Source organism: Escherichia sp. WS1265, from assembly GCF_046487585.1.
GTDB classification, from domain to species: Bacteria; Pseudomonadota; Gammaproteobacteria; order Enterobacterales; family Enterobacteriaceae; genus Escherichia; species Escherichia coli.
Window position 1 is genome coordinate 1 of sequence record NZ_JBJQJE010000018.1, and the last position, 57671, is coordinate 57671.

Annotated in this window: 45 protein-coding genes and 1 pseudogene (1 of these 46 running past the window's edge); 29 read left to right on the forward strand and 17 right to left on the reverse strand. The window is 52.8% G+C overall.

The annotated features are described in order from the left end of the window. Nucleotides 1-162, reverse strand: a 162-nt coding sequence (locus tag ACJHX3_RS17330; RefSeq protein WP_021535487.1) for a helix-turn-helix domain-containing protein, incomplete at its 3' end; no start/stop codon positions are given. A 303-nt stretch (nt 163-465) separates the two neighbouring features. On the opposite strand from ACJHX3_RS17330, the gene ugpB reads away from it, so the two are divergent. From ugpB to ugpQ, 5 genes are all read left to right on the forward strand, one after another. Beyond that, the gene (gene ugpB, locus ACJHX3_RS17335) at nt 466-1782 is read left to right on the forward strand and encodes a sn-glycerol-3-phosphate ABC transporter substrate-binding protein UgpB (protein WP_000803182.1); all 1317 of its coding nucleotides are present in this window, start codon (nt 466-468) and stop codon (nt 1780-1782) included. Nucleotides 1783-1957: 175 nt separating this feature from the next. After that, a complete protein-coding gene (ugpA, locus tag ACJHX3_RS17340; protein ID WP_000099289.1) occupies nt 1958-2845 on the forward strand; it encodes a sn-glycerol-3-phosphate ABC transporter permease UgpA in 888 nt (295 codons plus the stop codon). After that, entirely contained in the window at nt 2842-3687 is an 846-nt protein-coding gene (gene ugpE / locus ACJHX3_RS17345; RefSeq protein WP_024043927.1) for a sn-glycerol-3-phosphate ABC transporter permease UgpE, read from the forward strand. Before ugpA ends, ugpE begins: the two co-directional genes overlap by 4 nt. Before the next feature lies 1 nt (nt 3688). Beyond that, nucleotides 3689-4759 carry a sn-glycerol 3-phosphate ABC transporter ATP binding protein UgpC gene (gene ugpC, locus ACJHX3_RS17350; protein WP_000907827.1) on the forward strand — a complete coding sequence of 357 codons (1071 nt, stop codon included), beginning with the start codon at nt 3689-3691 and terminating at the stop codon, nt 4757-4759. Then, nucleotides 4756-5499, forward strand: coding sequence for a glycerophosphodiester phosphodiesterase (gene ugpQ / locus ACJHX3_RS17355; protein WP_024216392.1), 744 nt, complete (start codon nt 4756-4758; stop codon nt 5497-5499). Before ugpC ends, ugpQ begins: the two co-directional genes overlap by 4 nt. On the opposite strand, the gene ACJHX3_RS17360 is transcribed toward ugpQ, so the two are convergent. Next, nucleotides 5486-5926 carry a DUF2756 family protein gene (locus ACJHX3_RS17360; RefSeq protein ID WP_000825994.1) on the reverse strand — a complete coding sequence of 147 codons (441 nt, stop codon included), beginning with the start codon at nt 5924-5926 and terminating at the stop codon, nt 5486-5488. The genes ugpQ and ACJHX3_RS17360 overlap by 14 nt on opposite strands. Before the next feature lie 119 nt (nt 5927-6045). Between ACJHX3_RS17360 and ggt the strand changes: the two genes are divergently transcribed. Continuing rightward, nucleotides 6046-7788: a gamma-glutamyltransferase gene (gene ggt, locus ACJHX3_RS17365; protein WP_094308393.1), complete on the forward strand. Its 1743-nt coding sequence runs from the start codon at nt 6046-6048 to the stop codon at nt 7786-7788. Nucleotides 7789-7846: 58 nt separating this feature from the next. Here the strand turns inward: ggt and yhhY are convergent, their stop codons facing one another. Beyond that, complete coding sequence (gene yhhY, locus ACJHX3_RS17370; RefSeq protein ID WP_024216389.1) at nt 7847-8335, reverse strand: N-acetyltransferase; 489 nt, start codon at nt 8333-8335, stop codon at nt 7847-7849. Nucleotides 8336-8668: 333 nt separating this feature from the next. On the opposite strand from yhhY, the gene ACJHX3_RS17375 reads away from it, so the two are divergent. The 5 genes from ACJHX3_RS17375 to gntU all read left to right on the forward strand — a co-directional run bounded on the left by ACJHX3_RS17375 (nt 8669) and on the right by gntU (nt 13753). Then, nucleotides 8669-9706: an oxidoreductase gene (locus ACJHX3_RS17375; RefSeq protein ID WP_000236295.1), complete on the forward strand. Its 1038-nt coding sequence runs from the start codon at nt 8669-8671 to the stop codon at nt 9704-9706. Between the two features lie 122 nt (nt 9707-9828). Next, nucleotides 9829-10524, forward strand: coding sequence for a quercetin 2,3-dioxygenase (gene yhhW / locus ACJHX3_RS17380; protein ID WP_000639811.1), 696 nt, complete (start codon nt 9829-9831; stop codon nt 10522-10524). Nucleotides 10525-10747: 223 nt separating this feature from the next. Next, on the forward strand, nt 10748-11743 hold the full coding sequence (gene gntR / locus ACJHX3_RS17385; protein ID WP_000730252.1) for a gluconate operon transcriptional repressor GntR: 996 nt from the start codon (nt 10748-10750) through the stop codon (nt 11741-11743). A 138-nt stretch (nt 11744-11881) separates the two neighbouring features. Further along, complete coding sequence (gene gntK, locus ACJHX3_RS17390) at nt 11882-12409, forward strand: gluconokinase (RefSeq protein ID WP_042097863.1); 528 nt, start codon at nt 11882-11884, stop codon at nt 12407-12409. 3 nt (nt 12410-12412) lie between these two features. After that, nucleotides 12413-13753 carry a gluconate transporter gene (gene gntU, locus ACJHX3_RS17395; protein ID WP_000210111.1) on the forward strand — a complete coding sequence of 447 codons (1341 nt, stop codon included), beginning with the start codon at nt 12413-12415 and terminating at the stop codon, nt 13751-13753. A 56-nt stretch (nt 13754-13809) separates the two neighbouring features. Here the strand turns inward: gntU and yhgN are convergent, their stop codons facing one another. Then, nucleotides 13810-14403 carry an NAAT family transporter YhgN gene (gene yhgN / locus ACJHX3_RS17400; RefSeq protein WP_001002544.1) on the reverse strand — a complete coding sequence of 198 codons (594 nt, stop codon included), beginning with the start codon at nt 14401-14403 and terminating at the stop codon, nt 13810-13812. A 191-nt stretch (nt 14404-14594) separates the two neighbouring features. On the opposite strand from yhgN, the gene asd reads away from it, so the two are divergent. The 7 genes and pseudogenes from asd to ACJHX3_RS17435 all read left to right on the forward strand — a co-directional run. Beyond that, on the forward strand, nt 14595-15698 hold the full coding sequence (asd, locus tag ACJHX3_RS17405) for an aspartate-semialdehyde dehydrogenase (protein ID WP_000799956.1): 1104 nt from the start codon (nt 14595-14597) through the stop codon (nt 15696-15698). A 272-nt stretch (nt 15699-15970) separates the two neighbouring features. Then, a complete protein-coding gene (gene glgB / locus ACJHX3_RS17410; RefSeq protein WP_001283727.1) occupies nt 15971-18157 on the forward strand; it encodes a 1,4-alpha-glucan branching enzyme in 2187 nt (728 codons plus the stop codon). Beyond that, nucleotides 18154-20127: a glycogen debranching protein GlgX gene (glgX, locus tag ACJHX3_RS17415; protein ID WP_000192529.1), complete on the forward strand. Its 1974-nt coding sequence runs from the start codon at nt 18154-18156 to the stop codon at nt 20125-20127. The genes glgB and glgX overlap by 4 nt, the downstream gene beginning before the upstream one ends. A gap of 17 nt (nt 20128-20144) precedes the next feature. After that, nucleotides 20145-21440: a glucose-1-phosphate adenylyltransferase gene (gene glgC / locus ACJHX3_RS17420; RefSeq protein WP_000253975.1), complete on the forward strand. Its 1296-nt coding sequence runs from the start codon at nt 20145-20147 to the stop codon at nt 21438-21440. Continuing rightward, entirely contained in the window at nt 21440-22873 is a 1434-nt protein-coding gene (gene glgA, locus ACJHX3_RS17425; RefSeq protein ID WP_024044604.1) for a glycogen synthase GlgA, read from the forward strand. Before glgC ends, glgA begins: the two co-directional genes overlap by 1 nt. 18 nt (nt 22874-22891) lie before the next feature. Then, entirely contained in the window at nt 22892-25339 is a 2448-nt protein-coding gene (gene glgP / locus ACJHX3_RS17430) for a glycogen phosphorylase (RefSeq protein WP_000993440.1), read from the forward strand. A 124-nt stretch (nt 25340-25463) separates the two neighbouring features. After that, nucleotides 25464-25685: pseudogene (locus ACJHX3_RS17435) on the forward strand (phosphate ABC transporter substrate-binding protein); the annotation flags it as partial. 267 nt (nt 25686-25952) lie between these two features. Here the strand turns inward: ACJHX3_RS17435 and glpD are convergent. Next, nucleotides 25953-27458, reverse strand: coding sequence for a glycerol-3-phosphate dehydrogenase (gene glpD, locus ACJHX3_RS17440; protein ID WP_000448123.1), 1506 nt, complete (start codon nt 27456-27458; stop codon nt 25953-25955). Between the two features lie 189 nt (nt 27459-27647). On the opposite strand from glpD, the gene glpE reads away from it, so the two are divergent. From glpE to ACJHX3_RS17455, 3 genes are read left to right on the forward strand one after another with little or no spacing between them, the layout of a single operon-like run. Further along, the gene (gene glpE / locus ACJHX3_RS17445) at nt 27648-27974 is read left to right on the forward strand and encodes a thiosulfate sulfurtransferase GlpE (protein ID WP_000371928.1); all 327 of its coding nucleotides are present in this window, start codon (nt 27648-27650) and stop codon (nt 27972-27974) included. 44 nt (nt 27975-28018) lie between these two features. Beyond that, nucleotides 28019-28849 carry a rhomboid family intramembrane serine protease GlpG gene (gene glpG / locus ACJHX3_RS17450; protein WP_000928712.1) on the forward strand — a complete coding sequence of 277 codons (831 nt, stop codon included), beginning with the start codon at nt 28019-28021 and terminating at the stop codon, nt 28847-28849. Nucleotides 28850-28865: 16 nt separating this feature from the next. After that, nucleotides 28866-29624: a DeoR/GlpR family transcriptional regulator gene (locus tag ACJHX3_RS17455; protein ID WP_000815099.1), complete on the forward strand. Its 759-nt coding sequence runs from the start codon at nt 28866-28868 to the stop codon at nt 29622-29624. On the opposite strand, the gene rtcR is transcribed toward ACJHX3_RS17455, so the two are convergent. Then, entirely contained in the window at nt 29606-31204 is a 1599-nt protein-coding gene (gene rtcR / locus ACJHX3_RS17460) for a DNA-binding transcriptional regulator RtcR (RefSeq protein WP_001232927.1), read from the reverse strand. The two genes, ACJHX3_RS17455 and rtcR, sit on opposite strands and share 19 nt — an antisense overlap. 186 nt (nt 31205-31390) lie before the next feature. Here rtcR and rtcB point away from each other — a divergent pair, with 186 nt between their 5' ends. Then, nucleotides 31391-32617, forward strand: a complete 1227-nt coding sequence (gene rtcB / locus ACJHX3_RS17465) for an RNA-splicing ligase RtcB (protein WP_001105489.1) — start codon at nt 31391-31393, stop codon at nt 32615-32617. A gap of 3 nt (nt 32618-32620) precedes the next feature. Next, nucleotides 32621-33637, forward strand: a complete 1017-nt coding sequence (gene rtcA, locus ACJHX3_RS17470; RefSeq protein ID WP_001604915.1) for an RNA 3'-terminal phosphate cyclase — start codon at nt 32621-32623, stop codon at nt 33635-33637. 42 nt (nt 33638-33679) lie between these two features. Here the strand turns inward: rtcA and malT are convergent, their stop codons facing one another. Next, nucleotides 33680-36385, reverse strand: coding sequence for an HTH-type transcriptional regulator MalT (gene malT / locus ACJHX3_RS17475; RefSeq protein ID WP_000906970.1), 2706 nt, complete (start codon nt 36383-36385; stop codon nt 33680-33682). A gap of 622 nt (nt 36386-37007) precedes the next feature. On the opposite strand from malT, the gene malP reads away from it, so the two are divergent. Both malP and malQ read left to right on the forward strand, forming a co-directional pair. After that, nucleotides 37008-39401 carry a maltodextrin phosphorylase gene (malP, locus tag ACJHX3_RS17480; protein ID WP_000081890.1) on the forward strand — a complete coding sequence of 798 codons (2394 nt, stop codon included), beginning with the start codon at nt 37008-37010 and terminating at the stop codon, nt 39399-39401. 9 nt (nt 39402-39410) lie between these two features. Beyond that, nucleotides 39411-41492 carry a 4-alpha-glucanotransferase gene (gene malQ, locus ACJHX3_RS17485; protein ID WP_094321742.1) on the forward strand — a complete coding sequence of 694 codons (2082 nt, stop codon included), beginning with the start codon at nt 39411-39413 and terminating at the stop codon, nt 41490-41492. A 47-nt stretch (nt 41493-41539) separates the two neighbouring features. Here the strand turns inward: malQ and gntT are convergent, their stop codons facing one another. The 3 genes from gntT to gntX form a co-directional block, all read right to left on the reverse strand. Then, nucleotides 41540-42856 carry a gluconate transporter gene (gntT, locus tag ACJHX3_RS17490; RefSeq protein ID WP_001131758.1) on the reverse strand — a complete coding sequence of 439 codons (1317 nt, stop codon included), beginning with the start codon at nt 42854-42856 and terminating at the stop codon, nt 41540-41542. A gap of 360 nt (nt 42857-43216) precedes the next feature. Further along, entirely contained in the window at nt 43217-43792 is a 576-nt protein-coding gene (gene nfuA / locus ACJHX3_RS17495) for a Fe-S biogenesis protein NfuA (RefSeq protein WP_000619389.1), read from the reverse strand. Nucleotides 43793-43850: 58 nt separating this feature from the next. Next, the gene (gntX, locus tag ACJHX3_RS17500) at nt 43851-44534 is read right to left on the reverse strand and encodes a DNA utilization protein GntX (protein ID WP_094308391.1); all 684 of its coding nucleotides are present in this window, start codon (nt 44532-44534) and stop codon (nt 43851-43853) included. Between the two features lie 37 nt (nt 44535-44571). Here gntX and bioH point away from each other — a divergent pair, with 37 nt between their 5' ends. Continuing rightward, a complete protein-coding gene (gene bioH, locus ACJHX3_RS17505) occupies nt 44572-45342 on the forward strand; it encodes a pimeloyl-ACP methyl ester esterase BioH (RefSeq protein ID WP_001060079.1) in 771 nt (256 codons plus the stop codon). A gap of 219 nt (nt 45343-45561) precedes the next feature. On the opposite strand, the gene rpnA is transcribed toward bioH, so the two are convergent. The 6 genes from rpnA to greB form a co-directional block, all read right to left on the reverse strand. Further along, the gene (gene rpnA, locus ACJHX3_RS17510; protein ID WP_000039076.1) at nt 45562-46455 is read right to left on the reverse strand and encodes a recombination-promoting nuclease RpnA; all 894 of its coding nucleotides are present in this window, start codon (nt 46453-46455) and stop codon (nt 45562-45564) included. A 202-nt stretch (nt 46456-46657) separates the two neighbouring features. Continuing rightward, nucleotides 46658-46894, reverse strand: a complete 237-nt coding sequence (gene feoC / locus ACJHX3_RS17515) for a [Fe-S]-dependent transcriptional repressor FeoC (protein ID WP_001315049.1) — start codon at nt 46892-46894, stop codon at nt 46658-46660. Then, on the reverse strand, nt 46894-49215 hold the full coding sequence (gene feoB, locus ACJHX3_RS17520) for a Fe(2+) transporter permease subunit FeoB (RefSeq protein ID WP_000737015.1): 2322 nt from the start codon (nt 49213-49215) through the stop codon (nt 46894-46896). Before feoB ends, feoC begins: the two co-directional genes overlap by 1 nt. A 16-nt stretch (nt 49216-49231) precedes the next feature. After that, nucleotides 49232-49459 carry a ferrous iron transporter A gene (gene feoA / locus ACJHX3_RS17525; RefSeq protein WP_001200455.1) on the reverse strand — a complete coding sequence of 76 codons (228 nt, stop codon included), beginning with the start codon at nt 49457-49459 and terminating at the stop codon, nt 49232-49234. 439 nt (nt 49460-49898) lie between these two features. Continuing rightward, nucleotides 49899-52220 (reverse strand): Tex family protein, encoded by a 2322-nt coding sequence (locus ACJHX3_RS17530; protein WP_000980764.1) that lies wholly within the window; start codon nt 52218-52220, stop codon nt 49899-49901. A 96-nt stretch (nt 52221-52316) separates the two neighbouring features. Further along, nucleotides 52317-52793 carry a transcription elongation factor GreB gene (gene greB / locus ACJHX3_RS17535; protein WP_000856744.1) on the reverse strand — a complete coding sequence of 159 codons (477 nt, stop codon included), beginning with the start codon at nt 52791-52793 and terminating at the stop codon, nt 52317-52319. 227 nt (nt 52794-53020) lie between these two features. Here greB and ompR point away from each other — a divergent pair, with 227 nt between their 5' ends. Continuing rightward, nucleotides 53021-53740 (forward strand): two-component system response regulator OmpR, encoded by a 720-nt coding sequence (ompR, locus tag ACJHX3_RS17540; protein WP_001157751.1) that lies wholly within the window; start codon nt 53021-53023, stop codon nt 53738-53740. Further along, complete coding sequence (gene envZ, locus ACJHX3_RS17545; RefSeq protein ID WP_001253707.1) at nt 53737-55089, forward strand: two-component system sensor histidine kinase EnvZ; 1353 nt, start codon at nt 53737-53739, stop codon at nt 55087-55089. The genes ompR and envZ overlap by 4 nt, the downstream gene beginning before the upstream one ends. Before the next feature lie 76 nt (nt 55090-55165). Here the strand turns inward: envZ and pckA are convergent, their stop codons facing one another. Next, entirely contained in the window at nt 55166-56788 is a 1623-nt protein-coding gene (gene pckA / locus ACJHX3_RS17550; RefSeq protein ID WP_001309803.1) for a phosphoenolpyruvate carboxykinase (ATP), read from the reverse strand. 378 nt (nt 56789-57166) lie between these two features. On the opposite strand from pckA, the gene ACJHX3_RS17555 reads away from it, so the two are divergent. Continuing rightward, on the forward strand, nt 57167-57671 hold the 5' portion of the coding sequence (locus ACJHX3_RS17555; protein WP_094321743.1) for a DUF4153 domain-containing protein. Its footprint extends 1220 nt past the window's final position; the window shows 505 of its 1725 coding nt (coding positions 1-505); its start codon is at nt 57167-57169; the stop codon falls past the right edge of the window.

Below are 57671 nucleotides of genomic sequence, written 5' to 3' on the forward strand. Positions count from 1 at the left end.
TCTGCAATCCAGTGCCCGAGGACCGTGAAGAAGAAAAAGATTAATCCAGTGTGAGAGGCTGGTGTGAGAAAGTTGAAAGAGTTTTGCCGTAGAAATGATGCCTGCATGACCAGCCAGGTAGTGATTTACAGCGGCAAGTTTTACTTCAAATGAATGTTTCATAAACTGCACCTTCAGATGTCAGATTATGTCCAACATTTGGGGTGCAGTTCATACGCCGCATCCGGCATGAAACGATGAGCAATCTGTAGAGTTTGATTCAGACCTTCTATTTTTCCCGCTTATCCGTGCCCCATCTCCCATTTTCCCTCACACGTACCGTCACCGCCTTGTCATCTTTCTGACACCTTACTATCTTACAAATGTAACAAAAAAGTTATTTTTCTGTAATTCGAGCATGTCATGTTACCCCGCGAGCATAAAACGCGTGAATTCGCGCATTCGGTACAACAAGAGAGATAAACGATGAAACCGTTACATTATACAGCTTCAGCACTGGCGCTCGGACTGGCGTTAATGGGGAATGCACAGGCAGTGACGACCATTCCGTTCTGGCATTCTATGGAAGGGGAACTGGGTAAAGAGGTGGATTCTCTGGCCCAACGTTTTAACGCCGAAAACCCGGATTACAAAATTGTACCGACCTATAAAGGCAACTACGAACAGAATTTAAGCGCGGGGATTGCCGCATTTCGTACCGGCAACGCGCCTGCTATTTTGCAGGTTTATGAAGTTGGCACCGCCACCATGATGGCGTCGAAGGCCATTAAACCGGTGTATGACGTGTTTAAAGAGGCGGGGATTCAGTTCGATGAGTCGCAGTTTGTGCCGACGGTTTCAGGCTACTACTCCGACAGCAAAACCGGCCACTTACTCTCCCAGCCGTTCAACAGCTCGACTCCCGTTCTCTATTACAACAAAGACGCCTTCAAGAAAGCCGGTTTAGACCCGGATCAGCCGCCGAAAACCTGGCAGGATCTGGCGGACTATGCCGCAAAACTGAAAGCCTCCGGTATGAAGTGCGGCTACGCCAGCGGCTGGCAGGGCTGGATCCAACTGGAAAACTTTAGCGCCTGGAACGGTCTGCCGTTTGCCAGCAAAAACAACGGCTTTGACGGCACAGACGCGGTGCTGGAGTTCAACAAGCCGGAGCAGGTGAAACACATCGCTATGCTCGAAGAGATGAACAAGAAGGGCGATTTCAGCTACGTCGGGCGTAAGGATGAATCCACTGAGAAGTTCTATAACGGTGATTGCGCGATGACCACCGCCTCTTCCGGTTCTCTCGCCAACATTCGCGAGTACGCCAAATTTAACTACGGCGTAGGCATGATGCCTTACGACGCCGATGCGAAAGATGCGCCACAAAACGCCATTATCGGCGGAGCCAGCTTGTGGGTAATGCAGGGTAAAGATAAAGAAACTTATACGGGTGTGGCGAAGTTCCTCGACTTCCTCGCGAAGCCAGAAAACGCTGCCGAGTGGCATCAGAAAACTGGTTATCTGCCAATCACCAAAGCGGCGTATGACCTGACCCGTGAGCAGGGTTTTTATGAGAAAAACCCAGGGGCGGATACCGCGACGCGTCAGATGCTGAATAAGCCGCCGTTACCGTTCACCAAAGGGCTGCGTCTGGGCAACATGCCGCAGATCCGCGTGATTGTGGATGAAGAGCTGGAGAGCGTGTGGACCGGTAAGAAGACACCACAGCAGGCGCTGGATACCGCCGTTGAGCGCGGGAACCAGTTACTGCGCCGCTTTGAGCAGTCTACGAAGTCTTAATTCTCTTACCCTCACCCTAACCCTCTCCCAAAGGGAGAGGGGACCGATCGGCGTGGTATCCAGGTGCCGTGTCGGTTTGCAACTTCGCTCGGTGGGAAAGTATGCACCGCCTTTCTCCCTCGCCCCTTTGGGGAGAGGGCCGGGGTGAGGGGAACACAACACGAAGAGTTTAACTATGTCATCATCCCGTCCGGTGTTCCGCTCGCGCTGGCTGCCCTATTTGCTGGTCGCGCCGCAGCTCATTATCACCGTTATCTTTTTTATCTGGCCTGCGGGCGAAGCGTTGTGGTACTCGCTGCAAAGCGTCGATCCGTTTGGTTTCTCCAGCCAGTTTGTCGGCCTGGATAACTTCGTCACGCTGTTTCATGACAGCTATTATCTCGACTCCTTCTGGACGACGATAAAATTCAGCACCTTTGTCACCGTCAGCGGTTTGCTGGTATCGCTGTTCTTCGCGGCGCTGGTGGAGTACATCGTGCGCGGCAGCCGTTTCTATCAAACCTTAATGCTGCTGCCTTACGCCGTGGCTCCCGCCGTTGCCGCCGTATTATGGATCTTCCTGTTTAACCCCGGTCGCGGGCTGATCACCCATTTTCTCGCTGAGTTCGGCTACGACTGGAACCACGCACAAAACAGCGGTCAGGCGATGTTCCTGGTGGTGTTTGCCTCGGTATGGAAGCAAATTAGCTACAACTTTCTGTTCTTCTATGCCGCGCTGCAATCCATTCCCCGTTCGTTGATCGAAGCCGCAGCCATCGACGGTGCAGGCCCGATTCGCCGCTTCTTTAAGATTGCGCTGCCGCTTATCGCTCCGGTGAGTTTCTTCCTGCTGGTGGTGAACCTGGTGTACGCCTTCTTCGACACCTTCCCGGTGATCGACGCCGCCACGTCCGGCGGGCCGGTTCAGGCCACCACGACGCTGATTTATAAGATCTACCGCGAAGGCTTTACCGGACTGGATCTGGCTTCGTCTGCCGCGCAGTCGGTGGTGTTGATGTTCCTCGTCATCGTGCTGACGGTGGTGCAGTTCCGCTATGTTGAAAGCAAGGTGCGTTACCAATGATTGAGAACCGTCCGTGGCTGACAATATTCAGCCATACCATGCTGATCCTCGGGATCGCGGTGATCCTCTTCCCGCTGTACGTGGCGTTTGTCGCGGCGACACTGGATAAACAAGCCGTCTACGCCGCGCCGATGACGCTAATCCCCGGCACGCATCTGCTGGAAAACATCCACAACATCTGGGTGAACGGGGTAGGCACGAATAGCGCGCCGTTCTGGCGGATGTTGCTTAACAGCTTTGTGATGGCGTTCAGCATTACGCTCGGCAAAATTACCGTCTCGATGCTCTCGGCATTTGCCATTGTCTGGTTTCGTTATCCGCTGCGTAACCTCTTCTTCTGGATGATTTTTATCACTCTGATGTTGCCGGTTGAAGTGCGTATTTTCCCGACGGTGGAAGTCATCGCCAATCTGAAGATGCTCGACAGCTACGCCGGCTTAACGCTGCCGCTGATGGCCTCGGCGACCGCCACCTTCCTGTTCCGCCAGTTCTTTATGACGCTGCCGGATGAGCTGGTGGAAGCCGCGCGGATCGACGGCGCGTCACCAATGCGTTTCTTTTGCGACATCGTTTTTCCGCTGTCCAAAACCAATCTGGCGGCGCTGTTTGTGATCACCTTTATCTACGGCTGGAACCAGTATTTGTGGCCGTTGTTGATTATTACCGATGTGGATCTCGGCACCACCGTAGCAGGGATTAAAGGGATGATCGCCACAGGCGAAGGCACCACGGAATGGAACTCGGTGATGGCGGCGATGTTGTTAACCCTGATCCCACCAGTAGTGATTGTTTTAGTGATGCAGCGTGCCTTCGTGCGCGGCCTGGTCGATAGTGAGAAATAAGATGGCAGGACTGAAATTACAGGCAGTAACCAAAAGCTGGGATGGCAAAACCCAGGTCATTAAACCGCTGACCCTTGATGTGGCGGATGGCGAATTTATCGTGATGGTCGGGCCGTCTGGCTGCGGGAAATCGACGTTATTGCGAATGGTGGCCGGACTGGAGCGGGTAACGACGGGCGATATCTGGATCGACCGCAAGCGTGTCACCGAAATGGAGCCGAAAGATCGCGGGATTGCGATGGTGTTCCAGAACTACGCGCTCTATCCGCATATGAGCGTAGAGGAGAACATGGCGTGGGGGCTGAAAATTCGTGGCATGGGCAAGCAACAAATTGCCGAACGTGTTAAAGAAGCGGCGCGCATTCTGGAGCTGGACGGCCTGCTTAAGCGCCGCCCGCGTGAGCTATCCGGCGGTCAGCGTCAGCGTGTGGCGATGGGGCGTGCGATTGTGCGTGAGCCGGCAGTGTTCCTGTTTGATGAGCCGCTCTCTAACCTCGATGCCAAGCTGCGTGTGCAGATGCGTCTTGAACTGCAACAGCTGCACCGTCGCCTGAAAACGACTTCACTCTACGTTACCCACGATCAGGTTGAGGCGATGACGCTCGCCCAGCGAGTAATGGTGATGAACGGCGGCGTCGCCGAACAGATTGGCACGCCAGTTGAAGTGTACGAAAAGCCCGCCAGCCTGTTTGTGGCGAGTTTTATCGGCAGCCCGGCGATGAACCTACTGGCTGGCCGCGTGAATAACGAAGGTACGCATTTCGAACTGGATGGTGGTATTACGCTGCCGCTAAACGGTGGCTACCGTCAGTATGCCGGGCGTAAAATGACCCTAGGCATTCGCCCGGAACATATAGCGCTAAGCTCGCAGGCAGAAGGTGGTGTGCCGCTGGTGATGGACACGCTGGAGATCCTCGGCGCAGATAACCTGGCGCACGGACGTTGGGGCGAACAGAAGCTGGTGGTGCGACTGGCGCATCAGGAGCGCCCGACGGCAGGCAGCACGCTGTGGCTGCATCTGCCGGAAAATCAGCTACATCTTTTTGATGGTGAAACAGGACAACGAGTATGAGTAACTGGCCTTATCCCCGCATCGTCGCCCATCGTGGTGGCGGTAAGCTGGCCCCGGAGAACACCCTGGCAGCAATCGACGTCGGGGCAAAATACGGTCATAAGATGATCGAATTTGACGCGAAGTTATCGAAAGATGGCGAGATCTTCCTGCTCCATGACGACAATCTTGAACGCACCAGCAACGGCTGGGGCGTCGCGGGCGATCTGAACTGGCAGGATTTACTGCGCGTGGATGCAGGCAGTTGGTACAGCAAAGCGTTTAAAGGTGAGCCGCTGCCGTTGCTTTCGCAGGTGGCGGAACGCTGTCGTGAACACGGGATGATGGCGAATATCGAAATCAAGCCCACCACTGGCACCGGGCCATTAACGGGCAAAATGGTGGCGCTGGCGGCACGCGAACTGTGGGCCGGTATGACGCCGCCGCTGCTGTCATCGTTTGAGATTGATGCTTTAGAAGCCGCACAATTGGCGGCACCGGAACTGCCGCGTGGTTTATTGCTTGATGAGTGGCGCGACGACTGGCGAGAACTGACCGCGCGGCTGGGCTGCGTCTCTCTTCATCTCAATCATAAGTTACTCGATAAAGCGCGAGTGATGCAGTTGAAAGACGCCGGATTACGGATTCTGGTTTATACCGTCAATAAACCCCAGCGCGCGGCAGAGTTGCTGCGCTGGGGCGTGGATTGCATCTGTACCGATGCGATTGATGTGATTGGTCCGAACTTTACGGCCCAATAGTTTTCAACGGAATATCAGGCTGCGGCGTGCCGGGCTGATTCAGCATGTCGCCGTTTCTCCTCTCCGGCAGCATATGCTGCTGATTCAACGAACTATCCGGATTACGGTTGCTGTTTAACATCCCGCCGTTGGTGTTGGGCAGCATTTGCTGCCGGGCGGGATTTCGCTCCCCCGGCTGTGACTGCAACACCCGCTGAGAATTATTGTTTATCTGGTTTTCTAAATGCTGTTGTTGCAACTGAGTTTGCGTTTTCAGTTGCTGATTCAGCATCCCTTTTTGCTGGATTTGCTGCGTTTGCATTTGAGTCTGCATCCGCTGCTGGCTGGGGATCTGATATCCCGGCTGGTTGGGGTTGTTCAGAGTATTAATGGGCTGTGCAAAGCCGACAAACGGCAGGAGTGCCGTAAGAATCAGAAGTCGTTTCATCGCGTATCCTCCTCTGAAGATATCCTTTAAGTTTACTCGCTTCCCGGCAAAACGATGATTAATTCAGAGTTATATACCAGGCTTAGCTGGGGTTGCCCCTTAATCTCTGGAGAATAACGATGATAAAACCGACGTTTTTACGCCGGGTGGCCATTGCTGCTCTGCTCTCAGGAAGTTGTTTTAGCGCCGCCGCCGCGCCTCCTCCGCCACCTGTTTCTTATGGCGTGGAGGAAGATGTCTTCCATCCGGTACGCGCGAAACAGGGGATGGTGGCGTCTGTAGATGCTACTGCCACTCAGGTGGGGGTGGATATCCTCAAGGAGGGCGGGAATGCCGTTGATGCCGCCGTGGCTGTGGGCTACGCGCTGGCGGTAACGCATCCGCAGGCAGGGAATCTGGGCGGTGGTGGTTTTATGCTGATCCGCTCGAAAAATGGCAATACCACCGCTATCGATTTCCGCGAAATGGCACCCGCCAAAGCGACCCGCGATATGTTCCTCGATGACCAGGGCCACCCGGACAGCAAAAAATCACTCACTTCGCATCTGGCCTCCGGTACGCCAGGTACGGTCGCAGGTTTCTCGCTGGCGCTGGAGAAGTACGGCACCATGCCGTTAAATAAAGTGGTGCAGCCGGCGTTTAAACTGGCACGCGATGGTTTTATCGTTAATGACGCGCTGGCTGACGATCTCAAAACCTACGGTAGCGAAGTGTTGCCGAATCACGAAAACAGCAAGGCTATCTTCTGGAAAGAGGGCGCGCCGCTGAAAAAGGGCGACAAGCTGGTGCAGGCGAACCTGGCAAAGAGCCTGGAGATGATTGCCGAAAACGGCCCGGACGAATTCTACAAAGGCACAATAGCGGAGCAGATCGCTCAGGAGATGCAGAAAAACGGTGGCTTGATCACTAAAGAAGATTTAGCGGCGTATAAAGCGGTCGAACGTACACCGATTAGCGGCGAATATCGCGGGTATCAGGTTTACTCGATGCCACCGCCATCTTCCGGCGGGATCCATATCGTACAGATCCTCAATATTCTGGAAAACTTCGATATGCAGAAATACGGCTTTGGCAGTGCCGATGCGATGCAAATCATGGCAGAAGCGGAGAAATACGCCTACGCCGACCGCTCGGAATATCTTGGCGATCCGGATTTTGTGAAAGTCCCGTGGCAGGCGCTGACCAATAAAGCCTATGCCAAATCTATTGCCGATCAAATTGATATCAATAAAGCGAAGCCATCCAGCGAAATTCACCCCGGCAAGCTTGCGCCTTATGAGAGTAATCAAACTACCCATTACTCAGTGGTGGATAAAGACGGCAACGCGGTAGCGGTGACCTATACGCTGAACACCACCTTCGGTACGGGCATTGTCGCGGGCGAGAGCGGTATTCTGCTTAATAACCAAATGGATGATTTCTCCGCCAAACCGGGCGTGCCGAACGTTTACGGGCTGGTGGGTGGTGACGCTAACGCGGTCGGGCCGAATAAACGTCCGCTGTCGTCGATGTCACCAACCATTGTGGTGAAAGACGGTAAAACCTGGCTGGTCACCGGAAGCCCAGGCGGGAGCCGGATTATCACCACCGTGCTGCAAATGGTGGTGAACAGCATCGATTATGGTATGAATGTCGCCGAAGCGACCAATGCACCGCGTTTCCACCATCAGTGGTTGCCGGACGAGCTGCGTGTCGAAAAAGGGTTTAGCCCGGATACGCTCAAGCTGTTGGAAGCAAAAGGTCAGAAAGTGGCGCTGAAAGAGGCGATGGGTAGTACACAAAGCATTATGGTTGGGCCGGACGGCGAGTTGTACGGCGCATCCGATCCGCGCTCGGTGGATGATTTAACGGCGGGGTATTAATATCTTAAGCCCTCCCGGTAGGTGAGGGCTTAAATGACAAACTTAGATTGCAAATTCTCTATTTCACCCGCGCCATATAATACGCATCGATATATTCACCATTACGAAAAGCGTAATTTTTGCCGGTGCCTTCTATGTGAAATCCGAATTTTTTATAGACGGCGATTGCCGGGGCGTTATCCGCAAATACAGTCAACTCAATACGATCTATCCGTAGCCAGTTATCGCACATTTCAATCAATTCGCGGATCAGGGCGCTGGCGACGCCGCGGTTGTGCCAGCGGGAGTCAACACAGATACCAAAAGTTGCAACATGACTGCGGCGTGGGCCTTGATAAGCCTCAATGAAAAGATGACCCACCACGATGCCATCAATGCAGGCAACCAGTTGTTTAAACCCCTGGCGATCTTTCAATCTTTCTGGCCACCAGCCTTCCGAAGGATGAGGTAGTTGTAGTGTGTTGCAATACACCTCCGGCTGGGCGTGAATCTGCCTGATGGCCTCGTAATCCCGTGTTTCTGCGTGGCGTATCACTATCTCACTCATTCCTTTGTCCTCTTTGGGGTAAATGTCCCTTTCAACATCATTGACTTTCACATACGAGTCAAATGCATTTTTTTGCAAAAAGTGTTGGACAAGTGCGAATGAGAATGATTATTATTGTCTCGCGATCAGGAAGACCCTCGCGGAGAACCTGAAAGCACGACATTGCTCACATTGCTTCCAGTATTACTTAGCCAGCCGGGTGCTGGCTTTTTTTTTGATCTTTCGTTTTCAATTTATCCACGGGAAGTGCTTGTGTTCGTTATGCGCACTCCAGTAGGAACCACGTCCGCTTTGCGCTAAGGTGTAAATAATCACCTTAAAAAGGACGAAATCATGGTCATCAACTGCGCCTTTATTGGCTTCGGCAAAAGCACCACCCGTTACCATCTGCCGTATGTACTTAACCGCAAGGATAGTTGGCATGTCGCGCATATTTTTCGCCGCCATGCGAAGCCGGAAGAACAGGCCCCCATTTACTCTCATATCCATTTCACCAGCGATCTCGACGAAGTACTAAACGATCCCGATGTTAAGCTGGTTGTGGTCTGCACCCATGCAGACAGCCACTTCGAGTACGCGAAGCGCGCGCTGGAAGCCGGGAAAAATGTGCTGGTCGAAAAACCGTTCACCCCGACGCTTGCGCAGGCGAAAGAGCTGTTTGCTCTGGCGAAAAGTAAAGGGCTGACCGTCACGCCATATCAGAATCGTCGCTTTGATTCCTGCTTTCTGACGGCGAAAAAAGCGATTGAAAGCGGCAAGCTGGGAGAGATTGTCGAAGTGGAAAGCCATTTTGACTATTACCGCCCGGTGGCAGAAACCAAACCTGGGCTGCCGCAGGATGGCGCGTTCTATGGCCTTGGTGTGCATACGATGGACCAGATTATTTCTCTGTTCGGTCGCCCGGATCACGTCGCTTATGACATCCGCAGCCTGCGTAATAAAGCCAATCCTGACGACACCTTTGAAGCGCAGCTGTTTTATGGCGACCTGAAAGCCATCGTCAAAACCAGCCATCTGGTGAAAATCGATTATCCGAAATTTATCGTTCACGGTAAGAAAGGTTCGTTTATTAAATACGGTATCGACCAGCAGGAAACCAGCCTCAAGGCTAATATTATGCCGGGCGAACCGGGATTCGCAGCGGATGATTCGGTCGGTGTGCTGGAGTATGTCAATGACGAGGGTGTGACGGTCAGAGAAGAGATGAAGCCGGAGATGGGCGATTACGGGCGCGTTTATGATGCGTTGTATCAAACCATCACCAACGGTGCGCCAAATTACGTCAAGGAATCTGAAGTTCTTACCAATCTGGAAATCCTTGAACGAGGATTTGAGCAAGCCTCTCCCTCCACAGTGACTCTCGCGAAGTAAGTTTGATGGCCCCTCGAATAGTTCAATTTTTTTGAACAGAGGGGTCAATTTTCACCCTCTATCATCCCAGGCAGATCGGGTCCACACTAAGCCCATCGAAAACATTCAGGGGGCGAATACAAATGATCTACTTACGCAAAGCAAATGAACGTGGTCATGCAAATCATGGCTGGCTGGACTCCTGGCATACTTTCTCTTTTGCCAACTACTACGACCCGAACTTTATGGGTTTCTCCGCGCTGCGCGTGATTAACGACGACGTGATTGAAGCAGGGCAGGGCTTCGGCACTCACCCACATAAAGATATGGAAATTTTGACCTACGTGCTGGAAGGTACAGTTGAGCACCAGGACAGCATGGGCAATAAAGAGCAGGTTCCGGCGGGTGAGTTCCAGATTATGAGTGCGGGTACGGGTATTCGTCACTCAGAGTACAACCCAAGCAGCACCGAGCGTCTGCATCTGTATCAAATCTGGATCATGCCGGAAGAAAACGGTATTACGCCGCGTTATGAACAGCGTCGCTTCGATGCCGTACAGGGCAAACAGCTGGTGCTCTCGCCGGATGCGCGAGATGGTTCGCTGAAAGTGCATCAGGATATGGAACTGTATCGTTGGGCATTGCTGAAAGATGAGCAGTCGGTGCATCAGATTGCCGCTGAACGCCGCGTCTGGATCCAGGTGGTGAAAGGCAATGTCACCATTAACGGCGTGAAAGCCTCGACCAGCGATGGTCTGGCAATCTGGGATGAGCAGGCAATCTCCATTCATGCGGATAGCGACAGCGAAGTGTTACTGTTCGATCTGCCGCCGGTTTAAAATTCAACGGCATCTTTGAAGCCTGCCTTTTTGCAGGCTTTCACGCTCGCTCCGGTCGCGTGCTGATGTACGCTTCCGGGGTTTTGCCGTGTCGTTAGCACAATGCGATGCAATTGATTTAGTGTATATCTAATAATTGTAAACAAGCACTGTTTTCCCCGGGAAGGTTCTGATGCGTCCGTGTTAAACTAAGAGAATCTATCTCTTTTGTACCTTCAGGACGATGAAAAAGAAAAGACCCGTACTTCAGGATGTGGCTGACCGTGTAGGCGTGACCAAAATGACGGTCAGCCGTTTTTTACGCAACCCGGAGCAGGTTTCCGTCGCTCTACGCGGCAAGATTGCCGCCGCTCTTGATGAACTGGGTTATATTCCCAATCGCGCACCCGATATCCTCTCTAACGCCACCAGCCGGGCGATTGGCGTCCTGTTACCTTCTCTCACCAACCAGGTTTTTGCGGAAGTATTACGCGGAATCGAAAGCGTCACCGACGCGCACGGTTATCAAACTATGCTGGCGCACTACGGTTATAAACCGGAAATGGAGCAAGAACGCCTCGAATCAATGCTCTCATGGAATATCGATGGACTGATCCTCACCGAACGTACCCACACGCCACGCACCTTAAAGATGATTGAAGTGGCGGGGATTCCGGTGGTGGAGTTGATGGACAGCAAGTCGCCGTGCCTCGATATTGCCGTCGGTTTTGATAACTTTGAAGCGGCACGCCAGATGACCACCGCCATTATTGCTCGCGGGCATCGCCACATTGCCTATCTCGGCGCACGTCTCGACGAACGTACTATCATCAAACAGAAGGGATACGAACAGGCGATGCTGGATGCAGGCCTGGTGCCGTATAGCGTGATGGTTGAGCAATCTTCTTCTTACTCTTCCGGTATTGAACTGATTCGCCAGGCGAGGCGGGAATATCCGCAGCTGGATGGCGTGTTCTGTACTAATGATGACCTGGCGGTCGGCGCGGCGTTTGAATGTCAGCGTCTGGGGTTAAAAGTTCCTGACGATATGGCGATTGCCGGTTTCCACGGTCATGACATTGGTCAGGTGATGGAACCACGGTTGGCGAGCGTACTGACGCCGCGTGAGCGGATGGGCAGTATCGGCGCTGAACGCCTGCTGGCGCGTATTCGTGGCGAATCTGTGACACCGAAAATGTTAGATTTAGGTTTCACCTTGTCACCGGGCGGATCTATTTAAGCCCACAAATTTGAAGTAGCTCACACTTATACACTTAAGGCACGGATGGATATTGCTTCTGATATTGTCCGGCCGGACAATGTTACCGATAACAGTTACCCGTAACATTTTTAATTCTTGTATTGTGGGGGCACCACTTTGAGCACGACTAACCATGATCACCACATTTACGTCTTGATGGGCGTATCGGGCAGCGGCAAATCTGCGGTCGCCAGTGAAGTGGCGCATCAACTTCATGCCGCGTTTCTTGATGGCGATTTCCTCCATCCACGGCGCAATATCGAAAAAATGGCGTCTGGTGAACCGCTGAATGACGACGATCGCAAACCGTGGTTGCAGGCGCTGAACGACGCCGCGTTTGCTATGCAGCGCACTAATAAAGTGTCGCTGATTGTCTGTTCTGCACTGAAAAAACACTATCGCGACTTGCTGCGTGAAGGTAATCCGAATCTTTCGTTCATCTACCTGAAAGGCGATTTTGATGTGATTGAAAACCGCCTGAAAGCGCGCAAAGGCCATTTCTTTAAAACCCAAATGTTGGTGACGCAGTTTGAAACGCTGCAGGAGCCGGGTGCGGACGAAACCGATGTACTGGTGGTGGATATCGATCAACCGCTGGAAGGTGTTGTGGCAAGCACCATTGAGGTTATTAAAAAAGGCAAATAAGTAGTGACTACATTAACGCTTGTTTTAACAGCAGTAGGATCTGTTTTACTGCTGCTGTTTTTAGTCATGAAGGCGCGTATGCACGCTTTCCTGGCTTTGATGGTGGTGTCCATGGGGGCTGGCCTTTTTTCCGGTATGCCGCTCGATAAAATCGCAGCGACGATGGAAAAAGGGATGGGAGGCACCCTCGGCTTCCTGGCGGTGGTTGTCGCCCTGGGAGCTATGTTTGGCAAGATCTTACATGAAACCGGCGCAGTCGATCAGATTGCCGTCAAAATGCTCAAATCCTTCGGTCACAGCCGCGCGCATTATGCCATCGGCCTTGCGGGGCTGGTCTGTGCGCTGCCGTTGTTCTTTGAAGTGGCGATTGTTCTGCTGATTAGCGTTGCTTTCTCAATGGCGCGCCACACCGGTACGAACCTGGTGAAGCTGGTAATCCCATTATTCGCAGGCGTGGCGGCCGCGGCTGCGTTCCTGGTGCCTGGACCAGCGCCAATGCTGCTGGCATCGCAGATGAATGCCGACTTTGGCTGGATGATCCTGATTGGCCTGTGTGCGGCAATTCCGGGAATGATTATTGCCGGGCCGCTGTGGGGTAATTTCATCAGCCGCTACGTGGAGTTGCATATTCCTGACGACATCAGCGAACCGCATCTCGGCGAAGGCAAAATGCCATCTTTCGGATTCAGCCTGTCGCTGATCCTGTTGCCGCTGGTGCTGGTAGGGCTGAAAACCATTGCCGCGCGCTTTGTGCCGGAAGGCTCTACCGCTTACGAATGGTTCGAGTTTATTGGTCATCCGTTTACCGCGATTCTGGTTGCTTGTCTGGTAGCGATTTATGGCCTGGCAATGCGTCAGGGCATGCCAAAAGACAAAGTGATGGAGATTTGCGGTCACGCGCTGCAACCGGCGGGGATCATTCTGCTGGTGATTGGTGCAGGCGGCGTGTTCAAACAGGTGCTGGTTGACTCTGGCGTAGGTCCGGCACTGGGCGAAGCGTTAACCGGCATGGGCCTGCCGATTGCCATCACCTGCTTCGTGCTGGCAGCTGCAGTGCGCATCATTCAGGGTTCTGCCACCGTTGCCTGTTTAACGGCGGTGGGACTGGTGATGCCGGTTATTGAACAACTGAACTATTCCGGAGCGCAAATGGCGGCGCTGTCGATTTGTATCGCCGGTGGTTCGATTGTTGTCAGCCACGTTAACGACGCCGGTTTCTGGTTGTTCGGTAAATTTACCGGCGCGACCGAAGCCGAAACGCTGAAAACCTGGACCATGATGGAAACCATCCTCGGCACTGTCGGTGCCATCGTTGGGATGATTGCGTTCCAGCTGTTGAGTTAAGTTTGTTTACCCGGTAGTTCTGACGCTACCGGGCTCTTTTCGAAAAACTCTCCTCGTTACCCCTTCATCCACATTCGAATGCCGTCGAGGAACATCTGGGTTGCCATCATCACCAGAATCAATCCCATCAGGCGTTCAAGTGCATTCACCCCTTTCTCGCCCAGCAGACGTAAAAATAGCGAAGACTGTAGAAGGATAACAAAGGTGCCGCCCCAGGCCAGTAGCAGAGCAATTACCAGATGTCCCATCTGATTCGGGTACTGATGAGACAACAACATCAGCGTGGCGAGAATAGTCGGCCCGGCGACTAACGGAATTGCCAACGGCACGATAAATGGCTCTTCACCTGCCGGAAGCCCGCTGCTATTTCCTGAAGCACTGGGGAAAATCATCTTAATGGCGATCAGAAACAGAATGATGCCGCCAGAAATGGAGACGGTTTCTGCCCGCAGGCTAAGAAATGCCAGAATTTTCTCACCCGCAAACAGGAACACCAGCATCACCAGGAGAGCAATAAGCAACTCTCGCACCATGATTGCCCGCCGTCTTTTCGGTTCAGTATGTTTCAGTACGGACATGAAAATAGGTAGGTTTCCGAGCGGATCCATAATCAGGATCAATAAAACTGCTGCAGAAATGATTTCATTCATAACTCAAATTCCCTGATAATTGCCGCGGACTTTCTGCGTGCTAACAAAGCAGGATAAGTCGCATTACTGATGGCTTCGCTATCATTGATTAATTTCACTTGCGACTTTGGCTGCTTTTTGTATGGTGAAAGATGTGCCAAGAGGAGACCGGCACATTTATACAGCACACATCTTTGCAGGAAAAAACGCTTATGAAAAATGTTGGTTTTATCGGCTGGCGCGGTATGGTCGGCTCCGTTCTCATGCAACGCATGGTTGAAGAGCGCGACTTCGACGCCATTCGCCCTGTCTTCTTTTCTACTTCTCAGCTTGGTCAGGCTGCGCCGTCTTTTGGCGGAACCACTGGCACACTTCAGGATGCCTTTGATCTGGAGGCGCTAAAGGCCCTCGATATCATTGTGACCTGTCAGGGCGGCGATTATACCAACGAAATCTATCCAAAGCTTCGTGAAAGCGGATGGCAAGGTTACTGGATTGACGCAGCATCGTCTCTGCGCATGAAAGATGACGCCATCATCATTCTTGACCCCGTCAATCAGGACGTCATTACCGACGGATTAAATAATGGCATCAGGACTTTTGTTGGCGGCAACTGTACCGTAAGCCTGATGTTGATGTCGTTGGGTGGTTTATTCGCCAATGATCTTGTTGATTGGGTGTCCGTTGCAACCTACCAGGCCGCTTCCGGCGGTGGTGCGCGACATATGCGTGAGTTATTAACCCAGATGGGCCATCTGTATGGCCATGTGGCAGATGAACTCGCGACCCCGTCCTCTGCTATTCTCGATATCGAACGCAAAGTCACAACCTTAACCCGTAGCGGTGAGCTGCCGGTGGATAACTTTGGCGTGCCGCTGGCGGGTAGCCTGATTCCGTGGATCGACAAACAGCTTGATAACGGTCAGAGCCGCGAAGAGTGGAAAGGGCAGGCGGAAACCAACAAGATCCTCAACACATCTTCCGTAATTCCGGTAGATGGTTTATGTGTGCGTGTCGGGGCATTGCGCTGCCACAGCCAGGCATTCACTATTAAATTGAAAAAAGATGTGTCTATTCCGACCGTGGAAGAACTGCTGGCTGCGCACAATCCGTGGGCGAAAGTCGTTCCGAACGATCGGGAAATCACTATGCGTGAGCTAACCCCAGCTGCCGTTACCGGCACGCTGACCACGCCGGTAGGCCGCCTGCGTAAGCTGAATATGGGACCAGAGTTCCTGTCAGCCTTTACCGTGGGCGACCAGCTGCTGTGGGGGGCCGCGGAGCCGCTACGTCGGATGCTTCGTCAACTGGCGTAATCTTTATTCATTGAATCTGGGGCGCGATGCCGCCCCTGCTAGTGCGTAATACAGGAGTAAGCGCAGATGTTTCATGATTTACCGGGAGTTAAATAGAGCATTGGCTATTCTTTAAGGGTGGCTGAATACATGAGTATTCACAGCCTTACCTGAAGTGAGGACGACGCAGAGAGGATGCACAGAGTGCTGCGCCGTTCAGGTCAAAAAAATGTCACAACCAGAAGTCAAAAATCCAGTTGGATGGGGTGACACAATAAAACAGGAAGACAAGCATGTCCGATCGTATCGATAGAGACGTGATTAACGCGCTAATTGCAGGCCATTTTGCGGATCCTTTTTCCGTACTGGGGATGCATAAAACCACCGCGGGACTGGAAGTCCGTGCCCTTTTACCCGACGCTACCGATGTGTGGGTGATTGAACCGAAAACCGGGCGCAAACTCGCAAAACTGGAGTGTCTCGACTCCCGTGGATTCTTTAGCGGTGTCATTCCGCGACGTAAGAATTTTTTCCGCTATCAGTTGGCTGTTGTCTGGCATGGTCAGCAAAACCTGATAGATGATCCTTACCGTTTTGGTCCGCTAATCCAGGAAATGGATGCCTGGCTATTATCTGAAGGTACTCACCTGCGCCCGTATGAAACCTTAGGCGCGCATGCAGATACTATGGATGGCGTCACAGGTACGCGTTTTTCTGTCTGGGCTCCAAACGCCCGTCGGGTCTCGGTGGTTGGGCAATTCAACTACTGGGACGGTCGCCGTCATCCGATGCGCCTGCGTAAAGAGAGCGGCATCTGGGAACTGTTTATCCCTGGGGCGCATAACGGTCAGCTCTATAAATATGAGATGATTGATGCTAATGGCAACTTGCGTCTGAAGTCCGACCCTTATGCCTTCGAAGCGCAAATGCGCCCGGAAACCGCGTCTCTTATTTGCGGGCTGCCGGAAAAGGTTGTGCAGACTGAAGAGCGCAAAAAAGCGAATCAGTTTGATGCGCCAATCTCTATTTATGAAGTTCACCTGGGCTCCTGGCGTCGCCACACCGACAACAATTTCTGGTTAAGCTACCGCGAGCTGGCCGATCAACTGGTGCCTTATGCTAAATGGATGGGCTTTACCCACCTCGAACTGCTGCCCATTAACGAGCATCCGTTCGATGGCAGTTGGGGTTATCAGCCAACCGGCCTGTATGCACCGACCCGCCGTTTTGGTACCCGCGACGACTTCCGTTATTTCATTGATGCCGCACACGCAGCTGGTCTGAACGTGATTCTCGACTGGGTGCCAGGCCACTTCCCGACCGATGACTTTGCGCTTGCCGAATTTGATGGCACGAACTTGTATGAACACAGCGATCCGCGCGAAGGCTATCATCAGGACTGGAATACGCTGATCTACAACTATGGTCGCCGTGAAGTCAGTAACTTCCTTGTCGGTAACGCGCTTTACTGGATCGAACGTTTTGGTATTGATGCGCTGCGCGTCGATGCGGTGGCGTCAATGATTTATCGCGACTACAGCCGTAAAGAGGGGGAGTGGATCCCGAACGAATTTGGCGGGCGCGAGAATCTTGAAGCGATTGAATTCTTGCGTAATACCAACCGTATTCTTGGTGAGCAGGTTTCCGGTGCGGTGACAATGGCGGAGGAGTCTACCGATTTCCCTGGCGTTTCTCGTCCGCAGGACATGGGCGGTCTGGGCTTCTGGTACAAGTGGAACCTAGGCTGGATGCATGACACCCTGGACTACATGAAGCTCGACCCGGTTTATCGTCAGTATCATCACGATAAACTGACCTTCGGGATGCTCTACAACTACACTGAAAACTTCGTCCTGCCGTTGTCGCATGATGAAGTGGTCCACGGTAAAAAATCGATTCTCGACCGGATGCCGGGCGACGCATGGCAGAAATTCGCTAACTTGCGCGCCTACTATGGCTGGATGTGGGCATTCCCGGGCAAGAAACTGCTGTTCATGGGGAACGAATTTGCCCAGGGCCGCGAGTGGAACCATGACGCCAGCCTCGACTGGCATCTGTTGGAAGGCGGCGATAACTGGCACCACGGTGTCCAGCGTCTGGTGCGCGATCTGAACCTCACCTACCGCCACCATAAAGCGATGCATGAACTGGATTTTGACCCGTACGGTTTTGAATGGCTGGTGGTGGATGACAAAGAACGCTCGGTGCTGATCTTTGTGCGTCGCGATAAAGAGGGTAACGAAATCATCGTTGCCAGTAACTTTACTCCGGTGCCGCGTCATGATTATCGCTTCGGCATTAACCAGCCGGGCAAATGGCGTGAAATCCTCAATACCGATTCCATGCACTATCACGGCAGTAATGTCGGCAATGGCGGCACGGTACACAGCGATGAGATTGCCAGCCACGGTCGTCAGCATTCATTAAGCCTGACACTACCACCGCTGGCCACTATCTGGCTGGTTCGGGAGGCAGAATGACACAACTCGCCATTGGCAAACCCGCACCCCTCGGCGCGCATTACGACGGTCAGGGCGTCAACTTCACACTTTTCTCCGCTCATGCCGAGCGGGTAGAACTGTGTGTCTTTGACGCCAATGGCCAGGAACATCGCTATGACTTGCCAGGGCACAGTGGCGACATTTGGCACGGTTATCTGCCGGATGCGCGCCCGGGTTTGCGTTATGGTTATCGCGTTCATGGCCCCTGGCAACCCGCCGAGGGGCATCGCTTTAACCCGGCGAAGTTGTTGATTGATCCTTGCGCGCGGCAAATTGACGGGGAATTTAAAGATAACCCGCTGCTGCACGCCGGTCATAATGAACCTGACTATCGCGACAACGCCGCCATTGCGCCGAAATGCGTAGTGGTGGTTGATCACTATGACTGGGAGGATGATGCTCCGCCGCGCACGCCGTGGGGCAGTACCATCATTTATGAAGCCCATGTCAAAGGATTAACGTACCTGCACCCGGAGATCCCGGTCGAGATCCGTGGCACTTATAAAGCCCTGGGGCATCCGGTGATGATCAACTATTTGAAACAGTTGGGCATTACCGCGCTGGAACTGCTGCCGGTGGCGCAGTTTGCCAGCGAACCACGCCTGCAACGTATGGGTCTAAGTAACTACTGGGGTTATAACCCGGTGGCGATGTTTGCGCTGCATCCGGCGTATGCCTGCTCCCCAGAAACGGCGCTGGATGAGTTTCGCGATGCAATCAAAGCACTGCATAAAGCGGGTATCGAAGTCATTCTTGATATCGTGCTCAACCATAGTGCGGAACTGGACCTCGACGGCCCGTTATTCTCTCTGCGTGGGATCGACAACCGTAGCTATTATTGGATAAGAGAAGACGGCGATTATCACAACTGGACCGGTTGTGGCAACACGCTCAATTTGAGTCATCCGGCGGTGGTGGATTATGCCAGCGCCTGCCTGCGTTATTGGGTAGAAACCTGCCACGTCGATGGTTTCCGCTTTGATCTGGCGGCAGTCATGGGCCGTACGCCAGAGTTTCGTCAGGATGCGCCGTTGTTTACAGCTATCCAGAACTGCCCGGTGCTCTCGCAGGTGAAGTTAATTGCTGAACCGTGGGATATTGCTCCTGGTGGTTATCAGGTGGGAAATTTCCCGCCGCTGTTTGCCGAGTGGAACGATCATTTCCGCGATGCTGCCCGTCGTTTCTGGCTTCATTATGATTTGCCTCTGGGGGCGTTTGCCGGGCGTTTTGCTGCCTCCAGCGATGTTTTTAAACGTAATGGTCGTCTGCCGAGTGCCGCGATTAATCTCGTCACCGCGCATGACGGTTTTACGCTTCGCGACTGCGTTTGCTTCAACCATAAACATAATGAAGCAAACGGAGAAGAAAATCGCGACGGGACCAACAACAATTACAGTAACAATCATGGTAAAGAAGGGTTAGGCGGTACTCTTGACCTGGTTGAACGGCGTCGCGACAGCATTCACGCCCTGTTAACAACGTTGTTGCTCTCCCAGGGTACGCCGATGTTACTGGCCGGTGACGAACATGGTCACAGCCAGCATGGCAATAACAATGCCTACTGTCAGGATAACCAATTAACCTGGTTGGACTGGTCGCAGGCAAGCAGTGGTTTAACCGCATTTACCGCCGCGTTAATCCATCTGCGCAAGCGCATTCCCGCTTTGGTGGAGAATCGCTGGTGGGAAGAAGGCGACGGCAATGTCCGTTGGCTAAATCGATATGCTCAGCCTTTAAGCACGGATGAGTGGCAAAACGGGCCGAAACAGCTGCAAATTCTGCTCTCGGATCGCTTTTTGATCGCAATTAACGCCACGCTTGAGGTAACAGAGATTGTTTTACCTGCTGGGGAGTGGCACGCCATTCCCCCATTCGCTGGAGAGGATAACCCAGTGATTACGGCTGTCTGGCAGGGACCTGCACACGGATTGTGTGTGTTCCAGAGATGATAAAAAAGGAGTTAGTCATGGTTAGTTTAGAGAAGAACGATCACTTAATGTTGGCGCGCCAGCTGCCATTGAAATCTGTTGCCCTGATACTGGCGGGAGGACGTGGTACCCGCCTGAAGGATTTAACCAATAAGCGAGCAAAACCGGCCGTACACTTCGGCGGTAAGTTCCGCATTATCGACTTTGCGCTGTCTAACTGCATCAACTCCGGGATCCGTCGTATGGGCGTGATCACCCAGTACCAGTCCCACACTCTGGTGCAGCACATTCAGCGCGGCTGGTCATTCTTCAATGAAGAAATGAACGAGTTTGTCGATCTGCTGCCAGCACAGCAGAGAATGAAAGGGGAAAACTGGTATCGCGGCACCGCAGATGCAGTTACCCAAAACCTCGACATTATCCGCCGTTATAAAGCGGAATACGTGGTGATCCTGGCGGGCGACCATATCTACAAGCAAGACTACTCGCGTATGCTTATCGATCACGTCGAAAAAGGCGCACGTTGCACCGTTGCTTGTATGCCAGTACCGATTGAAGAAGCCTCCGCATTTGGCGTTATGGCGGTTGATGAGAACGATAAAATTATCGAATTCGTTGAAAAACCTGCTAACCCACCGTCAATGCCGAACGATCCGAGCAAATCTCTGGCGAGTATGGGTATCTACGTCTTTGACGCCGACTATCTGTATGAACTGCTGGAAGAAGACGATCGTGATGAGAACTCCAGCCACGACTTTGGCAAAGATTTGATTCCCAAGATCACCGAAGCCGGTCTGGCCTATGCGCACCCGTTCCCGCTCTCTTGCGTACAATCCGACCCGGATGCCGAGCCGTACTGGCGCGATGTGGGTACGCTGGAAGCTTACTGGAAAGCGAACCTCGATCTGGCCTCTGTGGTGCCGGAACTGGATATGTACGATCGCAATTGGCCAATTCGCACCTACAATGAATCATTACCGCCAGCGAAATTCGTGCAGGATCGCTCCGGTAGCCACGGGATGACCCTTAACTCACTGGTATCCGGCGGTTGTGTGATCTCCGGTTCGGTGGTGGTGCAGTCCGTTCTGTTCTCGCGCGTTCGCGTGAATTCATTCTGCAACATTGATTCCGCCGTATTGTTACCGGAAGTATGGGTAGGTCGCTCGTGCCGTCTGCGCCGCTGCGTCATCGATCGTGCTTGTGTTATTCCGGAAGGCATGGTGATTGGTGAAAACGCAGAGGAAGATGCACGTCGTTTCTATCGTTCAGAAGAAGGCATCGTGCTGGTAACGCGCGAAATGCTACGGAAGTTAGGGCATAAACAGGAGCGATAATGCAGGTTTTACATGTATGTTCAGAGATGTTCCCGCTGCTTAAAACCGGCGGTCTGGCTGATGTTATTGGGGCATTACCCGCAGCACAAATCGCAGATGGCGTTGACGCTCGCGTACTGTTGCCTGCATTTCCCGATATTCGCCGTGGCGTGACCGATGCGCAGGTAGTATCCCGTCGTGATACCTTCGCCGGACATATCACGCTGTTGTTCGGTCATTACAACGGGGTTGGCATTTACCTGATTGACGCGCCGCATCTCTATGATCGTCCGGGAAGCCCGTATCACGATACCAACTTATTTGCCTATACCGACAACGTATTGCGTTTTGCGCTGCTGGGGTGGGTTGGGGCAGAAATGGCCAGCGGGCTTGACCCATTCTGGCGTCCTGATGTGGTGCATGCGCACGACTGGCATGCAGGTCTTGCGCCTGCGTATTTGGCGGCGCGCGGGCGTCCGGCGAAGTCGGTGTTTACTGTGCACAACCTGGCCTATCAAGGCATGTTTTATGCACATCACATGAATGACATCCAATTGCCATGGTCATTCTTTAATATTCATGGGCTGGAATTCAACGGACAAATCTCTTTTCTGAAGGCCGGTCTGTACTATGCCGATCACATTACGGCAGTCAGTCCAACCTACGCTCGCGAGATCACCGAACCGCAGTTTGCCTACGGTATGGAAGGTCTGTTGCAACAGCGTCATCGTGAAGGGCGTCTTTCCGGCGTACTGAACGGCGTGGACGAGAAAATCTGGAGTCCAGAGACGGACTTACTGTTGGCCTCGCGTTACACCCGAGATACGTTGGAAGATAAAGCGGATAATAAGCGCCAGTTACAAATCGCAATGGGGCTTAAGGTTGACGATAAAGTGCCGCTTTTTGCAGTGGTGAGCCGTCTGACCAGCCAGAAAGGTCTCGACCTGGTGCTGGAAGCCTTACCGGGCCTTCTGGAGCAGGGCGGGCAGCTGGCGCTACTCGGCGCGGGCGATCCGGTGCTGCAGGAAGGTTTCCTTGCGGCGGCAGCGGAATACCCCGGCCAGGTGGGCGTTCAGATTGGCTATCACGAAGCATTTTCGCATCGCATTATGGGCGGCGCGGACGTCATTCTGGTGCCCAGCCGTTTTGAACCGTGCGGCTTAACGCAACTTTATGGATTGAAGTACGGTACGCTGCCGTTAGTGCGGCGCACCGGTGGGCTTGCTGATACGGTTTCTGACTGTTCTCTTGAGAACCTTGCAGATGGCGTCGCCAGTGGGTTTGTCTTTGAAGATAGTAATGCCTGGTCGCTGTTACGGGCTATTCGACGTGCTTTTGTACTGTGGTCCCGTCCTTCACTGTGGCGGTTTGTGCAACGTCAGGCTATGGCAATGGATTTTAGCTGGCAGGTCGCGGCGAAGTCGTACCGTGAGCTTTACTATCGCTTGAAATAGTTTTCAGGAAACGCCTATATGAATGCTCCGTTTACATATTCATCGCCCACGCTTAGCGTAGAAGCTCTTAAGCACTCTATCGCTTACAAGCTGATGTTTACGATTGGAAAGGACCCGGTCGTCGCCAATAAACATGAATGGCTGAACGCAACGTTATTTGCTGTGCGCGATCGTCTCGTGGAGCGCTGGTTACGTTCAAACCGTGCCCAGTTGTCGCAAGAAACTCGTCAGGTTTACTACCTGTCGATGGAGTTTTTGATTGGCCGTACGCTTTCCAACGCCATGTTGTCGCTAGGAATTTACGAAGATGTACAGGGCGCACTGGAAGCGATGGGGTTAAATCTCGAAGAGCTGATTGATGAAGAAAATGACCCGGGCCTTGGTAACGGTGGCCTGGGACGTCTGGCGGCTTGCTTCCTCGATTCTCTGGCGACGTTAGGGTTGCCGGGGCGCGGTTACGGCATCCGCTATGACTACGGTATGTTCAAGCAGAACATCGTTAACGGTAGCCAGAAAGAGTCACCTGACTACTGGCTGGAATACGGTAACCCGTGGGAATTCAAACGCCACAACACGCGCTATAAAGTCCGTTTTGGCGGTCGCATTCAGCAGGAAGGTAAAAAAACGCGCTGGATTGAAACCGAAGAGATTCTGGGCGTGGCTTACGATCAGATTATCCCGGGTTACGACACTGACGCGACCAACACGCTGCGTTTGTGGAGTGCGCAAGCCAGTAGCGAAATTAACCTCGGTAAATTCAACCAGGGTGACTACTTCGCGGCAGTGGAAGATAAAAACCACTCCGAGAACGTATCTCGCGTACTGTATCCGGACGACTCCACCTACTCCGGGCGTGAGCTGCGCCTGCGTCAGGAATACTTCCTGGTTTCCTCGACCATTCAGGACATTTTAAGCCGCCATTATCAGTTGCATAAAACCTACGATAACCTGGCGGATAAAATCGCGATTCATCTCAACGATACCCATCCGGTGTTGTCGATTCCTGAGTTGATGCGCCTGCTGATTGATGAGCACCAATTTAGTTGGGACGACGCGTTTGGGGTCTGTTGCGAGGTTTTCTCTTACACCAACCACACGCTGATGAGCGAAGCGCTGGAAACCTGGCCGGTCGATATGCTGGGTAAAATTCTGCCGCGTCACTTGCAGATCATCTTTGAAATCAACGACTATTTCCTTAAAACCTTGCAGGAACAGTATCCGAACGATACCGATCTGCTGGGACGGGCGTCGATCATTGATGAATCCAACGGTCGTCGTGTGCGTATGGCCTGGCTGGCGGTTGTGGTGAGCCACAAAGTTAACGGTGTATCGGAACTGCACTCTAACCTGATGGTGCAATCGTTGTTTGCCGACTTTGCGAAAATCTTCCCGGGTCGTTTCACCAACGTCACCAACGGTGTGACGCCGCGTCGCTGGCTGGCGGTTGCGAACCCATCGCTTTCAGCCGTGCTGGACGAACACCTGGGCCGTAACTGGCGCACCGACCTTAGCCTGCTTAATGAGCTGCAACAACACTGTGATTTCCCAATGGTTAATCACGCTGTGCATCAGGCGAAGCTGGAGAACAAAAAGCGTCTGGCGGAGTATATCGCCCAGCAGCTGAATGTGGTGGTAAATCCGAAAGCGCTGTTCGATGTGCAAATTAAACGTATTCACGAATACAAACGTCAATTGATGAATGTGTTGCATGTGATTACCCGCTATAACCGCATCAAGGCCGACCCGGATGCGAAATGGGTACCGCGCGTGAATATTTTTGGCGGTAAGGCGGCTTCGGCCTATTACATGGCGAAGCACATTATTCATTTGATCAATGACGTAGCGAAAGTGATCAACAACGATCCGCAGATTGGCGACAAGCTGAAAGTCGTGTTCATCCCGAACTACAGCGTTAGCCTGGCGCAGTTGATCATTCCGGCGGCCGATCTGTCTGAACAGATTTCGCTGGCGGGGACGGAAGCTTCCGGCACCAGTAACATGAAGTTTGCGCTTAACGGCGCGCTGACCATCGGTACGCTGGACGGTGCGAATGTCGAGATGCTGGATCATGTCGGTGCTGACAATATCTTTATTTTTGGTAACACAGCGGAAGAAGTGGAAGAACTGCGTCGTCAGGGCTACAAACCGCGTGAATACTATGAGAAAGATGAGGAGCTGCATCAGGTGCTGACGCAAATCGGCAGCGGTGTATTCAGTCCGGAAGATCCGGGTCGCTATCGCGATCTGGTTGATTCGCTGATCAACTTCGGCGATCACTACCAGGTACTGGCGGATTATCGCAGCTATGTCGATTGTCAGGATAAAGTCGACGAACTCTACGAGCTTCAGGAAGAGTGGACCGCAAAAGCGATGCTGAACATTGCCAATATGGGCTACTTCTCTTCTGACCGTACTATCAAAGAGTACGCCGATCATATCTGGCATATCGATCCGGTGAGATTGTAATTTCACTAATAAATAGAACGGGGCCAAAGGGTCCCGTTTTTTTCGCCATCATTTCGGAAAAGTGTCCAGAAGGGGCAAGGGGACTCGGGGAGTATAATTTTGCCATTCAGAAAGAATGGAAAGAATAATGCAAAACAGAAAATGGATTTTGACCTCGCTGGTAATGACTTTTTTCGGCATCCCCATTCTGGCGCAGTTTTTGGCGGCGGTTATTGCCATGCTGGGGGCCGGGCTTGCCGCTATTCTTGAGTTTTGCAATTTACTCTTTACGCCAACAATTTATCTTCTACTCAACGTCTTTATGCTGACGCTGGGCGCATTACTGCTATTTTTCTCTGGGCGAGTGGGTAATGTGTCTGAGTTTTGTTACGTTGGGAATAATGGCGTGGGCTTTGCGGTAATTCCCTGAATTAAAAAGTAGGTTAGATTTTTGACAAAGTGCGCTTTGTTCATGCCGGATGCGACGTGAACGTCTTATTGGCCTACAAAATCATGCAAATTCAATACATTGCATAAGCCACGTAGGCCTGATAAGCGTAGCGCATCAGGCAATTTTGTATTTGTCATCAGTCTCAGACCAGATCGAAATCTGACCTGACCACCTTACGTTAAATCACGAAGCCAGCGACAACTTCTGCTGCGTATACTCCACCAGCCACTGACTCACACGAGATTGTTGATCCGCATTCAGCCACATGCCTTGTTTTGTGCGACGCCACAGGGCATCGTCGGCGCGACGGACCCATTCGTGATCCACCAGATATTTCAGCTCCGCTTCGTAGAACTCATGACCGAAATCTTCCCCGAGATCGCCTATCGCCCCCGCATTGCCGAGCAGCAGTTCGCTGTTGCTGCCGTAAGTGCGTGCGTAATGACGTGCCAGCGATTCGGTCAGGAATGGGTAACGGCGGCGCAGACGCGCGGCGTAATCGTCACGGTCGCCTTCAATGGCTCCGCCCGGTAGCACGCTCTCTTTCGTCCACGCCGGACCAATGCCCTGATAATATGGCGTCAGTTTTTCCAGCGCGTGCTCCGCCAGTTTGCGGTAGGTGGTCAGCTTACCGCCGAATACCGACAGCAGCGGCGCTTTGCCGTTTTCATCATGGATATCAAGGGTGTAATCACGAGTGATAGCCTGCGGCGAATCGGACTCATCATCACATAGCGGACGCACGCCGGAGTATGTCCAGACGATATCGTCCCGGCTTAACTGCTTTTTAAAGTGCGTGTTATACACTTTCAGCAGGTAATTGATTTCACTCTCTTCAATCTTCACTGCTTTTGGATCACCTTTGTATTCCACATCGGTGGTGCCGATGATGGAAAACTCGTCCATCCACGGGATCACGAAGACAATACGTTTATCTTCGTTTTGCAGAATGTAGGCCTGCTTTTGTGTATGCACACGCGGCACCACAATATGGCTGCCTTTGATCAGGCGAATGCCATAAGGTGAGGGTAGATGCATCCCGTCGTCGAAGAACTGCTTCACCCACGGGCCGGTGGCGTTCACGAGGCCGCGCGCTTGCCAGCTATATTTTTTGCCGGTATCGATATCTTCCGCTTCCACAATCCACAGGCCGTTTTCGCGGCGAGCAGAAGTGGCACGAGTACGGGTAAGCACTTCACCGCCTTTACGCACCACCATCTGGGCGTTGGCGAGTACCAGACGGGCGTCGTCTACCCAACAGTCGGAATATTCGAATCCGCGCTTAATTTCCGGTTTTAACACTGAATTTGCGCCAAAACGCAAACCGGTTGATCCCGGTAGGCTGGTGCGTTTACCCAGATGATCGTACATAAACAGACCAATCCGAATCATCCACGCCGGGCGCAGATGCGGACGATGCGGCAGGCGAAAACGCATCGGGAAGGCGATATGCGGGGCCATTTTCAGTAGCACTTCACGTTCAGCCAGCGCCTCGCTGACCAGGCGGAATTCATAGTGCTCAAGGTAGCGCAGGCCACCGTGAATGAGTTTTGAACTGGCGGAAGAGGTCGCGCAAGCGAGATCCTGCGCCTCCAGCATCAGCACGGATAAACCGCGTCCAGCGGCGTCTGCCGCGATACCAGCACCATTGATGCCGCCACCTATCACAATCAGATCTTTGGTTTCCATGCTGCCCTCATTCACTTTCGTTAAAGCTCACAAATGTTCGTTATCGAACATATTAGCAAAGGATCGCGCTTTAGGTAACATTGAAAAAACATTTTAGAGTGATATGTATAACATTATGGCGTTTATCTTCCGCTTCGACGTAAACTGTGCGGTAAATTTGCCCACTTGTTTGTAAATAAAGAGAGACGCATGGATCAGTTCGAATGTATTAACGTTGCCGACGCGCACCAGAAGTTGCAGGAAAAAGAGGCGGTGCTGGTCGATATTCGCGATCCACAGAGTTTCGCAATGGGGCATGCGGTGCAGGCTTTCCATTTAACCAACGACACACTGGGCGCGTTTATGCGTGATAACGACTTTGACACTCCGGTGATGGTGATGTGTTACCACGGCAATAGCAGCAAAGGCGCGGCGCAGTATCTGCTGCAACAGGGCTACGATGTGGTCTATAGCATTGACGGCGGCTTTGAAGCCTGGCAGCGTCAGTTTCCTGCAGAGGTGGCGTACGGCGCGTAACGCTTTATACTGTCCCCTTTTGTGTGGAATAAGCGACAGCAACGATGTTGATGATTACCTCTTTTGCTAACCCCCGCGTGGCGCAGGCGTTTGTTGATTACATGGCGACGCAGGGTGTTATCCTCACGATTCAACAACATAACCAAAGCGATGTCTGGCTGGCGGATGAGTCCCAGGCCGAGCACGTGCGGGCGGAGCTGGCGCGTTTTCTCGAAAACCCGGCAGATCCGCGTTATCTGGCGGCCAGCTGGCAGGCGGGCCATACCGGCAGTGGCCTGCATTATCGCCGTTATCCTTTCTTTGCTGCCTTGCGTGAACGCGCAGGCCCGGTAACCTGGGTGATGATGATCGCCTGCGTGGTGGTGTTTATTGCCATGCAAATTCTCGGCGATCAGGAAGTGATGTTATGGCTGGCCTGGCCATTCGATCCAACACTGAAATTTGAGTTCTGGCGTTACTTCACCCACGCGTTAATGCACTTCTCGCTGATGCATATCCTCTTTAACCTGCTCTGGTGGTGGTATCTCGGCGGTGCGGTGGAAAAACGCCTCGGTAGCGGTAAGCTAATTGTCATTACTCTCATTAGCGCCCTGTTAAGCGGCTATGTGCAGCAAAAGTTCAGCGGGCCGTGGTTTGGCGGGCTTTCTGGCGTGGTGTATGCGCTGATGGGCTACGTCTGGCTACGTGGCGAACGCGATCCGCAAAGTGGCATTTACCTGCAACGTGGGTTAATTATCTTTGCGCTGATCTGGATTGTCGCCGGATGGTTTGATTTGTTTGGGATGTCGATGGCGAACGGAGCACACATCGCCGGGTTAGCCGTGGGTTTAGCGATGGCTTTTGTTGATTCGCTCAATGCGCGAAAACGAAAATAATTCCAGGGATTTATAAATGAAACAAACACAACGTCACAACGGTATTATCGAACTGGTTAAACAGCAGGGTTATGTCAGTACCGAGGAACTGGTGGAGCACTTCTCCGTCAGCCCGCAGACTATTCGTCGCGACCTCAACGAGCTGGCAGAGCAAAACCTGATCCTGCGGCATCATGGCGGTGCGGCGCTGCCTTCCAGTTCGGTTAACACGCCTTGGCACGATCGTAAAGCCACCCAGACCGAAGAAAAAGAGCGGATTGCCCGCAAAGTGGCGGAGCAAATCCCCAATGGCTCAACGCTGTTTATCGATATTGGCACCACGCCGGAAGCGGTGGCGCACGCGCTGCTCAATCACAGCAATTTGCGCATTGTGACTAACAATCTCAACGTCGCTAACACGCTGATGGTAAAAGAGGATTTCCGTATTATTCTCGCCGGTGGCGAATTACGCAGCCGCGATGGCGGGATCATTGGCGAAGCGACACTCGATTTTATCTCCCAGTTCCGCCTTGATTTCGGCATTCTGGGGATCAGCGGCATCGATAGCGACGGCTCGTTGCTGGAATTCGATTACCACGAAGTTCGCACCAAACGCGCTATTATTGAGAACTCGCGCCACGTTATGCTGGTTGTCGATCACTCGAAATTTGGCCGTAATGCGATGGTCAATATGGGGAGCATCAGCATGGTTGATGCCGTCTACACCGACGCCCCGCCGCCAGTAAGCGTCATGCAGGTGCTGACGGACCATCATATTCAACTGGAGCTGTGCTGATCTTGCACGGCTTCCCACGTCAGACCAAAACGCGCCAGGTATTTGCGTAGCCGATCTGCGTCGTTGACGCTGGCTTTGCCCTGGCGCGAAACATCAAAAAGCTGGCGACCGGCAGCAGAAAGCGATTTTGCCTGGCGGCAGATGGCTATTACGTGTTCCAGTTGCAGCCGATCAAAGAGGTCGATGTTTTCTGCCTCAGCGCCCAGCAGTTGCGTAATCGCGGAGGGGCGACTCTCCTGCCAGTTATAGCGCAGACGGTTTATCTCATCTTCAACCACGTCCAGAGTGATGCGTCCGCTAGTGGCAAAGGTGGCCATCCGCGTGACGCTGGCAGAAAGTTCGCGAAAGTTACCGCGCCATGTTGCCTGGGGAGATGTCGCAAAAGCCAGCCAGGCGCGCCGTGCTTCGGTGTTAAAACGCACGCTGTCGCCGGTGAGTGAGGCGTGGCGCTCCACTTCATAATCCAGGTTAGGTTCAATATCTTCCTGGCGCTGGCGCAGTCCCGGCAGGGTGAAGGTCCAGAGATTGATCCGCGCGTACAGATCTTCGCGAAATTTGCCTTCAGCAACCAGCTGGCGCAAATCGCGCACCGTTCCGGCGATCAGCTGAAAATCACTGCTCACCTGGCGATCGCTGCCAAATGGGTAAAAGGTTTTCTCTTCAATGGCTTTCAGCAGCATTGCCTGTTCGTCTGCGCCCAGTTCGCCAATCTCATCAAGAAACAACATGCCACCGTTGGCGCTGCGTAATAATCCTTCACGAGATTCCCGCGCCCCGGTGAACGCGCCTTTCACATGACCAAACAGCGTCGACATGGCGGTATCGCCGCGCAGGGTGGCGCAGTTCACTTCTACAAATGCGCCGCTAAACTGATGCCGTGCCTGTTTTAATTCAAAGATGCGTCGCGCCAGAAATGACTTACCCGCCCCGGTCGGGCCGTTGAGCAGGATCGGTGCGCGGGATTTAATCGCCACTTTTTCGATCTGCTCAATCATGCGGTTGAAGTGGGGGTTACGCGTGGCAATGCCGGATTTGAGGAAGTCGAGGGTTTGCTGGCATTCCTCGGCAAAGCGGCTGGCGATGGCGTTATAACGGCTTAAATCGAGATCGATAATCGTCACTTCACCTGCGCCGCGCGGTTGTTCTTTTTTGCGCGGTGGTGAAGATTGTATCAACCGGGCGGGCAAGTAACGCGCTTCTGCCAGCAGAAACCAGCAAATCTGCGCGACGTGGGTGCCGGTGGTGATGTGAATTAAATAATCTTCATTTTCTGGCTGGAACGCGTAACCACGGGCGAAATCATGCAGGCAGGCGTAAACCTCTTCGAAATCCCACGGGTTATGCAGTTCTATCTCAACGCCCACCACTTCTGTTTCTGGCGAAACGCTGGCGATATCGCGTTTAAGCGTTTCGAATAGCGAGCGCGAGCGGGCGTCGTGCAATAATTCCAGCCGATCGATAACTAACGATTCTTGCTGGCATAGACAGAGTGTCGGACGCCATTTTGACCAGCGCTGACTGCCGCGCCCGGCATAATCCAGCACGGTACCGACAAAGCCAAAAGCCACTGTTTTACGCATCTTAGATATCCTTATAAAAGACGATATTTCATTATCGGTAAATCGGCTTTGCGGGAAATCTCCGTTTACGGACGTAAAGATATAATCTTTTTAGAAACAATAAATTAAAAAATTAATCTGCTTATTTAATTTTCTGGCACGACGGTTGCAATTATCAGGACATACCAACGAAAAGAGAAAAACACAATGAATTACGAATTACTGACCACTGAAAATGCCCCGGTAAAAATGTGGACCAAAGGCGTGCCGGTAGAAGCCGATGCGCGTCAGCAACTTATTAATACGGCGAAGATGCCGTTTATTTTCAAACATATTGCGGTAATGCCTGATGTACACCTGGGTAAAGGTTCCACCATAGGTAGCGTGATCCCGACCAAAGGGGCGATTATTCCGGCGGCGGTGGGCGTGGATATCGGTTGTGGAATGAACGCGCTGCGCACCGCGTTAACGGCGGCAGACCTGCCTGAAAACTTGGCGGAGCTGCGTCAGGCGATTGAAACGGCCGTGCCGCACGGACGTACCACTGGCCGTTGTAAACGTGATAAAGGCGCATGGGAAAACCCGCCTGTTAACGTCGATGCGAAATGGACTGAGCTGGAAGTCGGTTATCAGTGGTTAACGCAAAAATATCCCCGTTTCCTTAACACTAACAACTATAAACACCTGGGAACGCTGGGAACGGGTAACCACTTTATTGAAATCTGCCTTGATGAGTCGGACCAGGTGTGGATTATGCTGCACTCCGGTTCACGCGGAATTGGTAACGCCATCGGGACTTACTTTATCGATCTGGCGCAAAAAGAGATGCAGGAAACGCTTGAAACATTGCCGTCGCGTGATCTGGCGTACTTTATGGAAGGTACGGAATACTTTGATGATTACCTGAAAGCCGTGGCCTGGGCGCAGCTTTTTGCCAGCCTTAACCGCGATGCGATGATGGAAAACGTGGTAACGGCGTTGCAGAGCATTACGCAGAAAACGGTCAGACAGCCACAAACGCTGGCGATGGAAGAGATCAACTGTCACCACAACTATGTGCAAAAAGAACAGCACTTTGGTGAAGAGATCTACGTGACGCGTAAAGGCGCGGTGTCTGCGCGTGCTGGTCAATATGGAATTATTCCAGGGTCGATGGGAGCGAAAAGCTTTATCGTCCGTGGGCTGGGAAATGAAGAGTCGTTCTGTTCGTGCAGCCACGGTGCCGGGCGGGTAATGAGCCGTACTAAAGCGAAAAAACTGTTCAGCGTGGAAGATCAAATTCGTGCCACCGCACATGTGGAATGCCGTAAAGATGCCGAAGTGATCGACGAAATCCCGATGGCGTATAAAGATATTGATGCGGTGATGGCGGCACAAAGCGATCTGGTGGAAGTTATCTATACCCTGCGTCAGGTGGTGTGCGTAAAAGGATAAATGATGAAAAGGATGATTGCGCTGGATGGCGCACAGGGCGAAGGCGGCGGGCAGATCCTGCGCTCGGCGCTGAGCCTGTCGATGATAACCGGCCAGCCATTTACCATCACTGGCATTCGTGCCGGGCGGGCGAAACCGGGGCTGTTGCGCCAGCATCTGACCGCGGTTAAGGCGGCGACGGAAATTTGCCGAGCAACGGTGGAAGGCGCGGAGCTGGGGTCGCAGCGTCTGGTCTTCCGGCCTGGCACCGTGCGCGGCGGCGATTACCGCTTTGCTATCGGTAGTGCCGGAAGTAGCACGCTGGTGCTGCAAACGGTGCTGCCCGCGCTGTGGTTTGCCGATGGACCTTCGCGTGTTGAAGTGAGCGGCGGCACCGATAACCCGTCGGCACCGCCTGCGGATTTTATCCGCCGGGTGCTGGAGCCGCTGCTGGCGAAAATGGGCATTCATCAGCAAACCACATTATTACGCCACGGTTTTTATCCTGCTGGAGGCGGGGTGGTGGCAACGGAAGTCTCGCCCGTGGCATTGTTTAACACCTTGCAACTTGGCGAGCGCGGGAACATTGTGCAGATGCGTGGAGAGGTGCTATTAGCTGGCGTGCCGCGCCATGTTGCTGAGCGTGAAATCGCTACACTGGCGGGTAGTTTTTCCCTGCATGAACAGAATATTCATAGCCTGCCGCGCGACCAGGGGCCGGGTAATACCGTTTCGCTGGAAGTCGAAAGTGAAAATATCACTGAACGCTTTTTTGTCGTCGGTGAAAAGCGCGTCAGTGCCGAGGTGGTCGCGGCACAGTTAGTGAAAGAGGTGAAACGCTACCTGGCAAGCCCGGCGGCGGTGGGGGAATATCTCGCCGACCAGCTGGTGCTACCGATGGCGCTGGCGGGCGCGGGAGAATTTACGGTCGCCCATCCCTCATGCCATCTGCTGACCAATATTGCGGTGGTGGAGCGTTTCTTGCCAGTGCGGTTTAGTCTGGTGGAGGCGGATGGCGTAACGCGGGTGAGCATTGAATGATATAAAGATGTAAGCCGGATCCGACGTATTATCCGGCTAAACTCACACCCCATATCCCATCATCTTCAGCAGTTTCTGCGCGTGTTGTACCGCGGCCTGACGGTGGGCGACGCCGAGTTTTTGGTACAGATTGCGGATATGCGTCTTGATGGTGGTTGCCGCCACTTCCAGTTCACCCGCTATTTGTTCGTTGCTATAACCGGAGTAAATCAGCCCCAGTACCTGCCATTCACGTTGCGTGAGCGGGCTAGTGCGAATCAGCTCTGGCACTTCCGGATGATTTAGCAGACGTTCAACGAAATTCTCATCGAAATGGGCGAATTTATGCCGATGATGTTGATTGATTTCTCGCAGAATACGCTGCGCACGATGCTGTTCCAGTTCCGGCAGCGTATTGAGTTGAATCAGCTGGCGCAGTTGTTGCGCCATCGCTTCGCCTTCAATCACAAAATGGCTGATAAATCCTGTGCGATTCGCCAGTTTTAATGCGTCCAGCAACACGCGCTGGGCGTCACTTTTACGTCCGGCCTGCCAGTACAGTTGATTAAGCAGCAACAGGTTACGGTTGAGATCGCTCATCAACCGCAGACTGCGGGCGTTTTCATTGAGTTCTTCGAGAACAATTTCTGCCGGTTCAAACTCGCCCAGCAAGATTTGTGCACGGGCAATGTTGCGCCATTGACCTTGCAGGAAGTGGTTGTTCGCAAACTCTGGTTTAGCCGTATGACGCAACCAGTTGGCAGCGGCGGCTTTATCGCCGGTCATTTGCCAGTAAATCACCCGGACTTTGTTGGCGTTAGAGATCCAGTCGCTGTGATATTTGCCATTCCCCAGCAGGTTTTCCAGACGGTTCAGCTGGCTACGGGCGTTATCTAAATCACCACGGGCCAGCGAGCATTGAATCAACATTGCCAGGCACTGAAGCTGTTGCTGTGGCTGATAAGACGACAAGACTTCAATCCCGCTGCGCGCCGACGCTTCGGCTTCATCCAGCCGTGCCCAGGCCCATAACAGCTGTGCACGAATGCGCACCAGAAACTCATGCATTGGCAGCTGTTCCAGATGCTGCTCGTTGATCAGCTGGAACGCTTTTTCCTGCGTTTCCCACGCGGTTTGCAGGAACCCTTGGGCAAACAGAATTTCACTTTGCTGGATTAAACTCCATAAGGCGTAGTGCCAGACATCGTGCTGGCGCGCCATCTGTTCGGTTTGCTGCATTAGCGCCAGTGAGCGGGTCAATTCGCCTTTGCAGTGCAACACTTCACCCAGCACCGAGGTTGCCACAATGCGGCTATAGAACCAGCCCGGAGGCAGTTCTTCCAGTGCCAGTTTCGCCAGCCGTTCCGCTTCATCCGGATTACCATCGTTAATCGCTACCTGGGCGCGCAGAGCGTTAAATTCTGCGTGCATGGTGCCTTCTCTGATGTCCTTGATTTCATGTTCAGCACGGGCCAGCAGGGTGTTAACTTCGCCGTAGCGATGTTGGCTTTGCATCAGCCACGCCTGCAATAACACCAACTGCGGATTTTCCAGCAAACTGTCCCACGGCAGGGCCTTAAGCGACTCTTCCAGTAGCGACAGTTCGCTATGGTTGAACAGACTCCAGGCGTGATTAAGCAGAATATCGCGCAGCATCAGCGCATCGCCTGCCGCCAGCGCATGATGAATCGCTTCGCTGGGGAATCCCTGGGCCATCCAGCTTTCTGCGGCGGCACGGTGAATTTCCGGCAGCTCCGCCGCCAGTTCCCACTGGCAGCGCTGACGCAGGAAGTTACCAAACAGCGGGTGATAGCAGAACCACTCGCCGGTATCATCCATCCGCTGTAAAAACAGCCCCTGGCGCTCAATCTCTTCGAGGCGCATTTGCCCGTTTTCTTCGCCGGTCACACGGGTGATGAGTGCATCGTTCATTGAGCGCAAAATGGCGCTTTTCAACAGAAAATGGCGCGTTGCGAGATCGACGTTATCCAAAACCTCATCGACCAGATAATCCGAAAGATGGCTGGCATTGATTCCCGCCAGGCGGCGTGCCGACTTATGGGCTGAGTGGGTATTCTGCCGGGCGGAGAGGGCGATTAGCTGTAGTGCCGTCGCCCAACCGGAAACGTCATCGCAAATCCGACTGCTTTCTGCGGCTTCAATCGGCGATGACAGACGGCAATCAAAAAACTGCTTCGCTTCCTGATGGGTAAATGCCAGTTGCTGACTGCCAATTTCCAGCAGTTGGTCACGAACACGCAGATTGGCAATGCCCAGTTGCGGAAGGTTGCGTGACAACACCACCAGGGTGAGATTTTCTGGTTGATGGCGAATAAAGAAGCGCATTGACTCGTGGATCACTGGATTAGTGATCAGATGATAGTCATCGATGACCAGATAAAGTGGGCTATGCCATTCCGCCAGCTCAATGAAAAGCTGGGCGAAGAGTGACGTCAGACTGGCATATTGCCGTTTTTGCGCCATCGTCTCACATATCGCACAGTGACCGTTGGTTGCCTGCTGCACGGCGGCAATGAGATAGCTGGCGAAACGCTCTTGCTGGTTATCACCTTCGTCCAGCGAGTACCAGCCGATATCGTTTTTGCCTGCCGCCCACTGGGAAATGAGCGTGGTCTTTCCGTAGCCCGCAGGACTTGTGATCAGCGCCAGCCGGAAGTTGTTCGCGCCGGAAAGTTTAGCCAGCAGGCGCTCACGAACCACGGTATGGTCGAGTCGAACCGGACGACTTAATTTTGACGGAATCAGCATAGTTAATCACTTCACTGTGGAAAATGAGGAAATATTATTTTTTTTGCGCTTCGTAATTAATGGTTATAAGGTCGGCCAGAAACCTTTCTAATGCAAGCGATGACGTTTTTTTATGTGTCTGAATTTGCACTCTGTCACAATTCCAAATCTTTATTAATGACTCACCTAAAACGACGCTGATACAGCGTGAATGCTGGGTTGTACGGTATTTCCCTTATGTTCATCAGATTCATTTAAGCAAGGGTTTCTTCTTCATTCCTGATGAAAGTGCTATCTAAAAAGATGATCTTAATAAATCTATTAAGAATGAGATGGAGCACACTGGATATTTTACTTATGAAACTGTTTCACTCCTTTACTTAATTTATAGAGTTACCTTCCGCTTTTTGAAAATACGCAACGGCCATTTTTTGCACTTAGATACAGATTTTCTGCGCTGTATGGCATTGATTTGCTGCTAATCCTGTGGTTTGCACTAGCTTTAAGTGGTTGAGATCACATTTCCTTGCTCATCCCCGCAACTCCTCCCTGCCTAATCCCCCGCAGGATGAGGAAGGTCAACATCGAGCCTGGCAAACTAGCGATAACGTTGTGTTGAAAATCTAAGAAAAGTGGAACTCCTATGTCACAACCTATTTTTAACGATAAGCAATTTCAGGAAGCGCTTTCACGTCAGTGGCAGCGTTATGGCTTAAATTCTGCGGCTGAAATGACCCCTCGTCAGTGGTGGCTGGCAGTGAGCGAAGCACTGGCCGAAATGCTGCGTGCTCAGCCATTTGCCAAACCGGTGGCGAATCAGCGGCATGTTAACTACATCTCAATGGAGTTTTTGATTGGTCGCCTGACGGGCAACAACCTGTTGAATCTCGGCTGGTATCAGGATGTACAGGATTCGTTGAAGGCTTATGACATCAACCTGACTGACTTGCTGGAAGAAGAGATCGACCCGGCGCTGGGTAACGGTGGTCTGGGACGTCTGGCGGCGTGCTTCCTCGACTCAATGGCAACTGTCGGGCAGTCAGCTACTGGCTACGGCCTTAATTATCAATATGGCTTGTTCCGCCAGTCATTTGTCGATGGCAAACAGGTTGAAGCGCCGGATGACTGGCATCGTGGTAACTATCCGTGGTTCCGCCACAATGAAGCACTGGATGTGCAGGTTGGAATTGGCGGTAAAGTGACGAAAGACGGACGCTGGGAGCCGGAATTTACCATTACTGGTCAAGCGTGGGATCTCCCCGTTGTCGGCTATCGTAATGGCGTGGCGCAGCCTCTGCGTCTGTGGCAGGCGACGCACGCGCATCCGTTTGATCTGACTAAATTTAACGACGGTTATTTCCTGCGTGCCGAACAGCAGGGCATCAACGCGGAAAAACTGACCAAAGTTCTCTATCCAAACGACAACCATACTGCCGGTAAAAAGCTGCGCCTGATGCAGCAATACTTCCAGTGTGCCTGCTCGGTAGCGGATATTTTGCGTCGCCATCATCTGGCGGGGCGTAAACTGCACGAGCTGGCGGAGTACGAAGTTATTCAGCTGAACGATACCCACCCAACTATCGCGATTCCAGAACTGCTGCGCGTGCTGATCGATGAGCACCAGATGAGCTGGGATGACGCCTGGGCCATTACCAGCAAAACTTTCGCTTACACCAACCATACCCTGATGCCAGAAGCGCTGGAACGCTGGGATGTGAAACTGGTGAAAGGCTTACTGCCGCGCCACATGCAGATTATTAACGAAATTAATACTCGCTTTAAAACGCTGGTGGAGAAAACCTGGCCGGGCGATGAAAAAGTGTGGGCCAAACTGGCGGTGGTGCACGACAAACAAGTGCATATGGCGAACCTGTGTGTGGTTGGCGGTTTCGCGGTGAACGGTGTTGCGGCGCTGCACTCGGATCTGGTGGTGAAAGATCTGTTCCCGGAATATCACCAGCTATGGCCGAACAAATTCCATAACGTCACCAACGGTATTACCCCACGTCGCTGGATCAAACAGTGCAACCCGGCACTGGCGGCTCTGTTGGATAAATCACTGAAAAAAGAGTGGGCTAACGATCTCGATCAACTGATCAATCTGGAAAAATTCGCTGATGATGCGAAATTCCGTCAGCAATATCGCGAGATCAAGCAGGCGAATAAAGTCCGTCTGGCAGAGTTTGTGAAAGTTCGTACCGGTATTGAGATCAATCCACAGGCGATTTTCGATATTCAGATCAAACGTCTGCATGAGTACAAACGCCAGCACCTGAATCTGCTGCATATTCTGGCGTTGTACAAAGAAATTCGTGAAAACCCGCAGGCTGATCGCGTACCGCGCGTCTTCCTCTTCGGCGCGAAAGCGGCACCGGGCTACTACCTGGCGAAGAATATTATCTTTGCGATCAACAAAGTGGCTGACGTGATCAACAACGATCCGCTGGTTGGCGACAAATTGAAGGTGGTGTTCCTGCCGGATTATTGCGTTTCGGCGGCGGAAAAACTGATCCCGGCGGCGGATATCTCCGAACAAATTTCGACGGCAGGTAAAGAAGCTTCCGGTACCGGCAATATGAAACTGGCGCTCAATGGTGCGCTTACTGTCGGTACGCTGGATGGTGCGAACGTTGAAATCGCCGAGAAAGTTGGTGAAGAAAATATCTTTATTTTTGGTCATACCGTGGAACAAGTGAAGGCAATTCTGGCCAAAGGCTACGACCCGGTGAAATGGCGGAAGAAAGATAAGGTGCTGGACGCAGTATTGAAAGAGCTGGAAAGCGGCAAATACAGCGACGGCGATAAGCATGCCTTCGACCAGATGCTGCACAGTATCGGCAAACAGGGCGGCGATCCGTATCTGGTGATGGCGGATTTCGCAGCCTATGTAGAGGCACAAAAGCAGGTGGATGTGCTGTACCGCGACCAGGAGGCCTGGACTCGCGCGGCGATCCTCAATACCGCCCGCTGCGGTATGTTTAGCTCGGATCGCTCTATTCGCGATTATCAGGCTCGTATCTGGCAGGCAAAACGCTAAGGAAGCTCGATGGAAAGCAAACGTCTGGATAATGCCGCGCTGGCGGCGGGGATTAGCCCCAATTACATCAATGCCCACGGTAAACCGCAGTCGATTAGCGCCGAAACCAAACGGCGTTTGCTTGACGCGATGCATCAACGTACCGCCACGAAAGTGGCGGTAACGCCAGTCCCGAATGTCATGGTTTATACCAGCGGCAAAAAAATGCCGATGGTGGTGGAGGGCAGCGGCGAATATAGCTGGCTGCTGACCACCGAAGAAGGAACGCAGTACAAAGGCCATGTAACGGGGGGCAAAGCGTTCAATCTACCGACGAAGCTGCCGGAAGGTTATCACACGCTGACACTCACCCAGGACGACCAGCGCGCGCATTGCCGGGTGATTGTCGCCCCGAAACGCTGTTACGAACCGCAGGCGTTGCTGAACAAACAAAAGCTGTGGGGTGCCTGCGTTCAGCTTTATACGCTGCGATCGGAAAAAAACTGGGGTATTGGGGATTTTGGCGATCTCAAAGCGATGCTGGTGGATGTGGCAAAACGTGGCGGGTCGTTCATCGGTCTGAACCCGATTCATGCGCTCTATCCGGCAAATCCGGAAAGTGCCAGCCCGTATAGCCCGTCTTCTCGCCGTTGGCTGAATGTGATTTATATCGACGTTAACGCCGTTGAAGATTTCCATCTTAGCGAAGAGGCTCAGGCCTGGTGGAAGTTGCCGACCACGCAACAGACGCTGCAACAGGCGCGGGATGCCGACTGGGTCGATTACTCCACGGTTACCGCCCTAAAAATGACAGCATTACGAATGGCGTGGAAAGGTTTCGCGCAACGTGATGATGAACAGATGGCCGCGTTTCGCCAGTTTGTTGCAGAGCAAGGCGACAGCCTGTTCTGGCAGGCGGCGTTTGACGCACTACATGCCCAGCAAGTGAAAGAGGACGAAATGCGCTGGGGCTGGCCTGCATGGCCAGAGATGTATCAGAACGTGGATTCACCAGAAGTGCGCCAGTTCTGCGAAGAACATCGTGATGACGTCGATTTTTATCTCTGGTTGCAGTGGCTGGCTTACAGCCAGTTTGCCGACTGCTGGGAGATAAGCCAGGGCTATGAAATGCCGATTGGCTTGTATCGTGACCTGGCCGTTGGTGTAGCAGAGGGTGGAGCAGAAACCTGGTGCGACCGGGAGTTGTATTGTCTGAAAGCGTCGGTTGGCGCACCGCCGGATATCCTCGGCCCGTTGGGGCAGAACTGGGGATTGCCGCCAATGGACCCGCATATCATCACCGCGCGTGCCTATGAACCGTTTATCGAGCTGTTGCGCGCCAATATGCAAAACTGCGGCGCATTACGAATTGACCATGTGATGTCGATGCTGCGTTTGTGGTGGATACCGTATGGCGAGACGGCAGATCAGGGGGCATATGTTCACTATCCGGTGGATGATCTGCTCTCGATTCTGGCACTCGAAAGTAAGCGTCATCGCTGTATGGTGATTGGTGAAGATCTCGGTACCGTACCGGTAGAGATTGTTGGTAAGCTGCGCAGCTGCGGTGTGTACTCCTACAAAGTGCTCTATTTCGAAAACGACCACGAGAAGACATTCCGCTCACCGAAAGCGTACCCAGAGCAGTCGATGGCGGTTGCGGCGACACACGACCTGCCTACGCTACGCGGCTACTGGGAGAGCGGGGATCTAACGCTGGGCAAAACTCTGGGCCTGTATCCGGATGAAGTGGTACTGCGCGGTCTGTATCAGGATCGCGAACTGGCGAAGCAAGGGCTGCTGGATGCACTGCATAAATATGGTTGTCTGCCAAAACGTGCCGGGCATAAGGCATCGTTGATGTCGATGACGCCGACGCTTAATCGTGGTTTGCAGCGCTACATTGCCGACAGTAACAGTGCTCTGTTAGGACTACAGCCGGAAGACTGGCTGGATATGGCTGAACCGGTGAATATTCCCGGCACCAGTTACCAGTATAAAAACTGGCGGCGCAAGCTCTCCGCAACGCTTGAGGCGATGTTTGCCGATGATGGCGTGAACAAGTTGCTGAAGGATTTGGACAGACGGCGCAGAGCGGCAGCGAAGAAGTAGTAGGGTGCGGTTGATGCCGGATGCGATGCATCCGGCAGTCAGTGTTATCAAATCACCATATTCAGCAGCAGACAGCCTACCAGACCGCACACCGAGATAATGGTTTCCAGCATCGACCAGGATTTGATGGTCTCGCCGATAGTCAGGTTAAAGTACTCTTTGAACAGCCAGAAGCCCGGATCGTTCACGTGAGAGAAAATCACACTACCGGAACCAACCGCAATAACCATCAGCTCCGGGCTAACACCCGTCGTTGCAATCAGCGGTGCCGCGATACCACCCGCAGTGATTGCCGCAACGGTTGCGGAACCCAGCGCGATACGCAGTACGGCAGCAATCGACCAGGCCATCAGCAGCGGAGAAATGTTGGTTTCGTGCATCATGGAAGCAATGTATTTGTCCACGCCGCTGTCTACCAGCACCTGCTTGAACGCACCGCCACCACCGATAATCAACAGCATCATCGCAATGATTTTGATGGAAGAAACCAGCGTGTCGTTAATCTGATCCATTGAACGACCACGGTTCAGACCAAAGGTGAACATCGCAATCAGCACGGCAATCAGCGTTGCCATTACCGGGTCACCGAGGAACTCCGCTACCGGCAGGAAAGCGTGACCTTTCGGCAGGATCATTTCGGCAATCGCACGCATCGCCATCAGTACAACCGGCACCAGAGAGGTCCAGACGCTGACGCCAAAGCTCGGCATCTCTTCTTCGCTGAAGGTTTTCGCGCTGTAGAGACCTTCCGGAATTGGCTTATCGATACCTTTCAACACGCGAGCGTAAACCGGACCGGCGAGAATCACGGTCGGGATTGCCAGAATAGTACCGTACAGCAGGGTTTTACCCATATCGGCATTGAAAATGGTGGCAATCGCAGTCGGACCCGGATGCGGTGGCAGGAAGCCGTGGGTCACAGACAGTGCAGCCGCCATTGGTACACCAACATACAGCAGTGGAATATTCGCGGAAGCCGCGATGGTAAACACCAGCGGCAGCATCAGCACGAAACCCACTTCATAGAACAGGGCAAAACCAACGGTAAAACCGGTCAGTACCACCGCCCACTGGATGTGTTTTTTACCAAATTTAGCAATCAGCGTGGTGGCGATACGTTGTGCGCCACCGCAGTCTGCCAGCATTTTGCCCAGCATCGCGCCAAAACCCATGATCAGGGCAAGGCTACCGAGCGTTCCGCCGACACCTGCTTTGATGGAGCCAATAACTTTATCCAGCGGCATTCCTTGCATTAATCCAACAGCAAGCGCCACGAGGACGAGAGCGATGAAGCCGTTCATTTTGAAACGGATCATCAGGAGCAACAACAAGATTACACCGATAGCAACAATGACTAATGGCATGATTTACCTGGCCTTTCATTTGTTATGGGTAACGTCAATTTTCTGACGACAAACTCTAATTATCCCAATCGGGAACAGAGATATTGCGGCACCACGACTGATACCCACTAAAACTAATTATTGTAGTCAGATGTCAGGAGTATGTTTGGTACCCATGTGAATGATACGGGTAACATCCGGCGTTTGAGAATCACCAGAGCGGGGTAAATTTAAATTATGAGAGGTTGGTCATATTATCGCGGGGAAACGAAGGGAGGGGGTTGCCAAAGCAATGCTGCGCCAACGTCTGGCTCATGTTCAACGTAGGCCCGAAATGACGCTTTAGCGTCGCATCGGGCAATCTACAAAAGAGGGGATAACTTAGTAGTAGGAGTGCTCGCCGCGCTGGTGTTCGGTGAGATCGCGCACACCTTTCAGCTCCGGGAATTCGTTCAGCAGCTGCTTCTCGATCCCTTCTTTCAGCGTCACATCTACCATAGAACAACCGTTACAGCCGCCGCCAAATTGCAGAATGGCGTAACCGTCTTCGGTGATTTCCATCAGCGAAACGCGACCACCGTGACCAGCAAGCTGTGGGTTGATCTGCGACTGCAGCATATACTCCACGCGCTCCATCAGCGGTGCATCGTCTGCGACTTTACGCATTTTGGCGTTAGGCGCTTTCAGCGTTAACTGGGAACCCAACTGGTCTGTAACAAAGTCGATCTCTGCATCTTCCAGGTAAGGAGCGCTTAACTCATCAACATACGCGGTCAGCAGGTCAAATTTCAGGGCAGTGTCGGTGGCTTCCACGGCATCCGGCGGACAATAAGAAACACCACATTCAGCGTTAGGCGTGCCAGGGTTAATCACAAATACGCGGATTTGTGTCCCTTCTTCCTGGTTTGCCAGCAGTTTGGCAAAGTGCGCTTGTGCAGCATCGGAAATACGGATCATAGTAATGGCCTAATAGTTGACTATTTTAGTTGGTTATAATACGCCCATCATCGAGGCTCTACAAGGTTCGACAAAGGCACCAGACCTGGACAGTCGCCGCACCATTGCGTAAAAGCAGCTGCGCAATCTCTGCGACGGTACTTCCGGTGGTGACGACATCATCCACTATCACCATATGGCGACCTTGCACAGGCAATTCAAGGCGAAAGGCATTTTTCAGGTTGCGCTTGCGCAGCCGGGCACTGAGAAAATGCTGGGTCGCAGTGGCCCGTGTTCGTGTGACGGCTTCGCTATCCCATCGGCAGTGCAACCAGCGTGATAACGGCTGACACAGCAAATCGCTCTGATTAAATCCCCGACGCCAGTGACGCCGCTGCCATAACGGAACGCTGATAATGCGATCCGGCAATTGCAACCCGGTGGTGCGACGAGCGTGTAAGACTTCCAATAGTAACAGACGTGACAGGGCGCTGGCGATTTCGCTGTGGCGGGAAAACTTAAGCTGGTGGATAAGCGGACTTAACGGCGGCGCATAGTCGGCAACCGTGACCAGTCTTTGCCAGGGCGGTGGTTTATGCAGGCAGCGACCGCAGGGAAGATGGGTGTGTGTGGCGGGTAATCCACATTGTGGGCATAACGTTTTATCTGTACGGGCGGCGCGTGAACAGACCGAACAAATCCCCCAATGACCTAACGCCAGTGGCATTCGGCATAGCCAGCATAATCCCGGTACTGTTAGCATATGTTCATCCTTGTAAGTCAAAAGAGAACAATAGCGGATGAATAACATCTGGTGGCAGACCAAAGGTCAGGGGAATGTTCATCTTGTGCTGTTGCACGGATGGGGACTGAATGCCGAAGTGTGGCGTTGCATTGACGAGGAACTTAGCTCGCATTTTACGCTGCACCTTGTTGATCTGCCCGGTTTCGGGCGCAGCCGGGGATTTGGTGCGCTGTCGCTTGCTGATATGGCCGAAGCCGTGCTGCGACAGGCACCTGATAAAGCCATTTGGTTAGGCTGGAGTCTGGGCGGGCTGGTGGCAAGCCAGATTGCGTTAACCCATCCCGAGCGTGTTCAGGCGCTGGTCACCGTGGCGTCGTCGCCTTGTTTTAGTGCTCGTGACGAGTGGCCGGGGATAAAACCGGACGTGCTGGCGGGATTTCAGCAGCAGCTGAGTGATGATTTTCAGCGTACAGTGGAGCGGTTCCTGGCGTTACAAACCATGGGTACTGAAACGGCGCGCCAGGATGCGCGGGCGTTGAAGAAAACCGTACTGGCGTTACCGATGCCGGAGGTGGACGTGCTCAATGGTGGGCTGGAAATCCTCAAAACGGTCGATCTCCGTCTGCCGCTGCAAAACGTGTCCATGCCGTTTTTGCGATTGTATGGTTATCTCGATGGTCTGGTGCCGCGCAAAGTGGTGCCGATGCTGGATAAACTCTGGCCGCACAGCGAGTCGTACATTTTCGCCAAAGCGGCCCATGCGCCGTTTATTTCGCATCCGGTCGAGTTTCGTCACGTGCTGGTGGCGTTGAAGCAGAGGGTGTAGGTGGCTTTTGAAATGGCGAGACAGAACTTTACTGACTCGCCGCAGCCAACTCTTCTTCTGACACCCCGGTAAAACGCATGATGTCCGCAAGAGGGACTCCGGATTACAGCATTCTTTTGGCGATATCCGGGGCTTCCAGGCGTCGATCCAATAAATAACCAATCAGGTAACTAATAAGATATTCTCTTTCTGCATCTGTCATTAAAACCATCCTTTACGTTATTGATGATTTATTTCAGCAAGGTCTTCAACCGTCAGGCTGGTAAATCGCAGAACGTCCTCAAGAGAAACTCCGGCGTCCAGCATGGTTTTGGCAATATTTAGGGCGTTGGTACGTATACCTTTCTGAAACCCTTCCTGCCGCAATCTTTCCGCAATAGTCATTAAGCTCTCCTTGTGTTTCGGTGAATGTTCGGCAACGCCGTCGATAAAATCGTTAAAACGTACCGCATCGCCGGTTTGCAAGATGTAATTAAACAGCCCTTTGATTTGTCTGTCATTAGCGTATCCACTACTTAATAAGCAGGCCATTTGCTCTACCAGCCCCATCAGATCGCGTTGACGGATATGTTTTTGAATTAACTCCAGCAGCGCCATGCGTCGGTGCTGCATGATTTCATCATCAGGCATGACGGTGACATCAATCAGCGGAAATGCGGAGGCATAAAGCTGCCTTGCCAGTTTGGGATCGGCGAAACAATCCAGCCAACACAGCGAATAGGGATAGGGGCTTTCAATACCGTGGTAAAACAACAATGGCACCACCATCGGCAACGTTTTGTATCCGGCATCAAGGTGATTTTGCATTGCGGCAATAGCGTAACGCATCATGCGAAATGCGATCAGTTTGTTTGAGGTGCTTTGATGTTCAATCAGACAATAGATGTATCCTGGTCCTTGTTCCGTTTTCACCGACCACAGCACGTCGGAATAGCTTTCACGCAGATCGTCATCAATAAAGCTGCTCGACTCCAGCTTGAGGGTTTTCATATCACAGAGCGCGTGAATGGGTGCCGGTAAATGAAACGCAAGAAAATCGCATGCCGTCTCCGGTTGGCGTAAAAAGAGTTTGAACAGCGCATCGTGTGGGGTGGAACTCTGCTTTTTGCTCATGGCGTTCCTTCACCTGTTATTTGAATGCCGCGACTCTACGCGCCACTCCACACCTGTGCATTAGCCAGTTTTCATCCCTGCGAGACGCTTTCAGAGGAACTTACGTCGCGCTGCAAGAATTGCATTTTTATGGAAAGCCGCACGCAAAAAAGCCCGGATGCAAACGCATACCGGGCTTTTCAAAACAGGCGATGGAGTATGGTTAACGCAGCGCCCACCACTCGCGCAGACAGACTTTGCCTTCCGGGCAGCTTTTACAACTGCCAGAGAGGCAGCCGTCAGGTTCTTCCTGAATCCGCACGGCTTTGCCCATGCTTTCCAGCTGTTGCAGCATGGCGTTAATCATTGGCTGCGGCGTGTTCAATGTCTGGCTTATCTGGGCCGCTTCCATACGGCCCCGTAACGCCAGCAAATCACGTACCTGAATAAGTGAAGCCATTAATGGCAATCACCGGTGGTGCTGGCTGCGCAGCAACTGCTTACCGATTTGCGCGTTGCCAGCAGTTCGATATTCACCCGGCTACGCGCGCGGCGCAGCAGACCGATAACCACGATGTTAAACAGGATAACCGCCAGAATGCACACCAGGCTGTAAGTTGGATGCTGGCTGTAGCTGGCGACTTGATAGAACAATGTTGCCAGCGAGTAAGCGATATTCAGCCCCCACAAGATGGAGAAGCCCATCCAGCCACGGCTTGATTCACGGGCGATAGCACCCATCACCGAGATGCACGGTACGTACAGCAGGACGAAAATCAGGTAGCTGTATGCGGCAGCTGCGCTACCGAATTTCTGATCCATCACACCCATCGCCCCGGTACCCATTTCGCCGTCGCCTTTGCTCGCTTCAATCGGGTTCATCAGTACGCTAAGGCTGAAGGTGTCTTTCAGGCTCTGCCAGGTTTCATCTACCGCACTGAACAGCTCTTCACCGAGGTTAAATTCCGCCGGATTGAACTCTTCGTCCTGAATATTTTCTGCGGTGTAGAGGGTGTTGAGCGTACCCACCACCACTTCTTTCGCCATTGCGCCTGTAAACAGGCCAACCGTTGCCTGCCAGTTATCTTCATGCACGCCAATCGGCTTGAAGACTGGGGTGATCACCCGGCTGACGGAAGCCAGCGCCGAGTCGTTGATGTTATCGACGATTTTCCCGCTCAGAGAGAAGCTGTTGAAAGCACTCAGGAAAATGCTGACGATGATAATCACTTTACCAGCACGCAGAACGAAGCCTTTCAGACGCTGCCAGGTCTGGATAATCAGGCTTTTAACGTGTGGTACATGGTAGACCGGCAGCTCCATGACAAACGGCGTCGCTTCACCGCGCATGATGGTGTACTTGAGCATCAGGCCAGTCAGCACCGCCATCACAATACCGAGCATATACAGCGAGAAGACCGCCAGCGCACCGTTCTGCCCGAAGAAAGCAGCCGCAAATACTGCGAAGATAGCCAGACGCGCGCCGCAGGACATAAACGGTGCCATCATGATGGTCATCAGACGTTCACGCGGTGCATCAAGCGTACGTGCGCCCATTACCGACGGTACGTTACAACCGAAACCAACGATCAGCGGTACAAAGGATTTCCCCGGCAAGCCCAGCGCCTGCATCAGACGGTCCATCACAAACGCCGCACGCGCCATATAGCCGGAGTCCTCAAGGAAGGAGAGGAACAGGTACATCATGCCGATCTGCGGCACCAGTGGCAGCACGGTGTTAATACCGCCGCCCAGGCCCTGGGCGAGGAAGATAGTCAGCCAGTCCGGGAAGTGGAGCGTGTAGCCAATCCACTGAATACCATGCACAAACAGCGCCACGGAACCGACATCAAACAGCGGCTGTAACGCCCCGCCGATGTTGATAGCCAGCAGGAACATCAGGTACATCACAAAGAGGAAAATCGGCAGACCGAGGAAACGGTTGAGCACGATTTTATCTACCGCAGTGGTGAAACGGCTGGGTTCTGCCGTCAGGGTGTTGCTTACCACATCACAGATGGCAGCAATGCACTGGTAACGCGCATCGGCAATGTGCAGCGCCGGATCGTCCATCTCATTACGCAGACGGGCGAGGGCGGCATCCAGATGCTGCGACGCTTCACCGGCGTAGGCGCGGCTGTAGATATCGCCTTCCAGCATTTGCAGGCCCAGCCAGCGACGTTGTTTCAGCGGGATGTCGGAAGGCATCACTTTTGCCAGTGAATCTGCTTCGTTGAGTAGCGGCTGTGCGTAATGCACCAGTTCCACATTCTCGTTAGCTTTATAGCGATCAATCGCCAGCTTGAGCGCTTCAATACCGCGACCACGGGTTGAAACCAGCGGGATCACCGGGCAGCCAAGACGCGCCGACAGAGCATCAATTTCAATACGAATATTTTGCTTCTCGGCAATGTCGAGCATGTTCAGTGCCACGATGCAGGGAATGCCGAGTTCCAGCAGTTGCAGCGTCAGGTACAGGTTACGCTCAAGGTTAGACGCATCCACCACGTTAATCAGCAGGTCGGCGTCGCCACTCAGAATATAGTGACAGGCGATTTGCTCATCGAGCGAGGTCTGCGATGAGATGGTGGTCAGAGAATAGGTGCCGGGCAGGTCCACCAGCGTGACCTGATGATCGGTGGTGGAGAATTGCCCTTCTTTACGTTCGACGGTAACGCCAGCCCAGTTACCTACACGCTGACGTGCACCAGTGAGCTGGTTAAATAAGGTTGTCTTGCCAGAATTTGGATTACCAATTAAGCCAATGGTTAATTTTTTCATTGTTGTTATCACCGTATTAACAGGAAACCGCTTCCACTTCTAATAAGGCCAGATCTTTTTTGCGTAATACCAGGCTCACACGACGGGTTTCGATATGAATGGGGTCGCCGAGTGGAGCGACGCGCACCACATTAAAAGAGGAGCCTGGTAACATGCCTAGAGAAAGCAGTTTTTGGCGATATGCCGGGCTGATTTCACGGGAAAAGCCAGTGATTTTCCACGCAGTATCTGGAGTGTATTGCATAGGTGCCTACTTGTTTCTCATTAACTGGATAACTACCTCATGGGGCGTTTGACAGCGACATGAGACCAGATGATTTGCCAACGAAGGAGAGATTAAATAATCAACAACACAATGATAATGAGAATGGTTTCTATCAGCAATACTTAAAATGTGTGCGAATGTTGGTTTGAATAATAATCTGACTCAATGTTGATGTGGCTCAAGGTTATATCGCAGCGAAAATATAATTCGAATAGCGAATTACCAGGACTGGTTAATGTTTAATTAAGGTTTCATTTGTTAATGAAGTGATAAATATTAACGGAATATATTGTGAGTTTGGCTGTGGAATAAAAAGGCCGGAGATATTCTCCGGCACTTTTATGTCAGGCAAGGCGTTCGTTGCCAGATGCGGCGTGAACGCTTTATCTGGCAGGTTTACGTTTGTCTATCAGGGCGTTTAACGTTTTTTGCCCATTGCCGCCGCCAGCGCATCCATCATCGCGCTGTTACCGGCAGGCTGCGCTTCACGCCCACGCGGTTTGGCTGCCGGGCGGTTGTTTTGCGGGCGTTCATTCCCGCCGCCGCGACGCGCGTTGGTTTCGCCAGGCTGCTCGTCCAGACGCATAGTCAGGGCGATACGTTTGCGCTGAAGATCCACTTCCAGCACTTTCACCTTCACAATATCGCCCGCTTTCACCACGGTATGCGGATCTTCCACAAACTTATTCGACAATGAAGAGATGTGAACCAGGCCGTCCTGATGCACGCCGATATCGACAAACGCGCCAAAGTTGGTGACGTTGGTCACTGCGCCTTCGAGGATCATCCCCGGTTGCAGGTCGTTCATTGTCTCGACGCCATCGGCAAACTGAGCGGTTTTAAATTCCGGACGCGGATCGCGACCCGGTTTTTCCAGCTCTTTGATGATGTCAGTTACCGTCGGTACACCGAATTTTTCATCAGTAAAGTCAGACGCTTTCAGGTTACGCAGCTCGCTGCTGTTACCCATCAGATCTTTCAGTGCCTGCTGTGTTGCTGCCAGAATGCGTTCCACCACCGGATAGGCTTCCGGGTGGACGGTAGACGCGTCCAGCGGGTTATCACCATGGTTAATGCGCAAGAAGCCCGCGCACTGCTCGAAGGCTTTCGGCCCCAGACGGCTCACTTTCAGCAGTTGCTGACGGTTCTGGAACTGACCGTTCTCATCGCGCCAGGCAACGATGTTTTGCGCCATCATGCGCGTCAGGCCCGCCACGCGAGTTAACAGCGGAACAGAAGCGGTGTTGAGATCAACACCAACAGCGTTTACGCAGTCTTCTACTACTGCATCCAGTTTGCGTGCCAGCTGCGTCTGGCTGACGTCATGCTGATACTGACCTACGCCGATAGATTTCGGATCGATTTTCACCAGCTCCGCCAGCGGATCTTGCAAACGACGGGCGATAGATACCGCGCCACGCAGCGAAACGTCGAGATCCGGGAACTCCTGCGCTGCCAGCTCGGAAGCCGAGTAAACCGACGCGCCTGCTTCGCTGACGATCACTTTCTGCGCGGTCACTTTCGGGAACTGCTTCTGCACGTCGAGATAGAAACGCTCAGTTTCGCGGGAAGCTGTACCGTTGCCGATCGCCACCAGTTCAACATTATGCTTTTCACACAGGGCAGCAACGGTCATCGCTGCTTTTGCGGCTTGTCCGGTGTGCGGGTAAATGGTATCGGTCGCCACCAGTTTGCCAGTTGCATCGACCACCGCTACTTTTACCCCGGTACGCAGACCCGGATCGAGGCCCATCGTTGCACGCAGTCCGGCTGGGGCCGCCATCAGCAGATCGTGCAGGTTACGGGCAAAGACGTTGATTGCTTCATCTTCCGCGCGTTCGCGCACGGTGCCCATCAGTTCGGTTTCCAGATGCATCAGCACCTTGATGCGCCACGTCCAGCTCACCACGCCTTTGCGCCAGCTATCCGCCGGGGCATTGTTCAGGCGCAGGCCGAGATGATCCATAATGATTTGCTCGCAATAGCTCTCTTTTGGCGGCTCATCGAACTGCGGATCGGCATTCAGCGAAAGCTGAAGTACGCCTTCGTTACGACCACGGAACATCGCCAGCGCGCGGTGAGAAGGCACCGTTGACAGCGGTTCGTGATGATCGAAATAGTCGCGGAATTTCGCCCCTTCCTCTTCTTTACCACTCACCACCGTAGAAACTAAATGCGCGTTCTTCCACAGATAATCACGCACTTTCGCCAGCAGCGCGGCATCTTCGGCAAACCGTTCCATCAGGATATAGCGCGCGCCGTCCAGCGCGGCTTTGGTATCTGCCACGCCTTTATCGGCATCAACATATTGTGCAGCGGCGACTTCTGGCGTGTGTGATGGAGAGCTCCACAGCAGGTCAGCCAACGGCTCAAGCCCTGCTTCAATGGCGATTTGCCCGCGGGTGCGGCGTTTAGGTTTGTAGGGCAGGTAGAGGTCTTCGAGTTCGGTTTTGCTTAGTGTGGCGTTGATGGCATTCGCCAGCTCGTCAGTGAGTTTGCCTTGCTCGGAAATGGACTTGAGGATCGCCTGACGTCTCTCTTCCAGCTCGCGCAGATAGCTCAGACGCGTTTCCAGATTACGCAGCTGCGTGTCATCCAGACCGCCGGTAATTTCCTTACGATAACGTGCGATAAACGGCACGGTATTCCCTTCGTCAAGCAGGCGAACGGCAGCGTCAACCTGTTCCGGGCGCGCCTGAATTTCACCCGCAATAATGCGGCAGAACGAATCATTCATCATGGTTTGAGTTCATCTTTTTGGATCAAAAATCAAGGGATAGTTATACGGACTGGCTGGCAAAAATGCCAGCCATCGGCAGGAGGTTAAGACTCTTCCTTACGGTTTCACGTACTCGATAGCATTAACATACCAGCTCGCTTCCCCGGCAGGGGTATTGACCACCGCCAGGTCGCCCACCTCTTTTTTCAGCAATGCGCGAGCCATCGGGGAATCGATAGAGATGTAATCTTTACGGCCAAAAATTTCATCGTAGCCGACAATACGGAAACGGTGAGTCACGCCATCGTCGTTTTCAATCTCCACCCACGCGCCAAAAAAGACTTTGCCTTCCTGCTGCGGGGAGTAATCGACGATTTTGAGATTTTCCATGCATTTAGTGAGATAGCGCACGCGACGGTCGATTTCACGCAGGCGCTTTTTATTATACTGATAGTCAGCATTTTCGCTGCGGTCGCCCAGACTTGCGGCCCAGGTCACCTTTTTTGTGACCTCCGGGCGTTCTTCACGCCAGAGATAATTAAGCTCTTGTTTGAGTTTTTCATACCCTTCCCGGGTAACCAGGGGCGTTTTCATCTCGTTGATTCCCTTTGTCTGTTTGATAATGCGCACATTGGGTATAACGTGATCATATCAACAGAATCAATAATGTTTCGCCGAATAAATTGTATACTTAAGCTGCTGTTTAATATGCTTTGTAACAATTTAGGCTGAAATTCATACCAGATTTAGCTGGTGACGAACGTGAGCTTTTTTAAGAATACACGCTTACAAATTGTTGCGAACCTTTGGGAGTACAAACAATGCAAGAGAACTACAAGATTCTGGTGGTCGATGACGACATGCGCCTGCGCGCGCTGCTGGAACGTTATCTCACCGAACAAGGCTTCCAGGTTCGAAGCGTCGCTAATGCAGAACAGATGGATCGCCTGCTGACTCGTGAATCTTTCCATCTTATGGTACTGGATTTGATGTTACCTGGTGAAGATGGCTTGTCGATTTGCCGACGTCTTCGTAGCCAGAGCAACCCGATGCCGATCATTATGGTGACGGCGAAAGGGGAAGAAGTGGACCGTATCGTTGGCCTGGAGATTGGCGCTGACGACTACATTCCAAAACCGTTTAACCCGCGTGAACTGCTGGCCCGCATTCGTGCGGTGCTGCGTCGTCAGGCGAACGAACTGCCGGGCGCGCCGTCACAGGAAGAGGCGGTAATTGCTTTCGGTAAGTTCAAACTTAACCTCGGTACGCGCGAAATGTTCCGCGAAGACGAGCCGATGCCGCTCACCAGCGGTGAGTTTGCGGTACTGAAGGCACTGGTCAGCCATCCGCGTGAGCCGCTCTCCCGCGATAAGCTGATGAACCTTGCCCGTGGCCGTGAATACTCCGCAATGGAACGCTCCATCGACGTGCAGATTTCGCGTCTACGCCGCATGGTGGAAGAAGATCCGGCGCATCCGCGTTACATTCAGACCGTCTGGGGTCTGGGCTACGTCTTTGTACCGGACGGTTCTAAAGCATGAGGCGATTGCGCTTCTCGCCACGAAGTTCATTTGCCCGTACGTTATTGCTCATCGTCACCTTGCTGTTCGTCAGCCTGGTGACGACTTATCTGGTGGTGCTGAACTTCGCGATTTTGCCGAGCCTCCAGCAGTTTAATAAAGTCCTCGCGTACGAAGTGCGTATGTTGATGACCGACAAACTGCAACTGGAGGACGGCACGCAGTTGGTTGTGCCTCCCGCTTTCCGTCGGGAGATCTACCGGGAGCTGGGGATCTCTCTCTATTCCAACGAAGCTGCCGAAGAGGCCGGTCTGCGTTGGGCACAACACTATGAATTCTTAAGCCATCAGATGGCGCAGCAACTGGGCGGCCCGACGGAAGTGCGCGTTGAGGTCAACAAAAGTTCTCCTGTCGTCTGGCTGAAAACCTGGCTGTCGCCCAATATCTGGGTGCGCGTGCCGCTGACCGAAATTCATCAGGGTGATTTTTCTCCGCTGTTCCGCTATACGCTGGCGATTATGCTATTGGCGATAGGCGGGGCGTGGCTGTTTATCCGTATCCAGAACCGACCGTTGGTCGATCTCGAACATGCTGCTCTGCAGGTCGGTAAAGGGATTATTCCGCCGCCGCTGCGTGAATATGGCGCGTCCGAGGTGCGTTCGGTTACCCGCGCCTTTAACCATATGGCGGCTGGTGTTAAGCAACTGGCGGATGATCGCACGCTGCTGATGGCGGGGGTAAGTCATGATCTACGTACGCCGCTGACGCGCATTCGCCTGGCAACCGAGATGATGAGCGAGCAGGATGGCTACCTGGCCGAATCGATCAATAAAGATATCGAAGAGTGCAACGCCATCATTGAGCAGTTTATCGACTACCTGCGCACCGGGCAGGAGATGCCGATGGAAATGGCGGATCTCAACGCAGTGCTCGGTGAGGTGATTGCCGCCGAAAGTGGCTATGAGCGGGAAATTGAAACCGCGCTTTACCCCGGCAGCATTGAAGTGAAAATGCACCCGCTGTCGATCAAACGTGCGGTGGCGAATATGGTGGTGAACGCCGCCCGTTACGGCAATGGCTGGATCAAAGTCAGCAGCGGAACGGAGCCGAATCGCGCCTGGTTCCAGGTGGAAGATGACGGTCCGGGAATTGCGCCGGAACAACGTAAGCACCTGTTCCAGCCGTTTGTTCGCGGCGACAGTGCGCGCACCATTAGCGGCACGGGATTAGGGCTGGCAATTGTGCAGCGTATCGTGGATAACCATAACGGCATGCTGGAGCTTGGCACCAGCGAGCGGGGCGGGCTTTCCATTCGCGCCTGGCTGCCTGTGCCGGTAACGCGGGCGCAGGGTGCGACAAAAGAAGGGTAAATAAAACGGGAGGCGAAGGTGCCTCCCGTTTTGCTTTCTATAAGATACTGGATAGATATTCTCCAGCTTCAAATCATTACAGCTTCGGACCAGCCGCTACCAGCGCGGCACCCGCTGGGGTGTCGGTGTATTTATCGAAGTTGTCGATAAACAGTTTCGCCAGCGTTTCAGCTTTTTCCTGCCACTGTTCCGGAGAAGCGTAGGTGTTACGCGGATCGAGAATCTTCGTGTCTACGCCCGGCAGTTCGGTTGGGATCGCCAGGTTAAACATCGGCAGAGTGAAGGTTTCTGCGTTATCCAGCGAACCGTTGAGGATGGCGTCGATAATGGCGCGGGTATCTTTAATGGAGATACGTTTGCCAGTGCCGTTCCAGCCGGTGTTAACCAGATACGCCTGCGCGCCTGCCGCCTGCATACGTTTCACCAGCACTTCTGCGTATTGGGTCGGGTGCAGCGACAGGAATGCCGCGCCGAAGCAAGCGGAGAAGGTTGGCGTCGGTTCGGTGATGCCGCGCTCTGTACCGGCCAGTTTGGCGGTGAAGCCAGAGAGGAAGTGGTACTGGGTTTGATCGGCAGTCAGACGAGAAACCGGCGGCAATACGCCGAAAGCATCTGCGGTCAGGAAGATAACTTTAGTTGCGTGGCCCGCTTTGGACACCGGCTTAACGATGTTTTCGATGTGATAGATCGGATAAGAAACGCGGGTGTTCTCGGTTTTTGAACCATCATCAAAGTCGATAGTGCCATCTTCACGCACGGTGACGTTTTCCAGCAGCGCATCACGACGGATAGCGTTGTAGATTTCAGGTTCCGCTTCTTTCGACAGCTTGATAGTTTTTGCGTAGCAGCCGCCTTCGAAGTTAAATACGCCGTCATCGTCCCAGCCGTGCTCGTCATCGCCAATCAGGCGACGTTTCGGGTCGGTGGAAAGGGTGGTTTTACCGGTGCCGGAAAGGCCGAAGAACACCGCAACATCGCCTTTCTCGCCAACGTTGGCGGAGCAGTGCATAGAAGCGATACCTTTCAGCGGCAGCAGGTAGTTCATCATTGAGAACATCCCTTTCTTCATTTCGCCGCCGTACCAGGTGCCGCCAATCAGCTGCATGCGCTCGGTCAGGTTAAACGCCACGAAGTTTTCGGAGTTCAGACCCTGTTCTTTCCACTGCGGGTTAGTGCACTTCGCGCCGTTCATAACGATAAAGTCTGGTTTGAAACCTGCCAGCTCTTCATCGCTCGGGCGAATAAACATGTTTTTGACAAAATGCGCCTGCCAGGCCACTTCGGTGATGAAACGGACGGAAAGACGAGTATCCGGGTTCGCACCACAGAAGGCGTCGACAACGAACAGACGTTTGCCGGAAAGCTGTTTGGTCACCAGGCCTTTCAGATGCTGCCAGGTTTCCGGAGAGAGAGGTTTGTTGTCGTTCTTACCTTTGCCTTTGTCTGCCCACCAGAAAGTATCGCGAGTGGTATCGTCACGGACGATATACTTATCTTTTGGTGAACGACCGGTGAAGATCCCGGTATCGACGGCAACGGCACCCAGATTAGTTAACACCCCGCGCTCATAACCTGTCAGGCTCGGATCGAGCTCTTCCTGATACAGCAGGTCGTAGCTTGGGTTGTAAACGATATCATGTACGTCACTGATACCATAAGCCTCGAGTTCTTGCGGGGTCAAACCATTGTTAACGCGCATTTCACTGCTCCTTAGCCAATATGTATTGCCTGAATAGTAAAGTCTTTTTGGGGGTGTTAACCGCGACAAGGCTCATAGATTTACGTATCTGGAGAAATTCATATTTGACAAAAAACTCCGTGATTCCTGTCACGAAACGGTTGCTATTATCGCAGAAATAGCATTTTAGGTGTGGAAAATGTTCTCAAAAGGTTAAATCTTGGTTTATATGGCGGGAATATTGTGAGTGGAATCGCATTCCTGAATGAAATTGATGCAAATTCAATCGGTAAAGTATCGATTCACCACGCTAACTTTTTTTGATTATTTTCTGAAAAAAGCAAAATACTACGGCCCGGATGCGATAATTAACCCACTTTTTGATTCTGGATAACTAACATGGATAACGTTGAGCTTTCACCCGCAACACGCTGGGGGATGATTGCTACCGGATTACTTCAGGGTCTGGTTTGCTACCTGCTGATCGCCTGGCTTGCCGGAAAAAATCACAGTTGGATTGTTTATGGCGTGCCTGCGACCGTCGCGTTTTCATCCGTTTTACTCTTCTCCGTGATCTCCTTTAAACAGCAGCGCCTTTGGGGATGGCTGGCGCTGGTGTTTATTGCCACGCTAGGGATGAGCGGTTGGCTAAAGTGGCAAATTGATGGCATGAACCACTGGAGAGCAGAAAAGGCGCTTTGGGATTTTGGCTGCTATCTGCTGCTGATGGCAATGTTGTTGCTACCGTGGATACAACAAAGCCTTCGCATCCGCAATGACAGTAGCCGCTATCGCTATTTTTACCAGTCAGTATGGCATAACGTACTTATATTACTGGTGATTTTTCTTGCCAATGGCTTGACATGGCTGGTACTTTTACTGTGGGGCGAGTTGTTTAAACTTG

Bases quoted from the DNA above. Each gene is read 5' to 3' on its own strand.
- ugpB (WP_000803182.1), top strand. From the start codon at position 466: ATGAAACCGTTACATTATACAGCTTCAGCACTGGCGCTCGGACTGGCG.
- ugpA (WP_000099289.1), top strand. From the start codon at position 1,958: ATGTCATCATCCCGTCCGGTGTTCCGCTCGCGCTGGCTGCCCTATTTG.
- ugpE (WP_024043927.1), top strand. From the start codon at position 2,842: ATGATTGAGAACCGTCCGTGGCTGACAATATTCAGCCATACCATGCTG.
- ugpC (WP_000907827.1), top strand. From the start codon at position 3,689: ATGGCAGGACTGAAATTACAGGCAGTAACCAAAAGCTGGGATGGCAAA.
- ugpQ (WP_024216392.1), top strand. From the start codon at position 4,756: ATGAGTAACTGGCCTTATCCCCGCATCGTCGCCCATCGTGGTGGCGGT.
- ACJHX3_RS17360 (WP_000825994.1), bottom strand. From the start codon at position 5,926: ATGAAACGACTTCTGATTCTTACGGCACTCCTGCCGTTTGTCGGCTTT.
- ggt (WP_094308393.1), top strand. From the start codon at position 6,046: ATGATAAAACCGACGTTTTTACGCCGGGTGGCCATTGCTGCTCTGCTC.
- yhhY (WP_024216389.1), bottom strand. From the start codon at position 8,335: ATGAGTGAGATAGTGATACGCCACGCAGAAACACGGGATTACGAGGCC.
- ACJHX3_RS17375 (WP_000236295.1), top strand. From the start codon at position 8,669: ATGGTCATCAACTGCGCCTTTATTGGCTTCGGCAAAAGCACCACCCGT.
- yhhW (WP_000639811.1), top strand. From the start codon at position 9,829: ATGATCTACTTACGCAAAGCAAATGAACGTGGTCATGCAAATCATGGC.
- gntR (WP_000730252.1), top strand. From the start codon at position 10,748: ATGAAAAAGAAAAGACCCGTACTTCAGGATGTGGCTGACCGTGTAGGC.
- yhgN (WP_001002544.1), bottom strand. From the start codon at position 14,403: ATGAATGAAATCATTTCTGCAGCAGTTTTATTGATCCTGATTATGGAT.
- asd (WP_000799956.1), top strand. From the start codon at position 14,595: ATGAAAAATGTTGGTTTTATCGGCTGGCGCGGTATGGTCGGCTCCGTT.
- glgB (WP_001283727.1), top strand. From the start codon at position 15,971: ATGTCCGATCGTATCGATAGAGACGTGATTAACGCGCTAATTGCAGGC.
- glgX (WP_000192529.1), top strand. From the start codon at position 18,154: ATGACACAACTCGCCATTGGCAAACCCGCACCCCTCGGCGCGCATTAC.
- glgC (WP_000253975.1), top strand. From the start codon at position 20,145: ATGGTTAGTTTAGAGAAGAACGATCACTTAATGTTGGCGCGCCAGCTG.
- glgA (WP_024044604.1), top strand. From the start codon at position 21,440: ATGCAGGTTTTACATGTATGTTCAGAGATGTTCCCGCTGCTTAAAACC.
- glgP (WP_000993440.1), top strand. From the start codon at position 22,892: ATGAATGCTCCGTTTACATATTCATCGCCCACGCTTAGCGTAGAAGCT.
- glpD (WP_000448123.1), bottom strand. From the start codon at position 27,458: ATGGAAACCAAAGATCTGATTGTGATAGGTGGCGGCATCAATGGTGCT.
- glpE (WP_000371928.1), top strand. From the start codon at position 27,648: ATGGATCAGTTCGAATGTATTAACGTTGCCGACGCGCACCAGAAGTTG.
- glpG (WP_000928712.1), top strand. From the start codon at position 28,019: ATGTTGATGATTACCTCTTTTGCTAACCCCCGCGTGGCGCAGGCGTTT.
- ACJHX3_RS17455 (WP_000815099.1), top strand. From the start codon at position 28,866: ATGAAACAAACACAACGTCACAACGGTATTATCGAACTGGTTAAACAG.
- rtcR (WP_001232927.1), bottom strand. From the start codon at position 31,204: ATGCGTAAAACAGTGGCTTTTGGCTTTGTCGGTACCGTGCTGGATTAT.
- rtcB (WP_001105489.1), top strand. From the start codon at position 31,391: ATGAATTACGAATTACTGACCACTGAAAATGCCCCGGTAAAAATGTGG.
- rtcA (WP_001604915.1), top strand. From the start codon at position 32,621: ATGAAAAGGATGATTGCGCTGGATGGCGCACAGGGCGAAGGCGGCGGG.
- malT (WP_000906970.1), bottom strand. From the start codon at position 36,385: ATGCTGATTCCGTCAAAATTAAGTCGTCCGGTTCGACTCGACCATACC.
- malP (WP_000081890.1), top strand. From the start codon at position 37,008: ATGTCACAACCTATTTTTAACGATAAGCAATTTCAGGAAGCGCTTTCA.
- malQ (WP_094321742.1), top strand. From the start codon at position 39,411: ATGGAAAGCAAACGTCTGGATAATGCCGCGCTGGCGGCGGGGATTAGC.
- gntT (WP_001131758.1), bottom strand. From the start codon at position 42,856: ATGCCATTAGTCATTGTTGCTATCGGTGTAATCTTGTTGTTGCTCCTG.
- nfuA (WP_000619389.1), bottom strand. From the start codon at position 43,792: ATGATCCGTATTTCCGATGCTGCACAAGCGCACTTTGCCAAACTGCTG.
- gntX (WP_094308391.1), bottom strand. From the start codon at position 44,534: ATGCTAACAGTACCGGGATTATGCTGGCTATGCCGAATGCCACTGGCG.
- bioH (WP_001060079.1), top strand. From the start codon at position 44,572: ATGAATAACATCTGGTGGCAGACCAAAGGTCAGGGGAATGTTCATCTT.
- rpnA (WP_000039076.1), bottom strand. From the start codon at position 46,455: ATGAGCAAAAAGCAGAGTTCCACCCCACACGATGCGCTGTTCAAACTC.
- feoC (WP_001315049.1), bottom strand. From the start codon at position 46,894: ATGGCTTCACTTATTCAGGTACGTGATTTGCTGGCGTTACGGGGCCGT.
- feoB (WP_000737015.1), bottom strand. From the start codon at position 49,215: ATGAAAAAATTAACCATTGGCTTAATTGGTAATCCAAATTCTGGCAAG.
- feoA (WP_001200455.1), bottom strand. From the start codon at position 49,459: ATGCAATACACTCCAGATACTGCGTGGAAAATCACTGGCTTTTCCCGT.
- ACJHX3_RS17530 (WP_000980764.1), bottom strand. From the start codon at position 52,220: ATGATGAATGATTCGTTCTGCCGCATTATTGCGGGTGAAATTCAGGCG.
- greB (WP_000856744.1), bottom strand. From the start codon at position 52,793: ATGAAAACGCCCCTGGTTACCCGGGAAGGGTATGAAAAACTCAAACAA.
- ompR (WP_001157751.1), top strand. From the start codon at position 53,021: ATGCAAGAGAACTACAAGATTCTGGTGGTCGATGACGACATGCGCCTG.
- envZ (WP_001253707.1), top strand. From the start codon at position 53,737: ATGAGGCGATTGCGCTTCTCGCCACGAAGTTCATTTGCCCGTACGTTA.
- pckA (WP_001309803.1), bottom strand. From the start codon at position 56,788: ATGCGCGTTAACAATGGTTTGACCCCGCAAGAACTCGAGGCTTATGGT.